This is a genomic window from Arthrobacter gandavensis, from assembly GCF_015355785.1.
GTDB lineage: Bacteria > Actinomycetota > Actinomycetes > Actinomycetales > Micrococcaceae > Arthrobacter_B > Arthrobacter_B gandavensis_A.
In genome coordinates this window covers 57,672-115,074 of record NZ_JADKYW010000005.1, presented here as the reverse complement: position 1 = coordinate 115,074, position 57,403 = coordinate 57,672, and the positions used below count along the sequence as shown (strand labels likewise).

Genomic DNA, 57,403 nt, shown 5'->3' with positions numbered 1-57,403 from the left:
AAGCCCGAGCTGGTCAGCGAGGACCCGGCGACCTTGTCCACCGTCACCTCGTCGAGCGGCTTCCCAACGACCTCCTGCTGGACGCCGTCCGTGAACTCGGCCTGGTAGCGCTTGGACGTCGGGTGGTTCCCTGACGTGGACACCTGGAGGTTGGTGACAACGCCGTCGGCCAGGGTCAGGGATACTGTGACCTCTTCCTTGGTGTTCGACGGCGGAATGTAACTGCCCGCGGCGGTGTACTCGCCGTCCTGGTATTCGCCGCCCGCTGCCGGCGCCCCGCTTGGTGCTGCAGGCGCTGCAGTACCCGGAGCCTCGTCGGGTGCGGTGTCCTGGGCCGTTCCAGCGGAACCGCAGCCGGCGGTTCCCAGCAGTGCCAGTCCGGCGGCAGCAGTTAGCAGCGGTTTCTTGGAGTTCACGGATGCTCCTTCAATTGCAGGCGGAAGTTCCCCTCTTATTACAACCCATCAACGCGGCCCGGTGCCTTTCGGTGCCCGCCGTGCCCGGTGGCCGCACGGATGCCCGAGCGGCCGTCCGGCAGACGCAAACGGCAGGAATAAGGCCCGCGCGGGCCGCCCCGCTATGCTTAACCGGTGACTCCTGAAGAACTTTCCTCTGCCGTAACTGCCTGCCTCAAAGACGCCATCGATGCGGGTGATTTCAGCATCGAGCTTCCCTCCGAGGTCCGCGTGGAGCGGCCGAGGAACCGGGACCACGGTGACTGGGCCACCAACATTGCCCTGCAGCTGTCCAAGCAGGCCGGCATGAATCCCCGTCAGTTCGCCGAAATCCTGTCCTCGCGGCTGGCGAAGATCGACGGCGTCGCGAAGGTGGACATCGCCGGCCCCGGCTTCCTGAACATTACGCTCGACGCCGGTGCCGCCGGTGAGCTGGCCAAGGCCATCGTTGAAGCGGGCCCCGCCTACGGCCGCTCCGATGCGCTCTCCGGCACCCGGATCAACCTCGAGTTCGTCTCCGCGAACCCCACCGGGCCGATCCACCTGGGCGGAACCCGCTGGGCCGCCGTCGGCGATGCCCTGGCCCGGGTCTTCGAATCCCAGGGTGCGGAAGTCACCCGCGAGTACTACTTCAACGACCACGGTGCGCAGATCGACCGCTTTGCCCGCTCCCTGCTGGCCTCCGCCAAGGGCGAGCCGGCACCGGAAGACGGTTACGCCGGTGCCTACATTGAGGACATCGCCTCCCGCGTGCTCGCGGTTGAGTCCAACATCCTTGAACTGCCGGAGGCCGAGGCGCAGGAGCGTTTCCGTGCCATCGGCGTGGATCTGATGTTCGGTGACATCAAGGAATCCCTGCACAACTTCGGCGTGGATTTCGACGTGTACTTCCACGAGGATTCCCTGCACGAAAACGGGCAGGTTGAAATGCTGCTCGAGAAGCTCAAGGGCTCCGGGAACCTGTACGAGAAGGACGGCGCCTGGTGGCTGAACTCCACCGATTTCGGCGATGACAAGGACCGCGTAGTCATCAAGTCGGACGGCAACGCCGCCTACATTGCCGGTGACATCGCCTACATCCAGAACAAGCGCGAGCGCGGGTTCGACCTGAACATCTACATGCTCGGGGCCGACCACCACGGCTACGTTGCCCGGCTCAAGGCCGCCGCCGCTGCTCTGGGCCATGACCCGGAGTGCGTCGAGGTGCTGATCGGCCAGATGGTGAACCTGGTCAAGGACGGCAAGCCCGTGCGCATGTCCAAGCGTGCCGGAACCGTGGTCACGCTCGAGGACCTGGTGGACGCCGTCGGCGTCGATGCTGCCCGCTACACCCTGGCCCGCTTCTCCGCAGACTCGAACATCGACATCGACCTGGACCTGCTGACCAGGCGCAGCAACGAGAACCCGGTGTTCTACGTCCAGTACGCGCACGCCCGGACCTACGCCCTGGCCCGCAACGCCGATGCCGCCGGCGTGGATGACTCCGCGTTCGACGCCGCCCTGCTGTCCCACCCGACCGAGGGCGCGCTGCTCGCCGCACTCGGCCAGTACCCCGGCGTCGTGGCCCAGGCCAGTACCTTCCGCGAGCCGCACCGCGTTGCCCGGCACCTGGAAGTCATTGCCGGCACCTACCACCGCTGGTACGACGCCTGCCGCATCGCCCCGCAGAACGGCGAAGAGGTCACCGACGTAAACCGCACGCGCCTGTGGCTGAACACCGCCGCACGCCAGGTCCTGGCCAACGGACTGGACCTGCTGGGCGTCTCCGCACCGGAACGGATGTAAGAATTCATGAGTGTTTCCCCGCTGGCTCCGCAGTGGCTCAGCTTCCCCGAAGACTCCAACGCGCTCCGCACCGGGATGTGGGCGCGCGACGTGCAGCGCAGCGGGAACGGTGAGCTGGAGATTTCCGGCATTCCCGCCTCCGCCCTCGCCGCCGAGTTCGGGACCCCGCTGTTCGTGGTCTCCGAAGCGGATTTCCGCGCCCGGGCACGGGACTTCAAGGACTCCTTCGACGCGGCGTTCATGGACGCCTGCGGGGGAGTTGACGTCTACTACGCCGGCAAGGCGTTCCTGTGCACGGAAATCGCCCGCTGGGTTGCCTCGGAAGGGCTGCGGCTGGACACCTGCTCCGGCGGCGAGCTGGCGGTTGCAGCCCGCGCCGGAATTCCCGGTGCGAACCTGGGCCTGCACGGCAACAACAAATCGGACGCCGAACTGAACCGCGCGCTGGACATGGAACTGGGCCGGATCGTGGTGGACTCCCTCCCGGAACTCCACCGGCTGGGCGCCCTGGCGCAGGAGCGCGGGGTGCAGGCCAACGTGATGCTGCGCCTGACCCCCGGCGTGCACGCCCACACCCATGAGTTCATCGCCACGGCACACGAGGACCAGAAGTTCGGCCTGTCCATGGCCGCCGACCCCGCATCCGGCATGTCCCCGGCCGCGGAAGCCGTGGCTGCGGCCCTGCGGAACCCCGGCATCCGGCTGCTTGGCCTGCACAGCCACATCGGCTCGCAGATCTTCGACCCGGCCGGATTCGAGGAAGCAGCCCGCCGCCTGCTGGCTTTCCTGGCCGAGGTCAAGGCACTCCACGGCGTTGAACTGCCCGAACTGGACCTGGGCGGCGGCTACGGAATCGCCTACACCGAAGCGGACACGCCGCGTCCGGCTGCGGAGATCGCCGCAGCAATGGCCGCCGTTGTCTCCGGCACCTGCGCCGAGCTGGGCCTTGCCGTGCCGCGTATCTCGATTGAACCCGGCCGTGCGATCGTGGGTTCCACCACGTTCACGCTGTACCGGGCGGGGACCGTCAAGACGGTTCGCGTGGATACCGCCGACGGCGGCTCCGCGGAACGGCGCTACGTTTCCGTTGACGGCGGCATGAGCGACAACGCCCGGCCCGTCCTGTATGACGCGGACTACTCCGCCGTCCTGGCCTCCCGCGCCTCGGAACATGACGCGGTTATTTCGCGCGTGGTTGGCAAACACTGCGAGAGCGGGGACATAGTGGTGAGGGATGTTTATCTGCCCTCGGACGTTGGCCACGGAGATTTGGTGGCCGTTCCCGGCACCGGCGCGTACTGCTGGGCGCTGTCGAGCAATTACAACTACATTGCCCGTCCGCCCGTCGTGGCTGTCCGGGACGGCGCTGCGCGGCTGATTATCCGCGGCGAGACCGAAGAAGACCTGCTGGCGCGGGACGTTTCATGACCGGTATTGGAGAACGCAAAGCAATGAAGACACTCAAGGTGGCCCTGCTGGGCTGCGGCAACGTGGGATCCCAGGTAGCCCGGATTCTCCTGAACGATGCCGCTGACCTGACGGCACGCACCGGTGCGCAGCTCGAACTGGCTGGAATTGCCGTCCGCAGCCTGGACGCTCCCCGCGACGTGGAGCTGCCGCGCGAGCTGTTCACCACCGACGCGGAGTCGCTGGTCGAGTCCGCGGACATCGTCATCGAGCTCATGGGCGGACTTGAGCCGGCGCGCAGCCTGATCCTGCACGCTATCGGCAACGGAGCCTCCGTGGTCACCGGCAACAAGGCGCTGCTGGCTGCCGACGGCGCCGCGTTGTATGAAAAGGCCGACGCCGCCGGTGTCCGCCTGGCCTACGAAGCCGCGGTTGCCGGAGCCATTCCGATCCTCGGCCCGATCCGCGACAGCCTCTCCGGTGACCGGATCACCCGGGTCCTGGGCATCGTCAACGGCACCACCAACTACATCCTCGACGCCATGGATTCCACCGGCGCGCAGTTCGCCGATGCCCTTGCCGAAGCCCAGCGGCTCGGCTACGCCGAAGCGGACCCGACAGCCGACGTCGAAGGGCACGACGCCGCCGCAAAGGGCGCGATTCTGGCTTCCCTCGCTTTCCACACCACCTTCGAGATGGCCAACGTGTCCTGCGAAGGCATCACGTCCGTCACGGCAGCGGATATTTCCGCCGCCAAGGACGCGGGCTTTGTCATCAAGCTGCTGGCGATCGCCGAAAAGCTGGAGTCCGACGGCGCCGAGGGCGTCAGCGTCCGCGTACACCCCACGCTCCTGCCGCGCACGCACCCGCTTGCCGCAGTGCACGGTGCGTTCAACGCCGTCTTTGTTGAGGCCGAAAACGCCGGAGAGCTCATGTTCTACGGCCAGGGTGCCGGCGGCACGCCGACTGCCTCCGCAGTGATGGGCGACGTGGTCACCGTTGCCCGCCGCCTGGTGCTCGGCGGCCACATGGGCGTGGAAGCGGCCTCCGGGCACGTTCCAGCCCTGCCGCTGGAGAAGGTCACTACGAGCTACAGCATTGGCCTGGACGTTGCCGACGCACCGGGAGTCCTCTCCGCCGTCGCCCGCGTCTTCGCCGAAAACGGTGTCTCGATCGAAACCATGCGCCAGAAAAGCCACACCGACGCAGCCGGCGCCAGCGCCGAACTGCGCTTCGTCACCCACCGGGCGCCCGAGGCCGCGCTGGCGGCCACCGTTGAGGCCATCAAGGGCCTGGACGTCATCAATTCAGTCACATCCGTACTGCGGGTAGAAGGGGTCTAGAACCTTGGCTCATCAATGGCGCGGCGTTATCCGCGAATATGCCGACCGTCTGCCGGTAACCGACAAAACCGAGGTTATTACCCTGGGTGAAGGCGGCACCCCGCTGGTCCACGCAAAGGCGCTCTCCGAGCTGACCGGCAACGAGGTCTACCTCAAGGTCGAAGGCATGAACCCCACCGGTTCGTTCAAGGACCGCGGCATGACCATGGCCATGACCGCCGCCGTGGAAGCCGGAGCAAAGGCTGTTGTCTGTGCCTCCACCGGCAACACAAGCGCTTCCGCCGCCGCCTACGCCACCCAGGCCGGACTCACCTGCGCCGTGCTGGTGCCGGACGGCAAGATCTCCATGGGCAAGCTCAGCCAGGCCATCGCGCACGGCGCCGAGCTGCTGCAGGTCAACGGCAACTTCGACAACTGCCTGGAAGTGGCCCGCAAGCTGGCCGAGGCCTACCCGGTGTTCCTGGTCAACTCGGTGAACCCGGCCCGCATCGAAGGACAGAAGACCGCCTCCTTCGAGGTTGTGGACTATCTGGGCGACGCCCCGGACTACCACCTGCTTCCGGTGGGCAACGCGGGCAACATCACAGCGTACTGGCGCGGCTATCAGGAGTACGCCCAGCCGTGGACCAACCAGGCCGGCATCGAGCTGGCCCCCGTTGCCACCAAGACCCCGGTCATGTGGGGGTTCCAGGCCGAAGGCGCATCACCGCTGGTCAAGGGCCATCCGGTCACGGACCCGGACACGATTGCCACTGCCATCCGCATCGGCAATCCGGCGTCCTGGGACCAGGCAATCGCCGCGCGCGACGAATCCGGCGGCCTCATCGAAGCCGTTTCGGATACTGAGATCCTCGAAGCGCACCGCTGGCTCTCTTCCCGTGAGGGTGTCTTCGTTGAACCGGCTTCCGCCGCCGGCGTGGCAGGCCTGCTGAAGAAGCATGCCGCAGGGGAGGTCCCCACCGGCAAGAAGATCGTCATCACCGTTACCGGCCACGGCCTGAAGGACCCGCAGTGGGCCCTCCGCACCGCAGACGGATCAGATGTTGAGCCTACCAAGGTGGACTTCGACGTCGTCAGCGTTGCCGCTGCCCTGGGGCTGGAAGAGTCCGCCCCGGCTGAAGCCCGCTAACCGGGAATGCAGGTGGAAATCCAGAAGGCGGACACCGCTTCGGCTGCCCGGGTTGCCGCAGGTCAGGACATTAGCGTCCGGGTGCCGGCCACCAGCGCCAACCTGGGGCCCGGCTTCGATTCGCTGGGCTTGGCGCTCACGCTGTATGACACGGTTCGGGTACGCACCACGGACTCGAACGGGATCCGGGTGCGGGTCAGCGGCGAGGGTGCTTCGGTGCTGCCCACAGACGAAACCCACCTGGTGGCCCGGACCATCGTGGACACCATCCGGAGCGCAGGCTATGGCTCCGGCGGCTTCGAACTTGAATGCGAGAACGTCATTCCGCATGGCCGCGGACTCGGATCCTCTGCATCGGCGATCGTTTCCGGCGTGCTGGCGGGCAATGCCCTGCTGCCGGATTCGGCCCGCCTTGACGCTGCCGGCCTGCTGCACGCCTGTTCTGCCCTGGAAGGACACCCGGACAACGTAGCTCCCGCCCTCGCCGGTGCGCTGGCGGTCTCCTGGGAACAGGACGGCGTCTTCCGGTCCGTCCGCGCGGATGTTCATCCGGACATCATCCCGGTGGCCGCAGTGCCTGCTACTGAACTTTCAACTGAAAGTGCACGGGGGCTGTTGCCCGCCATGGTCCCGCACCGGGACGCGGCCGCGAACTCCGGCCGGGCGGCACTGCTGATGCAGGCCCTCACTGCGGACCCGTCGCTGCTGCGCGAAGGAACCGAAGACTTCCTGCACCAGGGGTACCGCGCCCCGGCCATGGCGCCCAGTGCAGAGCTGATTCAGTCCCTGCGTGCCGCAGGCTTTGCCGCAGTGGTTTCCGGCGCCGGGCCCACCGTGATGGTCCTGGCCGCCGGTGCCGGGCAGGCGGACGCCGTCGAAGCGTTCCTTACGGCACGCCTCGGCGGGGAAACCAGCGGAAATTGGCGTGTGCTTCGACTTGGCGTGGACCGAGATGGTGCTAGAGTGGTACTGCACCAACGGTAGATACCCGTAAGTCGGTATGTAACCGTATTTGTGCTTCCACCGGCAGGTCGTCCCACTCTGTGGACCACCGTGGCTTGTTCCTTATGACCGGATTAGTTGACTGACCTGCAGTTTCCAGCCCAGGTGCTGGCGGCTCAGCAGCCTTCATAACAATTCGGACGGCAGGGCACAGTCCACCCGCGGAAATGCAAGCATCGGTGTAGCCTTCCGGAGACTGCCAAGAAACGGCCAGTCGAACGATTATCTGATCCACGCGTTTTCGGCAGCCTGGCTGCCTGATCCCGTGGACTCTCAAACCAAGGCACCAGCAGATTTCACCGTTGCCGGGATTCCCCGCAGCAGGTGAACCCTGGACCGCATGCCAGATCATCGGTTCCAGGGCCATTCAACGCGGCCGGCACCCATGCCGGACCGCCCGACGAGGGGGAAGGATCCTTCGTGACAGATACCACCGACCTGACTGCAGGTGTGGACTCATCAGCATCCGCCGGTTCCAACGGTGAATCGGATTCCAAGAGCTCCGGCCTTGCCGGCCTGAAGCTTGCACAGCTGCAGGCACTGGCGGGGCAGCTGGGCATCACCGGCGGATCCCGCATGCGCAAGGGCGACCTGGTTACCGCCATCTCGAACCACCAGCGCGGCGGAGCAGTAGCAGACCGTCCGGTCCGCGGCTCGAAGGCCGAGGCGCCGCAGGCGGACAAGGCCGTGGCCGAGCGCCCGGCCGGCGAAGCCGCAGCCCCGACTGAGGCGGCGGGCGAGAAAGCCGCCGAGCGTCCGTCCCGCACCCGCAACCGCAACCGCCGTGCAGCGAGCGACGGCGTCGTCTCTCCCGCCGCCGGCGAAGCCGCTGAAGCAGCGCCGGCGGAAGCCCCCGCAGCCGCTCCGGCGCAGGAAAGCGGCCGTGAAGAAGGCCAGCGCGAGCGCGGCCGGAACCGCCGCAACCGCCGCAGCGACAACGAGAACCCCGCTGAAGAGACTTCGTCCGAGGCAGGTTCCGCGCAGGACAAGGCCGAGAAGGGCGAAGCTGCCCACGAATCCCGCGAGTCCCGTGAGGAAGACCGGAGCGAGCGTTCAGGGCGCAGCCGCAACCGCAACGACCGCGGCGAAAAGAACGACCGCGAGAACAACCGGAATGACCGGGACAACCGCGAGAACAACCGGGACAACCGCGACAACCGGGACAACCGCGACAACCGGGACAACCGCGACAACCGCGACTCCGACGGCGATGACAACGGCCGCAGCGGACGCAACCGCCGCAACCGCAACCGGAACGACCGCAACGACCGCGGTGACCGCAACGACAGGTTCCGCGACCGCAACGAGCGGCGCCGCAACCGTGACCGCAGCCCCGAGGTTGACGATGTCGAGGTCACCGAAGACGACGTCCTGCTGCCCGTCGCAGGCATCCTGGACGTGCTGGAGAACTACGCGTTCGTCCGCACCTCCGGCTACCTGCCCGGCCCGAACGACGTCTACGTTTCCCTCGCCCAGGTCAAGAAGTACAACCTGCGCAAGGGCGACGCCGTGGTTGGTGCCATCCGCGCTCCGCGTGAAGGCGAGAACCAGGGCAACACTGCACGCCAGAAGTTCAACGCACTGGTCCGCCTGACTTCCGTCAACGGCAAGCCTGCCGAGGACAACAAGGACCGCGTTGAATTCAACAAGCTGGTTCCGCTCTACCCCTCCGAGCGCCTGCGCCTGGAGACCTCGCCCAAGGTCATCGGCCCCCGTGTCATCGACCTGGTTGCCCCGATTGGCAAGGGCCAGCGCGGCCTGATCGTCTCCCCGCCGAAGGCAGGCAAGACGCTGATCCTGCAGGCGATCGCCAACGCGATCTCCATCAACAACCCCGAAGTGCACCTGATGATGGTCCTCGTGGACGAACGTCCCGAAGAAGTCACCGACATGCAGCGCACCGTCAAGGGCGAGGTCATTGCCTCCACCTTCGACCGTCCGGCCGATGACCACACCACGGTCGCCGAACTCGCCATTGAGCGGGCCAAGCGCCTCGTGGAAATGGGCAACGACGTCGTGGTCCTGCTGGACTCCATGACCCGACTGGGCCGTGCCTACAACCTGGCCGCCCCGGCGTCGGGCCGTATCCTCTCCGGCGGCGTGGATTCCTCCGCACTGTACCCGCCGAAGCGCTTCTTCGGTGCTGCCCGCAACATCGAAAACGGCGGCTCGCTGACCATCCTGGCCACCGCGCTCGTCGAGACCGGGTCCAAGATGGACGAAGTCATCTTCGAAGAGTTCAAGGGCACCGGCAACATGGAACTGCGCCTCTCCCGCAACCTCGCGGACAAGCGCATCTTCCCGGCCGTGGACGTCAACGCCTCGGGAACCCGGCGCGAAGAGAACCTGCTTTCGGCTGAAGAGGTCAAGATCATGTGGCGCCTGCGCCGCGTGCTCTCCGGCTTGGACACGCAGCAGGCACTTGAACTGCTTACCGGCAAGATCAAGGAAACCCAGTCCAACGTTGAGTTCCTGATGCAGGTGCAGAAGACCACCCTGGGCACCAAGAACGATTAGCTGCCCCACCGAGCCGCTCATGCCCCCGGCCCTCTCCAGGAGGATCCGGGGGCCTGGGCGGCTTGGCAGTTAACCGCAGTGCAGCGGCAGCCGATTATTATCAGCTGCCGCCCGGGGCGAGAATGGTTCTAAGACAGCAGCGGGATCCGCGAACACAGGCGCGCTTCCCACGGTGCGAAGAAGGAATGGAAAACAATGTTTGAGTCCATACAGGGACTGCTGGATGAGCACGCCGAACTCCAGATGCGGCTCTCCGACCCGGCCGTGCACGCGGACCAGGGGCTGGCCCGCCGGCTGGGACGGCGCTACGCCGAACTGAGCCGCATCGTCGACGCCTACAACTCCTGGCACGGCCTGGAAGACGACCTCGCTGCAGCCCAGGAAATGGCAGCGGAGGATCCGGAATTTGCCGCCGAGGTGCCCGTGCTCAAGGACCAGCTGGCCGAAGCCCAGGAAAAACTGCGCCGCCTGCTCATTCCGCGCGACCCCAATGACGGCCGCGACGTCATCATCGAGGTCAAGGGTGGTGAAGGCGGCGACGAAGCTGCACTCTTCGCCGGTGACCTGCTGCGCATGTACACCCGCTACGCTGAATCCCGCGGCTGGCGGACCGAGGTCATCTCCGCGACCGAATCGGACCTTGGCGGCTTCAAGGACGTTTCGATGGCCATCAAGGGTTCATCCAACGACCCGGCCGAAGGGGTTTACGCCCGCCTGAAGTACGAAGGCGGCGTGCACCGCGTGCAGCGTGTTCCCGTGACGGAATCCCAGGGCCGCATCCACACATCCGCCGCCGGCGTGCTGGTACTGCCCGAGGTGGATGAGCCCGAAGAAGTCGAAATCAACCAGAACGACCTCAAGATTGACGTCTACCGGTCCTCCGGTCCCGGCGGCCAGTCCGTGAACACCACCGACTCCGCCGTACGCATTACCCACCTGCCCACCGGCATTGTCGTGGCCATGCAGAACGAGAAGTCCCAGCTGCAGAACCGCGAAGCAGCCATGCGTGTGCTGCGCTCCCGCATCCTGGCACATGAACAGGAAAAGATCGACGCCGCGAACTCGGACATCCGCAAGTCCCAGATCCGCACCATGGACCGCTCCGAGCGCATCCGCACCTACAACTACCCGGAGAACCGAATTGTTGACCACCGCACGGGCTACAAGGCCTACAACCTGGACACGGTCATGAACGGCGACCTTGAAGCGGTTGTCCAGGCTGCCATTGAAATGGATGAGCAGGCCCGGCTGGACGCAATCGGCGACGAAGCCTAGGACAGGCTGTGCCCTCCCTGGAGACGGCCCTGCGGAATGCCGCAGCGGAACTGGCAGCGGCCGGCGTGCCCAGCCCTCGGGTGGACGCTGAGCTGCTCGCGGCGCACCTGCTTGGCGAAAGCGTGGGCCGGGTGAAGGCACTGGCCTACACGGACGCTGCTGCGCCGGAGGGCTACGCCGAACTGGTTGCCGAACGTGCCCGCCGCATTCCGCTGCAGCACCTGACCGGGAGGGCGTACTTCCGCCGCCTGGAACTGGCCGTGGGGCCCGGTGTTTTCGTGCCTCGGCCGGAAACCGAAACCGTGGCACAGCTGGCCATCGACCAGGCACTGCTGGTGCCGGCACCGGCCCGGGTCGCGGACCTTGGAACCGGGTCCGGTGCCATTGCCGGATCGCTGGCCGCCGAGGTCCCGGATGCGCAGGTCGTCGCGGTGGAACTGAGTCCGCTGGCCCTCGCCTGGGCCCGGAAGAACCTCGAACCGCTGGGCGTGCAGGTACTTGAGGGTGATTTGCGGAGCGCCCTGGCCGGGGAGGACGGCACGTTCGACGTCGTTGCGTCCAACCCGCCCTACATCCCGTCCGGTGCCGTGCCCAACGAACCCGAAGCCGCGGAACATGATCCGGCCATGGCCCTCTACGGTGGGGGAGAGGACGGGATGGAGCTTCCCGACGCCGCTGCCAGGACCGCGGCGCGGCTGCTCAAACCGGGCGGCTACTTTGTAATGGAACATGCCGAGGTCCAGGCCGGCACGATTGCCGATCGGCTGACAGCGGATCCGGCTTGGCAGGACATCGCTTCCCACAAGGACCTGAACGGCCGCCCCCGGGCAACCTCGGCAGTCCGGTCAGCAGCCCCAACCACTCTTCCCGACCTTCCCGACGTGAAAGACTAAGCCCCGTGACCACCAGCTTTGACTGCTCAGATTCTAATACCCGCAGTGCCGGACTAGCTGCCGCGCAGCAGGCCATCGCCAACCGGCAGTGCATAGTGCTCCCCACCGACACCGTCTACGGAATCGGTGCCGACGCGTTTTCGCCCCAGGCCGTGGCGACGCTGCTGGCAGCGAAGGGCCGTGGCCGGTCCATGCCGCCGCCCGTCCTGGTGCCCCGGCTCCAGACAATGGACGGACTGGCAGTGGATGTCCCTGAGGAGGCCCGTGCCCTCGCCCAAGCCTTCTGGCCCGGCGGCCTCACCATCATTTTCAATGCGCAGCCTTCGCTCACCTGGGACCTGGGGGACACCAGGGGCACAGTGGCGCTGCGGATGCCCGACGACGATATTGCGCTGGACCTCCTGGCCCTGACCGGCCCGATGGCTGTCTCCTCGGCCAACCGCACGGGCCAGCCCGCCGCACAGACTGCGGCCGAGGCACAGGCCCAGCTGGCCGAATCCGTTGAAGTGTACCTGGAAGCAGGGCCGCGTCCCGCCGAGGGCAGCGAGGGAATTCCGTCCACGATCGTTGACGCCACCGGTCCCGTCCTGCGGGTGGTGCGCGACGGCGCCGTCAGCCTGGAAGAGCTCCGGGCGGTGGTCCCGTCTGTGCTGGGGCTTGGCGAGGAGCCGGCGAGTGACGTTCCCGGTGAGACTGCCGCTTCGGATGAACCGGCCGACGGCGGCACGGAGCTCCAGCCGGAATCCCAGGCCTAGGAGCCCGCCCGCAAGACCGTTCCTAGGCGGTTTTCCGGGCAGCTTCAAGGACCTGGTGGACGCGCGGCTCCGGTACGTTTCCGGTTGCCTCGGCCCAGCCCGGTTCCTGCCGCTGGCCGAACCACATCATTTCAACCCGGCGCAGTGCTCCATGCAGGCGCTCGCCGAGCAGTCCCGAAACCAGGTAGCCGGTCCGCAGGGCCGTGCGGCAGAGCCATACCGGCAGGTGCAGGGGACTGCGTCCGCCGGCAGCGCTGAGCACGGAGGCCACGGTGGCACCCTCCCAGGGCTGCAGAATGACCGGCGGCACGCTGCCGGAATACCGGCCCGCCGCCAGCACAAGGCCGCACAGGGCATCCACGGAGCTTACGGGGCTCGGAGACTCGCCGCGGCCGGCGACGGAGGAGAGCGGGGTGGAGGCTACCCGGACAAGTGACGCCGTAGTCTGGCGGGAAATGCCCTGGACAGAGGTGGCGCGCAGGCTGGTCACCGCGCACTTGCCCCGTGCCCGCGCTCCCAGGGCGGCTTCGCCGAGTGCCTTGGACCGGGAGTAGGCGGAAAACGGCTCGGTCCCGGTGCTCTCATCCAGCAGCGGACGGTGTCCTTGGACGGCGGCACTGCTGAGGTGGATAAAGCGCCGGGCACCGGCGTCATCCGCGGCATCGGCGATGAGCACGGGCAGCAGTGCGTTGGCGCCGCGCAGTTCGGAAGAGTCGGCGCCGGTGGGTGTAGCCAGGCCCGCCGCGTTGATCACGACGTCCGCTCCCGCAAGTTCAGCGGCCAGGTCCTGCCGGACGTACCGGAGATCGGCTGCCTCGGCGAGGATGCCGGGCGCGTTCAAGGACCGGGCACTGAGGCGGGGAGCCTTCACGAAACGCACGGTGATGCCGGCGCGGGTGAGGACCGCTGCCAGCGAACTGCCGATGAAACCGCTGGCGCCGAGGAGAGCCCAGACGCGCTCCGGTCCGGCGGTACGGCCGGCGGGTGAATCGCTGCTCAAGGGACTATCCTGCCGGTTCGGGATCTTGTGGAACTGCGGGGCTCGAGGACCGGGTGAGGGGCGGCATGGGCTGCCATCCGGCGTCCCTGAGGATTGCCCGGGATTCCCGCCAGCCCCTCCAAAGGGCGTCGGCTCCGCTGAGCCGGCGTTCCACGGCCGCGAGGCGCAAAAGCTCCTTGGCCGCCGTGAGGAAGGTACCCGCCGCGAACCCCGTCCGGTTGAACCGGCCGTGGCGGCGCAGGTAGCCGGCTGTGTGCCCGCGGTTGCGCATGGCACAGAAACGGCTGAGGTCGCTTGAATCGTTCAGGTGCCGGATGCCCAGGTCAATCTGCTTCTGCGGACGCACCTTGCGCAGCACGAAGTCGTTGACGTAGGCGACTTTGTGGTTCAGGGACGCCAGCCAGCCGTAAATCTCATCATCACCGTTGATGAAGTACCGCGGATCCGGGAGGCCAATCGCGCGCACGGCCGCGGCACTGACGAGCATCCCCTCGAAACAGCCCACGTTGGTCTCAAAGACCGCGCTGTCCCGGAAGACGTTCCCTCGGACGGGCACATGCAGGCCCAGCAGCGGGATGAACCGGTGCTGCCAGAAGAACGGGTTCCCCGCCTCGTCGTAGCGCCTGCCATGAATGCAGTCGTAGCTTCCTGTCCACTTGCCCAGTGCGGCCACGGCACCCGGAAGGGCTTCGACGTCGTCGTCCATCAGCCACAGCCACTGCGCGCCAAGATCCAGCGCTGCCTGGATTCCCGCCGCGAATCCGCCGGAACCGCCGGTGTTCTCCGCGAGGGTGCGCACCGTCAGCGGAACCGGGAAGCCGTCCGCGGCGGAGTCCAGATAGGCAGCCGTGTCATCGGTGCTGGCGTTGTCCACCACCACCACGCGTTCGGGTGCAGGATCCAGTGCAGCCACGGAATCAAGCAGGCCGCGCAGGTAGCCGGACCGGTTGAACGTCACGATTACCAGTGCCAGGCCGTCAATCCCCGCTGCCGTCGCTGACACGCTAGAAGCCCTGGTCCGACGGCGGCCCGAAGGTTCTGCCGCGGAAGCCGCCTGCGTAGGCACGCAGCCAGGACCTGAACCCGCGCAGGTCACGGGTACGTGCGAAATGGATGGGGTAGCCTGCCGCGTCCGCAGCGAGGGAACGGACCCGCCGGTACTTGCGCGTCAGGTGTCCGCGGTTGCGGTAGAAGAAGAAGCGCTTGAACTCGGTGTCAGGGACCAGCACGTGCAGGCGCCCGCCGAGGATCTCCTGGACCTCGGACCACGCCGCCGGGTGGCTCAGCGCCACCGAGGTCAAAGTGCCGAAGGGAATGCCTGCCTTGCGAAGCCGGATCATGAAGTCCGTCTCATCGCCGCGGATAAAGAGCCTCAGGTCCGGCAGGCCGACACGGAAGAAGACATCCCGGCGGATCAGCGCGCCGTTGAAGAAGTGGCCTACGCCGGGGATGAACCCGGCCTTGGCTACCTCGGACCGGTCATGGGTGAGGCGGCCGTCAACACGGAAGTGGAAGGAAAGGGTATCCGGTTTTCCGGGGGCAACCACGAGCGGAAGGATGACGTCCAGCCCTCGTTCGTTGGCGCCGTCGAGCAGTGCCTGCAGGCAGCCGGGGTCTTCCGGATGCGCGTCGTCATCCATGATCCAGATCCACTCCGCTCCGGAAGCCATCGCCGTGAGGATGGCCAGTGAGAAGCCGCCCGCACCGCCCAGGTTCGTCTCCGAGCGCACGTAGTTCACGTTCGCGGCGGAAGACTCCGCGATATCCCTGACGGGGCTGTTGCCGGAATCAACCAGCGCCACGGTAGAGATGGCCGCCGACTGCGCGGCAAGGGCCCCGAGAAGGGTCTTGACGTCATCGGGGCGGTCAAACGTCACCGCTGCCACGGCCACTGATTCCGGCAAGACGATCCTTTCAAGGCTCCGCCCGGATACCCCGGCGGTGCCGGACGTTCAAGGGGGTGCAGTTAGTATGCTGAATAGAATTCAGTCTATTACACCGGATTGGACGCCTTGCCGTGCCTGCGGCGGGGCAGGACCGCTTACAACCTAGACACGAACCGGGCGCAGGCCCGCTGAGGACTATGAACGATTCAAGCAGGGACAGAACCACCCCGGTCAGGGACGAGAAGCCGGCCCTCTGGCTCTGGTCCCAATACGTGCTGGACTCTCTGGCCTGGGTGGTGGCCATTGTCCTGGCCCTGATCCTGCGTTACGAGCTGTCCGTGGACGAGATCAACGTTTCCGGCCTGGCTGCGTTCTGCGGAGTTGCCGTCGTGACACAGCTGGTGGTTGGGTATTCGTTTGCCCTCTACCGCGGACGGTACAGCTTCGGCAGCTTCCACGAGATGCGCCTGCTGGCGGTGGTCACGATTGTGGTCTCGGCAATCCTTGTCCTGGTCAGTGCGCTCTTCGGCCTCGCGATCGATATTCCCCGAAGCACCGGCGTCCTGGCGTTCCCCTTTGCCTGCCTGTTCATGGCTGCCATCCGGTACATGAAGCGGATGTATGTGGAGAGCAAGGCGCGGCCCGGTGAAGAAGCACAGCGGACCCTCATCTACGGTGCCGGCTTCCTGGGAAATTCCCTGGTCACGCGGATGATGAACGATCCGGATTCGCCGTACTTCCCCGTTGGCCTGATCGATGACGATCCGGCCAAGAAGCACCTGCGGCTTGGCACCGTTCCCGTGGTAGGCAGGCTTACCGACCTCCGTGAGGCAACGCAGCGGACCCGCGCCACCGTGCTCATCATTGCAATCGCCGACGCCGATGCGTCCCAGGTCCGCCAGGTCACGGACCAGGCCGAAGGCCTGAACCTCCGGGTGATGGTGCTTCCCCCGCTCCGGGACATGCTGGCCAAGGGAACGGGCGCCGGACTGACCGATTTCCGCGAAGTGGCCGTCGAGGACCTCATTGGCCGCCGGCCCGTGGACATCCACGTTGACGAAGTAGCCGGCTACCTCAAGGGCAAGAAGGTGCTGGTCACCGGGGCCGGAGGCTCGATCGGTTCCGAGCTCTGCCGGCAGATCACCGCTTTCGAGCCCAGTGAACTGATCATGGTGGACCGGGACGAAACCGGCCTCCAGCTCACCCAGCTTTCGATAACCGGCCAGGGCCTGCTCAACGGCCGGGACACGGTTCTGGCGGACATCCGCGACGCGCGGGCGCTGGACGAGGTTTTTGCCCAGCGCCGTCCCGACGTCGTTTTCCATGCTGCTGCGCTTAAGCACGTCTCGCTGCTGGAGCAGTATCCGCTGGAGGCGTGGAAGACCAATGTGCTGGGCACCGCGAACGTGCTGCGCTCGGCGCAGAAGTCCGGCGTCAGCCACTTTGTGAATATTTCAACGGACAAGGCAGCGAATCCCACCACCGTGCTGGGACATTCAAAGCGGGTGGCGGAGAAGCTCACAGCCTGGATGGCGGGGCACAGCGGACGCCGGTTCGTTTCGGTGCGTTTCGGAAACGTGATCGGCAGCCGGGGATCCATGCTGCCGCTGTTCACCGAACAGATCCGCCAGGGCGGTCCGGTTACCGTCACGGACCCCGAGGTTACGCGTTTCTTCATGACCATTCCCGAGGCATGCCAGCTGGTGATCCAGGCCGGCGCAATCGGGCGCGGCGGAGAGGTCCTCATCCTGGACATGGGGGAGCCGGTCAGGATCCTGGACGTTGCACGCCGCATGATCGCCATGTCCGGGAAGGACGTGGAGATTGTCTTTACGGGACTTCGCAAGGGCGAGAAGCTCCACGAGATCCTGGTGGGCACCGGCGAGGACGATTCCCGGCCGCTTCACCCGAAGATTTCCCATGCGTCCGTCGACGTTCTGGACCCGGAGGAGCTCGACGCTGAGGATTGGCTGCGGCGGTGCGGCTTCGGCCCGGTGGCGGCCGCGGAAACGGCAGGCGGAGCGGCAACTCCCCTCTTCCCGCTGCCTGACACGGCGGCCCTGCGCCTCGCCGATATCCAGGACGGACCCGGGCAGGGCGATCGGCGGACCGGCTGATGGCTCTTGCCGTATCAGCAGCGACCGCGTTCCTGGCGAGCCTGCTGCTGCCCTTCGCATTTATCCCGCTGCTGCGCCGGCTGGGCGTCGTAGATGTACCCAATGAGCGTTCTTCCCACACCAAAACCGTTATCAGGGGAGTGGGGGCCACCATCGCGGCTGGTGTATTGCTCGGCCTCGGAACGGCGCTGCTGACCGGGTATGTGGCAGTTGACCGGTCACTGGTCCTCCTGCTGATCGGCATCATCGCCTCGGCTTCGCTGCTGGGCTGGGTGGAAGATTTCCGGGGGCTCTCCGTGGCGGTCCGCTTCGGGCTGCAGCTGGCGATCGGTGCAGCCGGAACTACAGCCCTGGCCGCCGCCCTGGGCCAGAGCTACTGGTGGGTCCCGGTGGGAACCCTCGTCATTGCCGGCTACATCAACGTGGCTAACTTCATGGACGGAGTCAACGGCATCTCGGGACTGCACGGGCTCGCGGTGGGTGTCCTCTACGCCATGGCAGGTGTGCTCTCGGACCAGGTGTGGCTCGTGGCCGCCGGGTCGGTGATTGCGGCGGCCTTCGCAGCTTTCCTGCCTTGGAACCTGGGCCGCGGATCCGTCTTTATGGGCGACGTCGGCAGCTACCTGCTGGGCGCAGCGATCGCAGGCACGGCCGTGGCCGCGTTCCTTGCCGGCGTCTACATTGAGTACCTGCTCTTCCCCATCCTGATCTACCTGCTGGATGCCTTCACCACCCTGGTGCGCAGGATCTGGCGCGGGGAGCGGTGGTATGCCGCCCACCGCCAGCACGTCTACCAGCGGCTGACGGACGCCGGTCTCTCCCATCTGCAGTCAGCTTCCGTGGTCACCGTTGCCTCGCTGCTGGTTGGCGGCACCGGCCTTGTGACGGGAGGCTCAGGATGGGGAGCCACGGCGGCGGGAACTTTGTGCGTAGCGGCAGTGGCGGCGTTGTACCTTGCCTCACCGCGGATCGCCGCCCGTTTGCGGCTTCGGGCGCGCAACTGATGCCTTGCCGGGGAGTCCATGGCGCTCCTGCCGCCGGCACGAATGTCACAGTGCTGTTCTATGTACTGTAGAATTCAAGCGTCGCGACGTACAAAGCTGCGTCCGCACTTGCTTTTTCCACAGCCGCTTACCCCCACAGCACAAGGATGATCCTGCAGCCATGAGCCAAGCCGACGGCGCACGCGCTACGCGGATCAGTGCTTCCGGGCCCACGGACGCACCCTGGCTCCGCATCCTGTGGACGTCCCTCGTGTGGACCGCGATTCCAGCTGCAGCTGCTGCCTCGGCGGCGCTCCTGGGTCCCGGTGTGGCCGGAGCAGCCAGCGTCGCAGCTGGCTGGGGCCTGATCGCGATATTCTTCGGTATCAGCCTTCTGGTAGGGCACGTGGTAGGACGGAAGAACCCCTCAGGTGCCATAGGAATGTTCGCCGTGACTTATGCCGTCAAGGTCGTCGGCTTCGCAGTCGTGTTGTGGATGGTGGGAGTCCCCGCCTGGCTTGACCGGCCATGGTTTGCCTTTGCTGCCCTTGGCACAGTCGTCATCTGGCAGACTGCTGAAATCCGTGCCTTTTCGCGCACCAGGCAGCTTATATTCTCCGAGGTTCCCCTGAACGCCGATAATTCACCGAGAGGAGACTGACGTGGCCAAGTCAAAGAAGAATGAGCCCGGGCAGGTCCCTGCGGCGTTCGAAGCACCGCTCAGCAAGCGCCGCGCAATCCTCCAATATGTCCTGTCCGGAATCATTGCCCTTGGTTTGATAGGGTGGGGGCTGGACAGTCTTCTGGGGACCCGCTGGATTCTTTTTGCAGGTATTGCCCTGGGCGGGCTGAGCGGTTTTTATGTCGCCGCCGCTCACGGGCTCACTTCCACTAAGCCAAAACCACCCACGGGTGGAGAACGGCCGGATGAGGTTTAGACGAAGCAATGTCACACAACTTAGTAAACGGATGCATGCCACATGCCCCCGCCAATGAAATGCCCAACGATGGACAAAGCAGAGAGGAAACGCGTTGATCGCGCTTGCGCTTCCCGCCGCCAATGAAGAGGGGTTTGTTGCACCAACCCTCGATGAAATGCACCTCCCTGAGATCCTCCCGTGGGGTGCCGAGTACGGCGAGGGCTTTGGAAAGCAGATGCTGCTTATCCTGCTGTCCGTCGCCCTGATCAGCTGGTTCTTTATCGCTGCCGCACGGAAGCGGCAGCTTGTTCCGGGCCGGCTGCAGTTCCTGGGCGAATTCAGCTACAACCTGGTCCGCAACTCGATCGGCCGCGACATCATCGGTGAAAGGGACTTCCGTCCCTTCGTTCCGCTGCTGTTCTCGCTGTTCTTCTTCATCCTGCTGAACAACCTCTGGGGCAGCATCCCGCTCGCGCAGCTGCCGACCACTTCCCACGTGGGCACCGCGTACGCGCTGGCCGCCATCGTGTACTTCACCTGGATCATCCTGGGCATCAAGAAGCACGGCATCAAGTACTTCAAGTACGCCACCGTTCCTTCCGGTGTTCCGGTGTTTATCCTGCCGCTGGTGGTCCTGATCGAAATCATCTCGACCTTCCTGGTCCGCCCGATCACCCACAGCCTCCGACTCTTCGCCACGATGCTCTCAGGCCACCTGATCATCATGCTTGCCGCTTCGGGCACCGAATTCCTGCTGCTGGAGGCCGAGGGCCTGCTGAAGCCGCTCGGTGCGCTCACCCTGGTTGGCGGCGTGGGAATGTTCTTGTTCGAAGTTTTGATCCAGTGCCTGCAGGCGTACGTGTTCACCCTGCTGACTGCGATCTATATCCAAGGCTCAGTAGCAGCCGCGGAGCACTAAAACCTCCCCTTCGGGGGAACCCCCTGAACCAAACAACCTGCCTCCGGGCATCTTGAAAGGAACGAACCACAATGACTGGTGATATCCAAGGCAACATCAACCTCGTCGGCTACGGTCTCTCCGCAATCGGCGGTGCAATCGGCGTCGGCCTCGTCTTCGCCGCTTACATCAACGGTGTTGCCCGCCAGCCGGAAGCACAGCGCGTGCTGCAGCCGATCGCCTTCCTGGGCCTGGCCCTGACCGAAGCCCTCGCCATCCTTGGTCTGGTTTTCGCGTTCGTCCTCTAACGTCAGCGCGTATTTCCCACACCAAGTAGATAGGACGGATGAGAAATGAACGAGGCAGTTATCCTCGCCGCCGCTGAAGGCGCTAATCCTCTGATCCCAAACATCTGGGAGATCCTGGTAACACTGCTTGGCTTCGCCGTGCTGATGTTCATCGTCGTCAAGTACGTCGTCCCGATGTTCGAGAAGACGTATGCAGAACGTACCGAGGCCATCGAAGGCGGACTTGCCAAGGCCGAGGCAGCACAGGCTGAAGCCAGCGCTGCCCTGGACGAGTACAAGCAGCAGCTGATCGACGCACGCACCGAAGCCAACCGGATCCGTGAGGAAGCGCGCGCTGAAGGCGCTCAGATTCTCGCCGACCTGAAGGCAAAGGCTGCTGCCGAATCGGCACGCATCATGGAACAGTCCCAGGTGACCATTGAAGCCGAGCGCCAGGCAGCAGTTGTCTCGCTCCGCGCCGAGGTTGGAACCCTGGCCACCGAGCTGGCAAGCAAGATCGTTGGCGAGTCCCTCGCAGACGACGCACGCTCGGCACGCGTGATCGACCGTTTCCTGGATGAGCTGGAAACCTCGCAGAATGCAGGTGCGGTTCAGTAATGGCAGGTATATCGAGCGAGTCACTGGCAGCGGCCCAGGGTCAGTTGGAAGCACGCCTTCCCAACGCGACCCTCGGCCTTGCCGAGGAACTCTTTGGAATCCTGGGCCTCCTGGACGGCCAGACCGGCCTGCTGCGGGCCCTGACTGATCCGGCTCGTGACGGCCATGAGAAGGCAGCCCTGGTCTCCAAACTGGTTGGCGGCAAGGTTTCGGCCGACGCCGAGCAGATTGTTGCTTCTTTGGTTGAATCCCGGTGGCGCACACCGCGCGACCTCGGTGATGCTCTGGAAACCCTGGCTGCAACTGTTGTCTCCGCGGTCGCGGAAAACAAGGGCCCCGGCGCTGCCGGCCTTGAGGAACTTGAGGGCGACCTCTTCCGTTTCAACGAGACCGTGGCAGCCAGCCATGAGGTGCAGCGAGCACTGTCCAACCCGCAGGCCAGCCTGCAGGCACGGGCCGAGCTGGCAGGGAAACTGGTGCCGGGCAGCTCCGACGCTGCGAAGGTACTGATCCGTCAGGCTGTCACCGCTCCGCGTGGACTCCGCCCGACCGCCCTGGTCACCCGGTTCCTTGAACTGGTTGCCGGACGGCAGCAGCGGTGGATCGCCGAAGTGCGTACCAGCCGGCCACTCACCGATGAGCAGCGGTCACGCCTGCAGGCGTCTTTGAACGGCCTGTACGGGCGTGAGCTGAAGGTCAACGCAACTGTTGATCCCTCGATCGTCGGTGGCATCCGGGTTACGGTGGGCGATGAAGTCGTCGACTCCACCGTGGTGACCCGTTTGTCGGAACTCCGCCGGAAGCTCGCGGTTTAGCCACCCTTTGTGGCTTACCGGGCCATGAGAAACATTTGAGAACCAATCGAAGGTCATCGGCACGAAGCGATGATCACAACATAGGAGAGCAGGGACTGCAGATGGCCGAATTGACCATCAACGCCGACGACGTCCGTAATGCGTTGAATGAATTTGCGGCGTCCTACGAACCCGGAAACGCAGAGCGCGTTGAAGTTGGCCGCGTAACCACCGCCAGCGACGGCATTGCCCGTGTGGAGGGCCTGCCCTCCGTTATGGCGAACGAGCTGCTTCGGTTTGAGGACGGCACGCTGGGCCTGGCCCAGAACCTCGACACCCGTGAAATCGGTGTCGTTGTCCTTGGCGACTTTGGCGGAATTGAAGAAGGCCAGGAAGTTCACCGCACCGGTGAAGTCCTGTCCGTCCCCGTTGGGGATGCCTTCCTCGGCCGCGTCGTCGATCCCCTGGGCGAGCCCATGGATGACATGGGCCCGATTCAGGCTGAGGCACGCCGCGCACTGGAACTCCAGGCACCGGGCGTTACCCAGCGCAAGTCGGTTCACGAACCGCTTCAGACCGGCCTGAAGGCCATCGACGCGATGATCCCGATCGGCCGCGGCCAGCGCCAGCTGATCATTGGTGACCGCAAGACCGGCAAGACCGCCATCGCCGTCGACACCATCCTGAACCAGAAGGCCAACTGGGCCTCGGGTGACGCTGAGAAGCAGGTGCGCTGCATCTACGTGGCCATCGGCCAGAAGGCTTCCACGATCGCCGAGATCAAGCGGACCCTCGAAGATGCAGGCGCCATGGAGTACACCACCATTGTGGCCTCCCCGGCATCTGACCCCGCAGGCTTCAAGTACCTGGCACCGTACGCCGGCTCGGCCATTGGCCAGCACTGGATGTACGGCGGCAAGCACGTCCTGATCATCTTTGATGACCTCTCGAAGCAGGCTGAAGCCTACCGCGCCGTGTCGCTGCTGCTGCGCCGCCCGCCGGGACGCGAAGCCTACCCGGGCGACGTCTTCTACCTGCACTCCCGCCTGCTGGAGCGCTGCGCAAAGCTCTCCGACGAGCTCGGCGCAGGCTCGATGACCGGCTTGCCGATCATCGAAACCAAGGCAAACGACGTATCGGCCTACATTCCGACCAACGTCATCTCCATCACCGACGGCCAGATCTTCCTGCAGTCGGACCTCTTCAACGCCAACCAGCGCCCCGCCGTGGATGTTGGTATCTCCGTCTCCCGCGTTGGCGGTGCTGCACAGCAGAAGGCGATGAAGAAGGTCTCCGGTACGTTGAAGCTGGAACTCGCCCAGTACCGCGACATGCAGGCATTCGCCATGTTTGCCTCGGACCTGGATGCGGCTTCCCGCCAGCAGCTGACCCGCGGTGCACGCCTGATGGAACTGCTCAAGCAGGGCCAGTACGCTCCGTTCCCCGTTGAAGACCAGGTTGTCTCCATCTGGGCCGGCACCAACGGCTTCCTCGATGACGTTCCGGTGGAAGATGTACGCCGCTTCGAATCCGAGTTCCTTGACCACGTCCGCCACTCTTCGAAGGTCATGACGGTTCTGGCCGAGACCAACAAGCTCGAAGACTCAACGGTGGACGAACTCAAGACGCTCATCACCGACTTCAAGCAGGGCTTCTTCGGCGAAGGCGACAACCGCATGGTTGCCGCCGGCCACGAAGAGGCTTCGGCTCTGGACGAGGACGCAGTCGACCAGGAAAAGATCGTCAAGCAGAAGCGCTAGCGGCTTCGAGTTCCGCGGCCGGTGAGAGCCGGCCGCGGAACCCCTGGCCATTGCCTTAGCCCCTAGTCTCAACTAGGAACCGAAAGGAAAAGTATGGGAGCCCAAATTCGGGTCTACCGCCAGAAGATCGCCTCGACTACGTCGATGCAGAAGATCTTCAAGGCGATGGAGCTGATTGCTGCCTCTCGCATTGGAAAGGCCCGCACCCGCGTTGCCGCGGCGCTGCCTTATTCCAATGCGATCACCCGTGCCGTTTCTGCTGTGGCGTCCCAGTCGGAAATCGATCACCCGCTGACTACCGAGCCGGAGCAGATCCGCCGGGCCGCAGTAGTGATCATGACTTCCGACCGCGGTCTTGCCGGATCTTACTCCGCCGGCGTCCTGAAGCAGAGCGAATCGCTTAACGAATTGCTCCGTGAAGAGGGCAAAGAGGTAAAGACGTACCTGGTGGGACGCAAGGCCCAGGCGTACTACGACTTCCGCGACCGCGCTTATGAACGCGTGTGGACCGGCGGTACGGATGCGCCCGAGTTCGAGACCGCCCGTGAAATCGGCAAGACACTCCTCGATGACTTCAATACGGCCTACGAAGACGGCGGCGTGGACGAAATCCACATCGTGTTCACGCGCTTCAAGTCCATGGTTGTCCAGGAACCTGCGGTAATCCGCCTGCTGCCGCTGGAAGTAGTCGAAGAGGAAGCACCGTCCGAATCGGACATCCTGCCCCTCTACGAGTACGAGCCCGAGCCGGAACAGGTCCTTGACGCACTGCTGCCGCGCTACATCGAGTCGCGCATCTTCGCAGCAATGCTCCAGGCCGCCGCTTCCGAGCTCGCAGCCCGCCAGCGCGCCATGAAGTCCGCAGGGGACAACGCCTCCGAACTTATTAAGAAGTACACGCGACTTCGCAATAACGCCCGTCAGGCTGAAATCACCCAGGAACTCTCCGAGATCGTGGCAGGTGCGGACGCGCTCAGCGCTTCCTAGCCCGCCTTCGCAGAGATCCACCAGAAAATACTTAGTCCACACGCCATCTAACTGAGTGAAGTGAGAGAGATGACTGCCCAAACTGCCGAGCACGGAGCAACCTCCGTAGCCCCGGGCGCCACAGGCCGTATTGCCCGTGTCATTGGCCCGGTTGTCGACGTCGAATTCCCGGCTGACGCAATCCCCACCATCTACAACGCACTCACCACCGAGCTGACGCTCAACGGTGAGACCAAGACCATCACGTTCGAGACCTCCCAGCACCTGGGTGACAACCTCGTTCGCGCCATCTCCCTGCAGGCCACCGACGGCCTGGTCCGCGGCGCAGCCGTGGTGGACACCGGTGCTCCCATCTCCGTTCCCGTTGGTGACGGCGTCAAGGGCCACATCTTCAACGTGCTCGGTGAGCCGCTGGATGTTCCGGCCGAGCAGCTGGAAATCAACGAGCGCTGGCCGATCCACCGCAAGGCCCCGAACTTCGCGGACCTTGAGGGCTCCACCGAGATGCTTGAAACCGGTATCAAGGTCATCGACCTCCTCACCCCGTACATCAAGGGTGGAAAGATCGGCCTGTTCGGCGGCGCCGGCGTTGGCAAGACCGTGCTGATCCAGGAAATGATCACCCGTGTTGCCCGTAACTTCGGCGGAACCTCCGTGTTCGCCGGTGTTGGCGAGCGCACCCGTGAAGGCAACGACCTCTGGGTCGAAATGGAAGAGGCAGGCGTCCTGAAGGACACCGCCCTTGTATTCGGCCAGATGGATGAGCCGCCGGGAACGCGCCTGCGCGTTGCACTGTCCGGCCTGACCATGGCGGAATACTTCCGCGATGTCCAGAACCAGGACGTGCTGCTCTTCATCGACAACATCTTCCGCTTCACCCAGGCCGGTTCCGAGGTGTCGACCCTGCTGGGCCGCATGCCTTCCGCCGTGGGTTACCAGCCCAACCTGGCTGACGAGATGGGTCTGCTGCAGGAGCGCATCACCTCGACCAAGGGCCACTCCATCACCTCGATGCAGGCTATCTACGTCCCGGCTGATGACTACACTGACCCGGCTCCGGCCACCACCTTCGCGCACCTGGATGCCACCACGGAACTTTCCCGTGAAATCGCATCCCGTGGCCTGTACCCGGCCGTGGATCCGCTGACTTCGACCTCGCGAATCCTCGACCCGCAGTACGTTGGCCAGGAGCACTACGACACGGCTGTCCGTGTCAAGCAGATTCTGCAGAAGAACAAGGAACTGCAGGACATCATTGCCATCCTCGGCATCGACGAGCTGGGCGAAGAGGACAAGATCGTCGTCGCCCGTGCACGCCGCATCCAGCAGTTCCTGTCGCAGAACACCTACACCGCCAAGCAGTTCACCGGCGTCGAAGGCTCGACCGTGTCCGTCAAGGACACCATCGAAGGCTTCAAGGCCATCTGCGACGGCGACGTGGACCACATTGCCGAGCAGGCCTTCTTCAACGTTGGCGGCATGGACGATGTTGAGCGTCAGTGGGCGAAGATCCAAGAGCAGACCGGGAAGTAAGCCCCATGGCTGACACTGCTGAACTCGAAGTCGAGATTGTCGCGGCCGACCACTTCGTGTGGTCCGGTCCGGCAAAGCTGGTCAAGGCACGCACTGCCGACGGTGAAATCGGGATCCTTCCCGGCCACGCGCCGGTGCTGGCGATCCTGGCCGAGGGCGAGCTGGCCATCGAACCGGTGTCCGGCAGCCGTATCACCGTTGGTGTAGACGGCGGGTTCTTCTCCGTCGACTCCAACCGCGTGGTCATCGTCGCGGACAATGCCCAGCTGAACGACGCAGCCAACGCTGGGACCCGCTGACCCTTCCCAATGGACAGTACCTACGTGTTCATTGCGCTGGCGGCCTTCTTCGGGCTGCTGGTACTTGCAACGGCGCTTTTCTGGGTGCGCCGCACACAGCTGCGGCGCACCCTGGGTACCTTTGACGCCTCCATCTGCTTCCCGCCCGGCGGGTGGCGGATGGGGGTTTGCCGTTATACGGACACCCATCTTGAATGGCTCCGACTGTTCTCTCTCAGCCCGCGCCCGCCGTACAGGTTCCTGCGGAGTTCGCTGGAGATGAAGGGGTGGCGCCAGCCAACCGAGGCTGAGCGCGCCCGTATCCAGCCGGGAGCCCTGGTAGTAACCCTCGAGTACGAGGGGCGCGAGCTGCTCGTGGCAATGAAATACGACGTCTACACGGGGCTGTCTTCCTGGCTGGAAGCCGGACCGGTGATAGGCATCGGCACCTGGCGGTAGGGCCGGGGGACTAAGTACGGCATAGGCGCAGGGAATCTTCCCTGCGCCTTTGCCGTATCCAGCCTCCGGAAGGCGGCAGGGACCGGCGCCACCTAGTATGGAGGCATGGAAGACGTCATTGTTGTCACCGGCCCCTCCACGCTCAACGGCTCGGTGACCGTCCCGGGGGCCAAGAACTCGGTCCTCAAACTCATGGCAGCCACACTGCTGGCGCAGGGACGTTCCATCATCACCAACGTGCCCAACATCCAGGACGTCTGGATTATGTCTGAGCTGCTGCGCCGCCTGGGCTGCACGGTGGATTACGACGCCGACGCCGCCGAGGTGCGCATCGACGTTCCGGCTGTTCCCGGACACCAGGCGGACTACGACCTGGTGCGGGCCATGCGTGCCTCGATCTCCGTGCTCGGGCCGCTGGTAGCCCGGTGCCGCCGTGCGGAGGTTGCCCTGCCCGGGGGAGACGCGATCGGCTCGCGGGGCCTGGATATGCACCGGGCCGGGCTGGAAGCGATGGGCACCTCCATTTCCATCGACCACGGATACCTGATTGCCTCGGTGCCGGAGGGACTCGTTGGTGCCCGGCATGTCCTCGACTTTCCCTCGGTGGGGGCCACGGAGAACATCATGATGGCCGCGACCCTGGCCCGCGGCACCACCATCATCGACAATGCGGCCCGCGAACCCGAGATCACCGACATCGCGCGGATGCTTTGCTCAATGGGCGCACAGATCAGCGGAATCGGAACCAACACCCTGGTGATCGAAGGCGTGGAGGAGCTGTCGCCGGTGACACACCGCGTGGTTCCGGACCGCATCGTCGCGGGAACGTGGGCCTTCGCAGCGGCGATTACCGGCGGCAACATCGACGTCCGCAACGCCGATCCGAGGGCCCTCACCGTGGTGCTGGACAAGCTTGCCCAGTCGGGCTGTGCGGTGGAGACGCGCCAGGACGGCTTCACCGTCAAGGGACCGTCCCGCCCGGAACCGATCAACGTCTCCACCCTTCCGTACCCGGGCTTCCCAACGGATCTCCAGCCCTTTGTGGTGGCACTGAACGCGGTTTCAACCGGCTCCGGCATGGTCACGGAGAATGTGTTCGAGGCCCGCTGGGGCTTCACCTCGGAACTCGCCCGGCTGGGTGCCGTAGTGCGCCTGGACGGCCACCATGCCCTGATCCAGGGAGTGTCCCGGCTTTCCGGTGCGCCGGTGGAGGCGAATGACATCCGGGCCGGTGCGGCACTGGTCATAGCCGGGCTCGCCGCGGAGGGGACCACCGAAGTGCGGGGAGTGGACCACATTGACCGCGGCTACGAGCGGTTCATGGAGTCCTTGCGCGGTCTTGGCGCCAACGTGCTGCGCCGCCGCAGCTGAATCACGCCACTCTCTTCCGCCGAAAGGCCAGTTACGGCTCCTTATGACTTCACCGCCCTGGCAAGAGCCGTAACTGGCCTCTCGGTGGGTGGGGGGGCCGGGACGCAAAAACAGCGGGGACCACGAAGGTCCCCGCTGTTGCTCTGCTGAGAACTAGAGCGCGGTTACGCCGGTAGCCTGGGGTCCCTTGGCGCCCTGGCCGATCTCAAACTGAACGCGCTGGTTCTCATCCAGGGTCTTGAACCCGTTGGACTGGATTTCCGAGTAGTGGACGAAAACGTCTCCGTCGGAATCATCCGGGGTAATGAAGCCAAAACCCTTTTCCGCGTTAAACCATTTGACGGTTCCCTGTGCCATTTGCCTATCTCCTTTAGTGCTGAAACTGTACCGGCACACTTCGTGCCTGTGGTTGTTACCGAAGCGGGAAGTCCAGGTTCCCTGCCGGTAAGGCAGTTCCTACAGGAGCAACACGCTCGCAACCGTCTTGCGAGCATGAAAAACACCTACACAAAGACTGGTTATAGCGTTACATACCACTAAAGAGCCGTCAACGGATTCGAAGGAAAATTTTCGCAGATTACCCGCTGCTTGTTTTGCACGCTTAAAGGGTATGGATAACGTACCGGTTAACTGCAGGGAAAAGGTTAGAACAGGCGCGACTCGACATCGTCGACGCCGCGCATTTCGTCATAGTCCAGGGTTAGGCAATCGATGCCCCGGTCCGCTGCGAGGACCCTGGCCTGAGGTTTGATCTGCTGGGCGGCAAACACGCCGCGCACCGGCGCCAGCAGGGGATCGCGGTTCAGCAGTTCCAGGTACCGGGTGAGCTGCTCGACCCCGTCAATGTCGCCGCGGCGCTTGAGTTCCACTGCCACGGTGCTGCCGTCGGCGTCGCGGGCAAGGATGTCCACCGGGCCAATGGCGGTCATGTATTCGCGCCGGATCAGCGTGTAGCCCTCACCCAGCTTGGTGATCTGTTCCGCCAGGAGCCGCTGGAGGTCCGCCTCCACCCCGTCCTTGATCAGTCCGGGATCGGTGCCGAGCTCGTGGGCAACGTCTGAGATGTGCTCGTAGACACTGATCACCAGCTTGTCATCCGTCTTGGCGCTCTGGACGTTCCAGACCTCCACCACTCCCGCCTCGGCGTCGTCCTCGGCCGGCCCGGTAATTCGGAGCGTGGCAGGCGGACTCATCCAGTTCAGCGGCTTATAGGAACCTCCGTCCGAATGGATCAGCACGGAACCGTCCGCCTTGACCATCAGCAGACGGGTAGCAAGGGGCAGATGGGCACGGAGGCGGCCGACGTAGTCAACGGAGCAGCGGGCTATCACTAAACGCACAGTTGCACTTTACCGGTTCGGCTGCGGCAAGATGGTTTCATGCCCCGCTCCAACCGTCCCCGCCGGCAGCTGCCGGCCTCCAGCACCGCAGCAGGGCGCAACGCCCGCCGCAAGTGGGCCGCGCCGGTTCCGGAGATTGATTTGGAGCGTTCCCGGGCCGGGCTGCCGCAGCATGAGTCGGCGTCCGACGGCGAATGGTCGGTTCGCCGTATCACGGCCCGAAACGCGGCCAAGGACTACCGCTGCCCGGGCTGCGGGCAGGTGATTCCGCCCGGGACCGAGCATCTGGTGGTCTGGCAGGAAGACTCCCTTTTTGGCCGGCAAAGCGCAGTCGAGGACCGGCGCCACTGGCATGCCCGGTGCTGGCGTACGCGTCCCGGATCAGTTCCCCGCCGCTAGCCCTGGCTGGACCGGCTAGAGCCGGTCCTGGCGGGCGATGACGACTTCCTTCATCAGCAGCAGCACGGCAGCGGCCGTCGGAATGGCTATCAGCGCCCCGAGGACACCCAGCAGCGTGCCGCCGGCGATCACGGCAATAACCGCGACGGCGCCCGGCACCGCAACCGCCCGCTGCATCACGCGCGGTGACACGAAGTATGCCTCGAACTGGAGATAGGCCATGTAGAGGATGGCAAAGACCACCGCCGTCTGCCAGCTCGACGTCAGCGCAATGAGGGAAACGAGCACCAGGGCGATCGGCGGGCCGACCAGCGGAATGAATGCCAGGAGTGCCACCACGAAGGCCAGCAGTACGGAGAAGGGAACGCCGGTGATGGTCATGATGATGAAGGCGTAGAGCGCGTCGAGCAGAGCAACGAACCCCTGGCCGATCACGTAGTTGCCAACGCTGCCGGTGATTTCCTCCGAGAGTGCTTCCACCCGCCGGCGACGGCTGCGCGGAGCCAGCCGGTAGGCCCATTTCTTCATGGACGGCAGGGAGGCAAGGAAGTAGAGCGTCAGTACCAGGATGATCAGGGCGCCGAACAGTCCATTGGCAATAACGGTGCCCACGCTGAGCACGCCGCCGAAAATCCCGCCCACTGCGTCGGCGTTGGAGAAGAACTTCTGCACCTCTTCGTCCACGCGTTCGCGGATCTTGAACTGGGCCTCGATCGTCACGAAGAAATCGGAAGAGAGGAACCGGTCCACATAGCTTGGTGCATTGTTGACGACTTCAGTGGTCTGGCTGACGATCGTCGGAATCAGGGTGGCAAAGAAGGCTGTGACGGCACCGGCAAGGACCACCACCACGATGGCGATACCGGCCGGACGGGGGACCCCGCGGGCACTGAGCCAGCGAACCACCGGATCCAGACCGAGGGCAATAAACAGTGCAGCGCCGATCCAAACCAGCAGTTCACCGACGTTGGTGATGATGAAGAACAGCAGCAGGGCGAATCCAACACCCACGGTGAACATGAAACCGAAACGGATCGGGTGCTTGTCCGGGCCGGCGCCCGATGAAAGCGGCGGGGGAGTGCCGCCAAACCGGCGTCGTTCATCAGAGAGCTTTGCGTCCGGATCAACCTCGGGCTCGGGCAGGACCTCAGGGTCCTGCTCCTCGGGCGGGAAATCGAACTGCGGGCGCGGGCGGGCCCCGGGAATGCGGGAGAACAGGCGCCAGGCGCGTGAGCCGGCCGAGGACAGGCGCTCACGGCGGGTGGGTTCCGGGCCGGGAGCGGGGAGTGGTTCGTCGACGGGAAGGTCCCGGTCCTCGCTCATCTGCCCTGCTCTCCCTCGGTGCCTGCACTGGTGCGCGGGGTGTACCGTGCCGCGTCAGATTATCAGCCGAACACCGGACGCGCGGGTAGGCCCGCTGCACGCGGCGGTTGACGGTCCGGGCGCCGAAATGTGCTCTTGCTAAGCCTTTCGTTACCATAGGGTTATAAAGCAACCCGCCAACCACGATGACATAGGGGCATCAGTCCCGTTCCCGCTGCCTACAGGCGCGCGGAGGACCGTGACCAACGATAGGTAAGCTGTGCGAAACAAAATTGCAGTTCCGCTCATAGTGCTCGGAATCCTGATGATGCTCGTCGGGATTGGCCAGCGCACTATTTGGGCGCCGCCCCAGACCGTAACGGCTCAGGCACCGGAGGCCTCCGGCGCCGCACCCGTGACCGTCCTTGAGTCCGATCTCCTGGCCTCCCGCCCGGACGGCGCGGAGATCACGGTGCGGTCCGACGACGGCGTCTTCCTGGCCGTGGGGCGTTCGGCCGACGTCGACGCGTGGGTGGACGGCGCTGCAGTGACCCGGATCGGCGCCGGCGCCGACGATTCACTGAGCGCCGAAACCAGCGAAGGCGACGCGAGCGTGCCCAGCCCCGCCGGATCCGATCTCTGGGTCAGCGAGGAATCAGTGGACGGCGAGCTTTCCTACACCTGGACTGAGCCGGCTCCGGGGGACTGGTCAGTACTGATCGCCTCTGACGGAACCGCGCCTGCACCCACCGACATCACTGTCAGCTGGCCGAATGACCAGGGCACGCCGTTTGCAGTTCCCCTGATCATCGCGGGTGCGCTGGCAGCCGTGCTTGGTCTTGCACTGGCTTTCCTGTCCCGCGGACGGAAACCGACTCCGCCGGCGCCCGGCAGCCGGCGCGCGGTGCGCGACTCCGATACCGCCGCCCAGCGCATAGTCGCCCGCAGCGGACAGAAATCGCAGTCCTCGTCGTCAACGGCACAGCGGACGGCAGCCGGGCTCACGGCCGCCGCGCTTGCCGGCAGCCTGGCGGTGGGCCTGATACCCGGGGCAGCAACCGCCGCCGATGCCCCGGCCCAGGAAGAGAACCACCCGGTTGTCCTGGACGGGCAGCTGTCCCGGATTCTCAGTTCCGTGGCCGGAACGGTGCAGGAGGCCGACGCCGCCAAGGACGCCTCGCTGCTGCGCGAGCGCACGGCGTCGACTGCCCTGGAGCTGCGGAAGGCCAACTACGCCACGGCTTCGAAAGTTCCGGATACGAAGGCCCCGGCAGCAGTGGCGGCCTCACCGGTGCTTACCGACCTTGTGTCCAGCGACACCTCGTTCCCGCGCACGGTAGTAGCCGTGACGCAGGGCGGTGACAACACCGTTCCGCAGGCGCTGGTACTGGTGCAGGCCTCGGCCCGGGAAAACTACAAGCTGGTCTCTGCCATCCAGATGCTGCCCGGAACAACGTTCCCGCAGCCGCCCGCGGACGGCAGCGGAGTGGAAACCGTCGCCGCCGACTCCGGTGAGGACCTGGCCATGGCCCCGCAGGAAGCTGTGGATGCCCTTGCCGACGCGCTGACCAAGCCGGACGGCGGAAACAAGGCGACCTTCGCGCCGAACAGCTTCGCTGAGGCCGTCACCACGTTCCAGGCCGAGGTGACCGCCAACCCGGCAAACGAGTTCGCCACCATCACCTTCAGCCACACCGCGGTGCCGTCCGACACCCGGGCGCTGCGGACCGCCGACGGCGGTGCGATCGTGTTCGGGTACATGGCCCACAGCTACTCCAGCGTCCCGCGCGAAGCAGGGGACTCGATCAACCTAGAGGGAACCATCTACGAGACCCTCACGGGCGAGAAGAACACCGAGGACGGCATCGACGTGGCGTACGGCGAAGCCGTGATGATCTACGTTCCGCCGGCCGACGCAGAGGAGCAGGTAGAGGTCATCGGAGCCGCGCAGCAGCTGCTCTCCGCCACCCTCAAGTAACCCGCCCGCACTGAGGCAGCACTGAAAAGACGGCGGCGCCGCGGCATCAGATGCCTGCGGCGCCGCTTCGCTGTCCACGGACACTTGCCCGGGAGAGCGGAAGCCGTATTAGGGTTGAAGCCATGAGCACACCGAACCACCGCCCTGCGCCCGCTCCGTCCATGAACCTTCGGGGAGCGGTGGACCTCTCCGCACTCAAAAACCGGGCGAGCGCCCCGCCTCCCGCTGCGGCCGGCGGACCAGGGGAGGGGCCCTCCTCCTATGTGGTGGAGGTGTCAGAACAGACCTTTCCCCAGGTGGTGCAGCTTTCAGCCACGGTGCCCGTGATCGTAAACCTCTACTCCCCGCGGAGTCCTGAATCGGCAGAGGTTACCGCCGTGCTGGAACAGGAGGCGGCAGACCGGCAGGGACGGCTGCTGCTGGCCAACGTCGACGTCGACGCCCACCCGCAGATAGCGCAGGCGTTCCAGGCCGTTGCGGTGCCAACCGTCGCCGCAGTCGTCAAAGGCCAGCCGGTGCCGCTGCTGGACCGCCCGGCTCCGGCCGAGCAGATCCGTGCCCTGATCACCGAGCTGATGCAGGTGGCCGAGGCGAACGGTGTCAGCGGTTCACTTGGCGAGGCAGGCCCCGCGGCGGAGGAGGAAGCGCCGCTTCCGCCGCTGCACCAGGAAGCGTATGACGCAATAGTGGCCGGGGACTACGACGGCGCGGCTGCCGCCTACCGCAAGGCCCTGGCGGAACAGCCCGCGGATGCGGACGCCAAGGCCGGCCTCGCCCAGGTTGAGCTGATGCAGCGGCTTAAGGACGCGGACGCTGAGGCGCTGCGCACCGCGGCTGCGGAAAAGCCCGACGACGTCGATGCCCAGCTTGCGGTAGCGGACCTTGATGTTTCCGGAGGCCACGTCGAAGACGCGTTCAACCGGCTGGTCAGGCTCATTTCCCGCAGCAGCGGGGATGACCGCGAGCGTGTCCGCCTGCGTTTGCTGGACCTCTTCGAAATTGCCGGGCCGTCAGATCCGAGGGTGACCAAGGCCCGCTCCGCCCTGGCCCGGGCTCTGTTCTAAAGTTCCTAGTCCGGGCGGCGGGGTGCGGGCACCGTTTCCCGAAGCGGATTTCCTTCGTAAGGCGGAGGTCTGTGAAGGCGCCGCTTGCTAGGTTTTTGGTATGAACCGAATTCCTGATCCTGCCGCCGCGCCCGGCGGAGAACCGCAGAACGTCCAGCCGGCCCCGGACGGATCAAGCCAGCCGGCACCTGCTTTGGCCATCCGCGGGCTGGCCAAGCGGTTCGGCGAGAAGATTGCCGTCAACGGCATCGACCTTGACGTGCCGGCAGGGTCCTTCTACGGTCTCGTTGGCCCCAACGGCGCGGGCAAGACCACGGCGCTCTCCATGGCCACCGGACTCATGCGCCCGGACTACGGCAAGGTATGGGTACACGGCGTTGACGTCTGGGAGAAGCCGCTCGAAGCCAAGCGGCTGATGGGCGTATTGCCGGACGGTGTGCGGCTCTTTGACCGGCTGACCGGCGAACAGCTTGTCACGTACGCCGGCCTGCTGCGCGGCATGGACCGGGAAACCGTGGCCGAACGGACCGCAGACCTGCTCAAGGCCCTGGATCTGGCAGCCGACGCCGGCACTTTGGTGGTGGACTACTCCGCCGGCATGACCAAAAAAATCGCCCTGGCGTCCGCGCTGATCCACGCCCCGCGGCTGCTGGTCCTCGACGAGCCGTTCGAAGCGGTGGATCCCGTGTCCGCAGCCAACATCCGGGACATCCTGGCGGACTACGTCTCCTCGGGCGGTACCGTGATCGTCTCCAGCCACGTGATGGACCTGGTGCAGCGCATGTGCGACCACGTTGCCGTGGTGGCCGCCGGCAACGTCCTGGCAGCCGGAACCGTGGACGAAGTCCGCGGCGGGCAGAGCCTTGAAGACACCTTCGTGAGCCTGGTGGGCGGACGCAGCACCTCGGAGGGCCTCTCATGGTTGCGCACCTCCTAAAGCTCAAGCTGATCCTGCTGCGTAACTCGCTCAAGCGCAGTCCGTGGCAGATCGTCGGCATCGCCTTCGGCGCGCTCTACGGCCTCGGCATCCTCGGGCTCATGCTTGCCGGGCTCTTCTTCCTCACCCTCAACGATCCCGAGCTTGCGCGGACCCTGGTGGTCCTCGGCGGTTCCGCTGCGGTCCTGGGCTGGGCAGTGATCCCGGTGGTGGCCACCGGCGTCGATATGACGCTGGACCCGGCCCGCTTCGTGACCTTTGCGATTCCCATGCGCCAGATGATCCTGGGCCTGGCGCTTGCTTCCCTCATCGGCATCCCCGGCATCATCACCCTGGGCGCCGCGCTGATCCAGGCCGTGGCCTGGTGGCAGCATCCCGCCGCCGTCGTTGCCGGCATTCCGGCTGCACTGGTAGCCGTCCTGACCTGCGTGGTCATCGCCCGGCTCGGGGTGGCGGCCACGACGTCGCTGGCCTCCAGCCGCCGCTTCAAGGACGTTTCGGGACTCGTGCTGATCATTCCGCTGATGTTCATCGGCCCGGTCATCGGCTTCACCGCCACCGCCATCACCATTGAGGGAGATTTCCTCGCCCGGCTGGCCGGCATTCTGGCCTGGACGCCGCTGGGCGCAGCCTGGGCGGTCCCGGGCGACGTCGCACTTGGCAGCGCCGGCACGGGCATGCTCCGCCTGGTCATCTCCGTCCTGTTCCTGGCCCTGATCTCATGGGCCTGGAAAGCGCTGCTGGCCAGGGCCCTCGTCACCCCCGCCCATAACGCCACCGCGAGCCGCAGCGCCGGCAAACTCGGCTTCTTTGCCCGCTTCCCGGCCACGCCCACGGGTGCCGTAGCGGCCAGGGCGCTCACGTACTGGGTCCGCGACCCGCGCTACAGTGCCTCGCTGATCATCGTTCCGGTGCTCGCCGTCGTCCTGATCTTTGCGGTGCAGACCGAGGGGCTGCCACCGGTAGTCCTGGGCATCGGCCCGCTGGTGGCTTTCCTGCTCGCCTTCGGCATCTCGGCGGACATCTCCTACGACAACACCGCGTTTGCCCTGCATCTCTCAACGGGAGTTACCGGGACCGCAGACCGGGCCGGGCGCGCGCTTGCCTGTGCCGTATTTGCCCTGCCGGCAACGCTTGCCGCAGCCATCGTCCCGCCGGTCGTCCTGGGCAGGCCGGAGGACATACCTGTGCTGCTCGGACTCTGCCTTGGGCTGCTGCTGAGCGGGCTGGGACTCTCCAGTGTCTTCTCCGCCCGGTACACCTACAACGTGCCGCTGCCGGGGGAGAACGCCTTCAAGACGCCTCCCGGTTCGACAGGACGGACCATGCTGGTCCAGTTCCTGTGGATGGCCATGCAGTTCGTGATCACCATCCCGCTGCTCGTTCCCGCGGCGCTGTACGTCTTCGGGCTGGGAAGTGTCTGGGGCTGGGTGAGCCTGGCCGTGGGCGTGGTCTACGGATCCGCGGCAATGGCGGCAGGCATTCGGATAGGCGGGCGCTGGCTGGATAGGCGCGGTCCCGAGGTCCTGCAGGCAGTATCCGTGAACAAGTAGGAGCCGGGCTTCCCGATGCTCCGGGTACTAAGATGGGGACATGACTCTGCCTCCTGATCCCTTCGAATCCGACCCCATGCGCCGGGCTGACAGCGGTTCCTCCACCGCAGTCATCGAGCGCGAAGAGCAGCGCGAGCTGGTTGAGCCGGGCGACGCCGAGCGTTTCTCGCACTACGTCCGCAAGGAAAAGATCATGGAATCGGCCCTGTCGGGGGAGCCGGTGATTGCCCTGTGCGGCAAGGTCTGGACTCCGGGCCGGGACCCCAAGAAGTTCCCGGTCTGCCCCGCCTGCAAGGAGATCTACGAAGGGCTGCGCCCGGGCAAGGATGACGGCGGAAAGAAGTAGCTCCGCCCTGCCCCAGCCCCTCGTCGCCGTCGCACACCAGACGGCAGTAAAGTCCTGATGCCCCTATGAGTGAGCCCCTGCCCGCGGACAGGCCTGACGGTGCAATGTCCGCTGCCTTCCGGCCGCTGACCCTCGGCGTCGTAGCGATTGTCACCTGTGTGGCTTTCGAGGCCATGGCGGTCACGACGGCGATGCCGGTGATTGGAGACGACCTGGGGGCCGGCGCGGGGTACGGACTTGCCTTCTCGATGTTCCTGACGGCGTCGCTGCTTGGCTCCGTGGTGGCCGGTTCGCGCTGCGACGCCGAGGGACCCCGCCGTCCGCTGCTGACCGGCATGGCCCTGCTGATTGCGGGACTGGTGCTGTCGGCCGCCGCGGGGGAGTTCTGGCTGGTCACCGCCGGCCGGGCAGTCTCCGGACTGGGCAGCGGCGCCATGGTGGTTGCGCTGTACGTGATCATCGGCCAGGTGTATCCCTCGAGGCTGCAGCCCGTGGTTTTTGGGTGGGTTGCGACGGCCTGGATCCTGCCGTCGATGGTGGGGCCGCTGGCAGCCGGGCTGCTGGCGCAGTACGCGAGCTGGCGGTGGGTCTTCGCCGTCGCCATTCCGATCGTGGTGGTTGCCGCCGCACTCGTGTGGCCGCGGGTACGGCATCTCGGTGCCCCGGAGAATCCCGAGCTTGACCCTGCGCTGGGCCGGCGCCGTGCGGTGTGGGGTATGTTCCTGGCCGGCGGCGTATTCGCCGCTCAGTGGGCCGCCAACGAAGCCGCCGCCCGGGGATCGGCTCTTCTGGGCCTGCTGGCAGCCGCCGGCGTGCTGGCTGCCGCGGCGGCGCTTGCCGTGCTGCTGCCCCGGGGCACTCTCTGGCTGCGGCGCGGCCTGCCCTCAGTCGTAGCGACACGCGGACTGATCAACGCCGCGTTCGTTTCCGCCGAGGCCTTTATGCCCGTCATGCTGCTGGCCGTTTACGGGGTGAGCCCGGCCACGGCCGGAATCGCGCTGACCGCGGGCGCGGTAGGCTGGGCCATTGGATCCTTCGTGCAGGCACGGGTCCCGGGGCCACGGCGATACCTGCTTTTGGCCGGAGGTTCGGGACTGCTGGCACTCTCGATTGGCGGCACCGGTCTGCTGGCAGGAGCGCAGGCCCCGTTCTGGCTCCTGGTGGCCGTCTGGTCGCTGGCCGGAGTGGCCATGGGTGCGGCGCTTTCCAGTACTTCGGTCCTGGTGCTGGACGCGTCCTCGGCAGCTGACCGGGGGAGGAATTCCGCATCGCTCCAGCTCTCCGACCAGGTGGGCGCCGTAGCAGGCACCGCGTTGGGCGGGGTGCTGCTGGCGGTCCTGGTGCAGCAGCCGGTGGGCCGGGAACCCGGATATTCCCTGATGTGGCTGGTCCTGGCGGTGTTCGCCGTGATTGGAACGGCAGCGGGCATCCGCAGTGCAAGTGTTAGACCAAGTACCGGAAAGGTGCATTCCCAAGCGTGAGTCCCGATACCCTGTTCGGCGGCGGACCGGCATTGCCCCCTGCATACCCTGAGCGAGCAGCCTGGGGAACAGCCCCGAAGCTGCGCCAGTGGCAGGCCGAAGCCCTGGAGCGATACTTCGCGAAGAACGACGGCGATTTCCTCGCCGTCGCGACGCCCGGCGCCGGAAAGACCACCTTCGCCCTGCGCGTGGCCACCGAGCTGGTGGACCGGGGGATCATCAACCGAATAACCGTGGTGGCGCCTACGGACCACCTGAAGCGGCAGTGGGCTGATGCTGCCGCCCGCGTCGGCCTCGCGCTGGACCCGAACTTCAAGAACGCCGACGGGAGGCACGGCCACGGTTTCATCGGCGTTGCCGTCACCTACGCCCAGGTTGCCAGCAAGCCGATGCTGCACCGCGCCAAGACCGAGGCGGCACGCACCCTGGTGATCCTGGACGAGATCCACCACGGCGGTGATGCCCTGTCCTGGGGCGACGGCATCCGGGAGGCCTTTGAACCGGCTGCGAAGCGCCTGGCCTTGACCGGTACTCCGTTCCGCTCGGATACGGCGCCTATTCCCTTCGTGGACTACATCGAGGACGGCGCCGGAATCCGGCGTTCCAAAGCTGACTACACCTACGGCTACGGCCAGGCCCTAAAGGACCACGTTGTCCGTCCGGTGATCTTCATGGCCTATTCCGGCCAGATGCGCTGGCGCAACAGTGCCGGGGAGGAAATGGCTGCGTCGCTTGGCGAGGCCGCTGTTACCAAGGACATCACGGCGCATGCCTGGCGCACCGCACTGAACCCGACGGGCGAGTGGATCCCGGCCGTCCTGGCGGCGGCCGACCGCCGGCTGAGCGAGGTCCGCCGTACCGTGCCCGACGCCGGCGGCCTGGTGATTGCCACCGACCACGAGGACGCACGGGCCTACGCCGGCCAGCTGAAGAGAATCACCGGGGAGTCACCCACGGTGATTCTTTCGGACGACGCGAAGGCGTCGGAAAAGATCGACGACTTCTCCTCCGGAACCTCGCGGTGGATGGTGGCCGTGCGCATGGTGTCCGAAGGCGTCGACGTGCCCCGTCTCGCCGTCGGCGTCTATGCGACCTCCACCGCGACGCCGCTGTTCTTCGCCCAGGCCGTGGGACGCTTCGTGCGTGCCCGCAAACGCGGCGAAACGGCTTCGGTGTTCCTGCCCTCCGTGCCGCACCTGATGATCCTGGCCAATGAGATGGAAGTTGAGCGCGACCACGCCCTGGACCGGCCCGAGAACCATGCGGAGGAAGAAGGCTTCGGCCTCGACGACTCCCTGATGGAAGCTGCGAACCGGGAGGAGAAGGCCTCCGGCGAGCTGCAGAAGCAGAAGTTCGAAGCGCTTGAGTCGCAGGCGTCCTTTGACCGGGTGCTTTTCGACGGCGGCGAGTTTGGCACCGGCGGCGAGCTGGGCAGCGAGGACGAGCAGGACTTCCTGGGCATCCCCGGGCTGCTGGACCCGGACCAGGTGACCATGCTGCTCCGCCAGCGTCAGCAGGAGCAGCTTTCCCGCCGCGGCCGGAAGAAGCCGGAGGAAGTGGTGCCGGACCAGCTGCCGTCAGTTGCCGACCACCGGCACCTGACCGAGCTGCGTGCCCAACTGGCCAAGAACGTCTCCGCCTGGTCCGCGCGGTCAGGCATGCCGCACGGCGTGGTGCATTCGGAACTGCGCCGGATCTGCGGCGGACCGGCCGTGGCCCAGGCCAACGAGGAGCAGCTGGAGAAGCGGCTTGCCAAGCTCCAGGACTGGTTTATCGGCCGCAAGTAGTCCGCCCCTTCATCGAGATGACAGAAACTGCCCGTATCGGAGCCGATACGGGCAGTTTCTGTCATATCGATGGGGTTAGAGGTCCAGCAGCTCGACGCCGGCGTCCTCCAGCTCGTCCAGGGCGGCGCGAACGTCGACCCGGTCCAGGCCGCGGCACAGCTCAGGGATGACGGCAGTGTTGTAACCGGCCGCGATGGCGTCCAGCGCAGTTGCCTTGACGCAGTAGTCGGTGGCCAGGCCCACGATCACAACCTCGTCCACGCCGTTGTCCCGCAGCCAGTCGTCAAGGCTGACGGCGTCCTCGTCCGGCGCCGGCTCGGCGTCGGGGTCGCCTAGGGGCACTTCGACGTCCGGAGCCAGCAGCCCCTCGAAGCCGGAGTAAGCGGCCTCGTACTGTCCTTTGCGGAAGTAGGCGTCGATGAACTCCGTGTCCAGATCCTGGTTCAGCGCCGCCCCGTGAGTGCCGGCCACGCAGTGCACCGGCCACGAATCACGGAAGTTGGGGTTGTCGGAGAAGTGGCTGCCCGGTTCAATGTGCCAGTCCTGGGTGGCGACGACGGCCGCGTATCTGTCCCGGGACGTTTCGATGTAGTCGCTGATTTCCGCCGCGGCATCGGTTCCGCCGGGCACGGCCAGGGAGCCGCCTTCGCAGAAATCGTTCTGGACGTCAACCACAATCAGTGCACGTGTCATCGGGTTTCCTCCTCGAATTCGGTGGGGATCACGGGTTCTCCGCGTTGCAGGCGGTAAGCCGCCGCCGGCAGCTCAAGCAGCGAAGCTTCATGGCGGGCACGGGCGCGGTCTACGGCGTCCGGTCCGGTCCAGCCGGGCTGCACGGCGCCGTCAGCGACGAAGGTCTCGAGCAGCTCGCGGTCATTGCCGTCGCTGAGCGGGAGGGCGCCAACGCCCACAACTTCGGTCACGGCGCGGCCCCGCTCGTTGATCCGGCGCAGCGCGTACTTGTGTCCGCCCTGGGACGCCTTGTTCTTGGCGGCCTTGGCCACGGAAACAAAGTTTCCGTCCGTACCTTCCCGGCTGACGAGCTTGTAGACCAGCCCGGCAGTGGGGGCTCCGGAGCCGGTCACCAGGGAGGTACCCACGCCGTAGGCATCCACCGGTGCGGAACCCAGTGCGGCGATGGCGTACTCATCCAGGTCGGAGGTCACCATGATCCGGGTGGACGTGTTGCCCAGGTCATCGAGCAGCTCGCGGACCCACTGGGCCTGGGCCACCAGGTCACCGGAGTCGAGCCGGACGCCGCCCAGCTCCCGGCCCGCGACGGCGACGGCGTTGCGGACCCCCTGTTCGACGTCGTACGTGTCCACGAGCAGTGAGGTGTTGACTCCCAGCGCCGCGGTCTGCGCGGTGAAGGCGTCCACCTCCGAATCGTGCAGGAGGGTGAAGGAATGCGCCGCGGTTCCCACCGTCTTGATGCCGTACCGGAGCCCGGCTTCCAGGTTGGAGGTGCTGTCGAAGCCGGCAATGACCGCGGCGCGCGCCGCAGCCACGGCTGCTTCCTCATGGGTGCGGCGGGATCCCATTTCGATGCAGGGGCGCCCGCCGGCGGCACTGGTCATCCGCGAGGCGGCTGATGCGATGGCGCAGTCGTGGTTCAGCACCGAGAGGATCAGCGTCTCCAGGATGCAGGCCTCACCAAAACTCGACTCGACCTGCAGGATGGGGGAGCCGGGGAAATAGACGTCGCCCTCGGCATAACCGGTGATGGTGCCGGAGAAACGGAAGTCAGCGAGCCAGTCCAGCGTCCGGTCGTCAACGACGCCGTTGGCGGCCAGGAAGTTCAGCTGCGGTTCCTCGAACCGGAAGTTCTCCAGGGCCTCGAGCAGGCGTCCGGTTCCGGCGACGATGCCGTAGCGCCTGCCGTCGGGAAGTTTGCGGGCAAAGGCCTCGAACACTGAGCGACGTTCGGCCGTGCCTGAGTGCAGGGCGGCCTGCAGCATGGTCAGTTCGTAGTGGTCGGTGTACAGGGCAGCATTTGGCTGCTGCCACGCGGTGGTAGCGTTCACATCCAAAACTCTAACCCGCCGCCCCCGGCCCGCGCCGCACCCGGCGGCAGCGGAGCGCTGGCCGTATGACGCGTTGCCCAAACTACAATTGGCAGCATGAGCGTTGCCACCCTCCCGGACGCCGGGACCCAGACAGACTTCCTGGCCAGTGAGGAAACAGCCGCCGATGTGCCCTGGGTAGTGATTGTCTGGAATGACCCAGTGAACCTGATGAGCTACGTCAGCTACGTCTTCCAGAGCTACTTCGGCTACTCCGAGTCCAAGGCGAACCAGTTGATGATGCAGGTCCACAACGACGGCAAATCGGTGGTGGCCACCGGTCCGCGCGAGGAAGCCGAGCGGCACACCCTCGCCATGCACTCCTACGGTCTCTGGGCTACGTTCCAGAAAGCCGACCAGGCCTAAGCACGGCCGAACACCACAGGAAAGGTCCTTCTTGGCTACCGGATTCAAGCTCACCCGCAAAGGCATCACCGCCCAGCTGGAGCCGGGCGAACGCTCGCTGCTGCGCGGGCTGTTCGCCGACATCGTCACCATGCTCGAACCTCCCACCCCTGCGCCGGAAGATCCGCTGGCAGCCATGGTCGGCCTGGACACCAGCGCCGAGGCACCCGAAGATCCTGCACTGCTGCGGCTGCTGCCGAATGCCGTGGCAGGGAACGACGACGACGCCCTGGAGTTCCGGCGGCTCACCGAACGCTCCCTGCGTGAAGCAAAGACCGGATCCCTGCGGGCAGCGTCACTGGCGTTGGAGTCCAGCCCGCTGCACCTGGACCACGAGCAGGCCAGGCACTTCGCCCAGGCACTGAATGACGTACGGCTTGTCCTGGGCTCCAGGCTCGGCCTGAAGACGGACAAGGATGCCGAAGCGCTGCATGAGATCACCGGGCCGGGTGATGCGCAGGACGTGGACCAGTACCTTGCGCTCATCTACAACTTCGTCACCTGGCTGCAGGAAACCCTGATGAAGGCGCTGCTGGACGGCCTCCCGCGGCGCTGAACGGCGGGCCCGGCCCGCCGTTTCTGTGACTAAGACCACTGGCGGTGCAGTGCATGCCGGGGTGTCCGGGGACTATTGTCGATACATCATGAGCTCTGACCATCCGGGTACTTCACTGCTGAAGGACGACCTGCCGAAGACAACCGACGCACCGATTGGAATATTCGATTCCGGAGTCGGGGGCCTCACCGTTGCCCGCGCCGTGATTGACCAGCTGCCGAACGAATCGATTCTCTACGTCGGAGACACGGCCCACGGCCCCTACGGGCCCTTGCCGATCGCCGATGTGAGGGCGTATGCCCTGGGAGTCATGGATGAACTGGTGGACGCCGGCGTCAAGCTCCTGGTGATCGCGTGCAACTCGGCGTCAGCCGCGGTGCTGCGGGATGCCAGGGAACGGTATACCGGCCGCTACGGCATTCCCGTCGTGGAAGTTATCCAGCCTGCCGTCCGCCGTGCAGTGGCCGCCACGCGCTCCGGGCGCATCGGTGTGATCGGCACGGCCGCCACGGTGAGTTCCCGCGCCTATGACGACACATTCGCCGCCGCCCCGCACCTGAGCGTCTCCTCGGTGGCCTGCCCTGCGTTCGTCGAGTATGTGGAAGCCGGGGTTACTGCCGGCAAGGAAGTGCTGGACGCCGCCGTTGGCTACCTCACGCCGCTGAAGCAGCGCGGTGTGGACACCCTGGTACTGGGCTGCACGCACTATCCGCTGCTGACCGGGGTGATCTCCTATGTCATGGGCGAGGACGTCACGCTCGTTTCAAGCGCCGAAGAAACCGCCAAGGACGTGTACAGGGCCCTGATAACCCACGGTCTGGCCCGCACTGCAGGCACTGCGCCCAAGCACCGGTTCGTGGCCACCGGGGACGCTGACTCGTTTGAACTGCTGGCCCGGCGCTTCCTCGGTCCCGAGGTCCTCCGGGTGGAGCATGCGGACTCCGTGGCCGCACGGTATCCAACCGGTGTCCTGGCCCGGATCACGCCCGAAATGATTGCCGCGGCACGCGCCTCGGCCGGACTGCCGGCCGCGGACGCTGCCCTGGGGAACGGTGCCCGATGAAACTGACGATCGTGGGGTGCTCCGGGTCCTTCCCCGGACCGGCCTCGCCTGCCTCCTGCTACCTGGTGACAGCCAATGACGGCGTCCGTGACTGGCGAATCCTGCTTGACCTGGGCAACGGCTCATTGGGGACCCTGCAGCGCTACATGGACCTGAAGGACATCGATGCCGTCCTTATCACGCACCTGCACCCGGACCACTTCATGGACCTGTGCGGACTGCACGTGGCGGTCCACTGGGATCCGGCCGGGTGGGGACGTGACCGGGTCAAGGTCTACGGACCCGCCGCGACCGCGGACCGGATCGCGGTTGCCTATGGGCTGGAACCGGATCCGGGCATGCACGAAGATTTCGAGTTCCTGCAGTGGCAGGCCCGCGAACCCGTCCGGATCGGCCCGCTTACCGTGACTCCGTATCCCGTGGCCCACCCGGCGGAGGAGGCGTACGCGCTGCGCGTCGAAGCAGTGGAGCCCGCAGAGGATGGCAGCCGGCGGGTACGGACGCTGGCCTACTCCGGAGATACCGACTCATGCCCCGGCCTGGTGGAGGCAGCACGGGACACCGACGTCTTCCTGTGCGAAGCCGCCTTCCACGAGGGGCGCGACGACGCCATCGCCGGAGTGCACCTGACCGGCAAGCGTGCCGGTGCGGCGGCAACAGACGCCGGGGCACGCCGGCTGCTGCTCACTCACCTGCCGGTATGGAACGATGCGAACACCGCCGTTGCCGAGGCCCGTGAGACGTACAACGGTGACCTGGCCGTGGCCGTCGCCGGTGTCTCCTACGATGTCGGCACCGACTTCGCGCCGCCGCTGGCCGCGAACGGGAGCGAAGTGCTGGAGCACCCTGCCTCGGGACGGCCGGTCCACGGCCGATAGACTGGCCGCATGACTACAGTTCCGAATTCTTCGCCTGCCCTGCGCGCCGACGGCCGCACCCCCGACCAGCTTCGCACCATCAGCATCACCCGCGGCTGGTCCACCCAGGCCGAAGGATCGGCACTGATCGAATTCGGCAATACCCGGGTGCTGTGCACCGCCTCCCTGACTGCGGGTGTACCGCGCTGGCTGAAAGGGGAAGGCAAGGGCTGGGTCACGGCCGAATATGCCATGCTTCCGCGCGCCACGAACACCCGAAACGACCGCGAGTCGGTGAAGGGCAGGATTGGCGGCCGCACCCATGAGATCTCCCGCCTGATCGGGCGTTCGCTGCGCTCGGTGATCGACACCCGGGCCCTCGGCGAAAACACCGTGGTTTTGGACTGCGACGTCCTGCAGGCCGACGGCGGTACCCGGACGGCCGCGATCACCGGCGCCTACGTGGCACTGGCGGACGCGCTGGCCTGGGCCAAGGAAAACAAGCTGGTGGCACGCAGCGCCAACCCCCTGCTGGACACCGTTGCTGCCGTAAGCGTGGGAATCATCGACGGCGTGCCGATGCTGGACCTGCCCTACGTGGAAGACGTCCGGGCCGAAACTGACATGAACGTGGTGGTCACCGGAAGCGGAAAGTTCGTCGAGGTGCAGGGCACCGCCGAAGGCGCTCCTTTCGACCGTGCCGAGCTGGATGCCCTGCTGGACCTGGCGCTGCTGGGCACCTCCCAGCTTGCCGAGATCCAGCGCGAGACCCTGGCCGCCTCGTGAACGCGCCGGCGCCCCGGCTGGTGCTGGCCACCCGCAACACCGGGAAACTGAACGAACTGCGAGACCTGCTGCGCGGGCGGATCGACGGGCTCGACGTCGATACGCAGGTCATTGACGCCGAAACAGCAGGCGTTCCGGACGTGCCGGAAACCGGGGTCACGTTCGAAGAGAACTCTCTTCTGAAGGCCAGGGCGGTGGCCGAAGCAGCCAAGCTTCCGGCAATCGCGGACGACTCCGGCCTCGCCGTCGACGTCCTGGGCGGGGCGCCCGGCATCTTCTCCGCACGCTGGTCCGGCGTGCACGGCAATGACCAGGCCAACCTGGACCTGCTCCTGGCGCAGCTGGGCGACATTGGCCCCGAGCACCGCGGTGCAGCGTTTATCTGTGCGGCAGCCCTGGCTGTTCCCAACGGAGAGGACGTCGTGGAGCGCGGAGAGCTGCGCGGCACGCTGCTCTCCGAACCCCGGGGAACCGGCGGCTTTGGCTATGATCCAGTGCTGCAGCCGGACGGGGAGACCCGGAGCTGTGCCGAACTCTCGCGCAGCGAGAAGAACGCCATCAGCCACCGCGGACAGGCATTCCGGGCATTGCTTCCGGCCATAGTCCGTGTGCTGGCGGCACCGCCGGCCGGCAGCGGCGCGTGATTTAGCACACGGGGAGCCGCCGCGGATCGCGGCGGCGGCGCCCCGGCGCGGCCGGGTTCGTTCTTGTCCGGCAGGACGGTAGGGCACAATGGGTTGCGATATGAGTATCCTGACCAGCGCCGCCGCAGACCCCGCCAGTTCCACATCGGCCCTGGGAGGGGTAGCCCAGTGGGCCGTGGACATCATGGAAGCCATCGGCGCTCCCGGTGCGGGCCTGGCGATCGCACTTGAAAACCTCTTCCCCCCGCTGCCGAGCGAAGTCATCCTCCCACTGGCTGGATTCGCTGCCAGCCAGGGGAACTTTTCCATCGTCGAGGCACTGATCTGGACCACGCTGGGTTCCGTCCTCGGCGCCTGGGCGCTGTACGGGCTCGGCGCCTGGCTGGGCCGGGACCGCATGCGCGCCATCGTCGAGAAGGTGCCGCTGGTTGATATCGAGGACGTGGACAAGGTCGAGGCCTGGTTCCTGAAGCACGGCTACAAAGCCGTCTTCTTCGGCCGGATGATTCCCATCTTCAGGTCGCTGATCTCAATCCCCGCCGGCATCGAAAAGATGCCCCTGCCCAAGTTCATTGGCCTCACCACCGCCGGCAGCCTGATCTGGAACAGCATCTTCGTGTTCTCGGGTTATTTCCTGGGGGAGAGCTGGCACATCGTGGAGGAATACGCCGGGATTTTCCAGAAGATAGTCATTGCCGCAGTTATTGTGGCGGGCATCTGGTACGTCACGTCCAAAATCCGTTCCTACCGTCGGAGAAAGGCCCAGCGCGCGGCCGAAGAGTCCTGACGTGGGCGTAGATTTCACCGCCATTGATTTTGAAACAGCCAACGGTTTCCGGGGCTCCCCCTGCTCAGTCGGCCTGAGCAAGGTCCGGGACGGACGGATCGTTGAAGAGGCGTCCTGGCTGATGCGCCCGCCTGCCGGTCACGACTTCTTCGACCGGCGCAATATCCGCATCCACGGAATCGAAGCCCACCAGGTGGCAGGAAAGCCGCGGTTCGGGGAGCTGTTCGCGGAGATCGGTGCCTTTATTGGCGATGACCTCCTGGCGGCCCACAACGCAGCCTTCGACCTTGGCGTCATCCGGTCCGCCCTGGAAGTTTCCGGGCTTCCAGTACCGGCGTATGACTATGCCTGCACCGTGGTCCTGTCCCGGCGGACCTATTCGCTGCCCTCACATTCACTGCCGTTCGTAGCGGAGGCAGCCGGCGTTCCGCTGGAGAACCACCACGACGCCACGGCGGACGCCCGGGCGTGCGCTGGAATCCTCATTGATATTGTGGCGCGCTCCGGGGCCGGCAGCCTGGCAGAGTATTTCGCCCTGCAGGGGCTGCGGCCCAACCATGCACCGGCTTACCGGCCCGGAATAGACCCGCTCTCCAAAGCCACCCGGGACGCACTTGAACGGGGAACCGGAACGGCGGCCGCGGCAGCAGCGTCGTCGTTCTTCAGCGGCTGGCCGTCTGAGGGCGTCAATCCGCCGCCCAACCCGGACGCCCGTCCCGGGCACCCGCTTTACGGGCAAACGGTCGTCTTTACCGGGAACCTGGGCATGCCCCGGCAGAGTGCCAAGGAACGGGCGGCAGAACTCGGCGCCCGTACCGCAAGCAACGTCACCCGGTCCACTACCGTCCTGGTGGTCGGCGACGGGTTCGAGGCAGGGGACCTGCGCGGCGGCCGCGTCACGGGCAAGGCACGCCGGGTGCTGGAACTGCACGACCGCGGGCAGAACATCGAGGTGCTCTCCGAAGCGGAGTTCCTGCAGATGATCGGCGGAACCTGGCCGGCCGGCAGCCAGTAGGCTGCGGGCCCGCCGGTTCCGGGCCCGCTAACCGGCCGTAACGCCGATGAAGGCGTCGGCCATTGCCTCCACGGTCTCCCGGGCATCGATGGCCTGCAGCCAGTCCGCAGGGAGCGCCGCGGTCCCGTAGAGGACACCCAGGATGTTTCCCGCCATCGAGGCAGCAGAGTCGCTGGCGCCGTCGTGGTTCACCGCCACTGCGACGGCGCGGCGGAAGTGTTCCTGCGGCGTACCGGCATCCGAGGCGGCCAGGGCCGCGTAGAGGCCGATGGCCAGTGCTTCCTCGGCAACCCAGCCTTCTCCCAGCGCATCCTTCATTCGATCCGGGGCGGAAGCTGCCCTGCCGGCGCGCTCTTCAGCCGCCAGGCGCACGGCGGCAGCGAGGCGTTCGGCCAGCTCGGGCACCCCGGAGGCCAAGGCTCGCTCCACGGCTGCAGCGGCAGCGTCCTCCAGGGCAGCTCCGGAGGGAAGCAGGTCGTGGATCAGCGCGCTGAAGACGGCGGCGCTGTGCAGTGCCGACGGATGCCCGTGGGTCAGGGCAGCGCCGTCGGCGCTGAATTTGTAGACAGTTTCGTCTGAAACGTAGGGGAGCAGACCAAAGGGCGCGGAGCGCATCACTGTGCCGCAGCCCTTGGACCCGGCATTCACGGGCCTCTGCTTTGTGCCCATCTCGCCGGTCAGCAGCCCGGACAGGCAGGCGTTGCCGGGAGCCCGCCGGTGATGGAGCACGTCCTGGGCATCGATCCAGCGGTCCGGCTGGTACGGGGCGTTGGCCGGCAGGGACTCACCCTGCGTCTTAAGCCAGCGGAGGTAGGACAGCCAGAGACACGCCGTCTCATCGGCGCCCACGCCGTCATTGGCCCACTGCAGTACCTCCACCAGCCCGTCAACCGTGTACAGGGTCATCTGGGTGTCATCGGAAACCGGAGCAGGCTTATCCAGCTGGCTGAAGTCCGTGAGGCCGGCGGTACCGAAGCGGGCGCGGATGCCGTCCAGGGAATCGAATTCAACCGCGTATCCGAGGGCATCGCCGAGGGCGCCGCCCAGCAGGCACGCCCGGACCTTGGAGCGGAAAAGTTCAGGATCTGCCTGCGGCAGGGGCACGGAATTGTTCACGAGTCCAGCATAGGTCTCCGCGGCCGGACCCTCCCGTGGCAGAGGGCGAGTGTATGCTCAGTGCGCACCCAGCAGCCTCACAGGAAGCGGTGGAAGGCTGGGGTGTTTGCGCGGCCGCGGCCCTGTCCGGACACTGCGCGCACGGAACCATGTACTTCACCAACTGATAGGAATACCTCCTCCAATGACTGCAGAGCCACATAACCCAGCCGGCGCGGGCGCCGCAGCTGCCGAAGGCACAACCATCACGTCCCTGCGCTCCTACGGGCTCCTGGGCCGCAGCATCGCGGAAGCGGCGGGTTCCTTCCTGCTGGTGCTGGCGGGCTTGGGCGTCGCGTTCTTCAATCCCTCGGGAGGACTGTCTGCTCCGCTGGCCTTCGGGCTGGTCCTGGCGGCCGCCATGGTTGCCTTCGGGTACATCTCAGGCGGGCATTTCCTGCCCACCATCACCGTTGGCTCCGCACTGGCCGGACGCACGTCATGGCGGGCAGTGCTGCCGTACATCGTGGCCCAGCTCGTTGGTGCACTGTTTGCCGCCCTGATCCTCTGGGTCTCCATGACCGGACACCCGCAGATTCCGGAGACGCAGCCGTTCTTTGCCGCCGTTGCGAACGGCTTCGCCGAGAACTCGGCCACGCAGTTCCCGCTGGCCGGCGCACTGCTGACCGAGGTCATCGCGGCCGCACTGCTGACAGCGGTCTTCCTCGGCGCCGGAACACGCCTTTCCAGCGCGGCCAGTGCCTTCGCCGTCGGTGTTACCTACGCCGCGCTCCTGACCTTCCTGGTTCCCATCACCGGCGGTTCCATCAATCCCGCCCGCTCCACGGCCGTGGCAGTCTTCGCCGAACCCTGGGCTATCCAGCAGCTGTGGCTGTTCTGGGTTGCACCGCTGCTGGGCGCGGCCATCACCGGGCTGATTTACCGCAGCCTTGATTTCGCGGTGCCCGCTTCCGCGGTAGTCGTCGAAGACGAGATCGTTGAGGATGAGATTGTTGCAGACGACGAGGAGCTTCCCGCCGAGCCGGCTGCCGAATCAGCAGCTGCCGGCAGTGAGGACGCCGCCCGGACGAAGTCCGACGACGCCGCTGCCCGCGGATTCTTCGAAGCCGACTCTGACGACGCCGCCAAGGAAGACGAAGCGGACGGCAACGGCACAGGCGGACCCCGCTCCTAGCATCGCCGGCGGTATAACCGCACGCACCGCCGCCCGCAGGCGGCACAGCAGACTCCGGCCAGCCCCCGGCCCGAGAATCTGCTGTGTCACCGGCGGGCGGTAGTTTTATTGGTATGCGATTCCTGCACACTTCCGACTGGCACCTGGGCCGTTCCTTCCACGGCGTGGGGATGCTCCAGGCGCAGCACGCCTTCCTGGACCAGCTTCTGGAAACCGTCCGCAGCGAGGAGGTGCACGCCGTCCTCATCTCCGGGGACGTCTATGACCGTGCCCTGCCCGGAGTAGACGTGGTTCGGCTGCTGGATGAAGCGCTCGCAGGGATCACGGCAGCAGGTGCAAAGGTGATCCTCACCAGCGGCAACCATGATTCCGCAGCCCGCCTTGGTTTCGGCGGACGTATTTTTGAGCAGGGCGGAGTGCACCTCAGGACAGGCATCGAAGCGATCACCTCCCCGGTCCTGCTGCGCGAGGGCACGGCCAATGTGGCGGTGTACGGCATTCCCTACCTGGAACCGCGGCTCGCAGCGCCCGAGCTTGGCGCCGATGTTACGCCCAGCCACGCCGGCGTACTGGGCGAGGCCGTTCGAAGAATCCGGCTGGACGTCCAGGAGCGCCGGGAGGCCGGTGAACCGGTCCTGCCGGTAGTCATGGCGCATACCTTCGCGTCAGGAGGCATCACCTCGGACAGCGAACGGGACCTGTCCGTGGGCGGAGTAGGTGCCGTACCGCTGGACCTGTTCACCTCCTTTACCTACACCGCGCTGGGCCACCTGCACGGGCGCCAGGAGCTGGCCCCGAACGTCTGGTACAGCGGTTCCCCTCTGCCGTACTCCTTCTCCGAAGCGCGCCAGGCGAAAGGAGGTCTGCTGGTGGACGTCAGTCCGTTCGGCCTGGCCGGGGTAGCACCCGTACCGTGGATGGCGCCGAAGCGGCTGGCCGTGCTTCGGGGAACGCTTGGGGAACTCCTGGAAGATCCGGCACATGCCCACGCTGAGGACGCCTGGTGCCAGGTCACCCTTACCGATGACATGCGTCCGGCCAAGGCCATGGAGCAGCTCCGGACGCGTTTCCCGGACACGCTGGTGCTTTCCTTCGATCCGGCCTCGGGTCCGCGGGGCGTCAACGAGAGCTACAGCCGGAGGCTGGCCAGGGCCACGGACGATCTTGATGTCTGCTGCGGGTTCCTGGACCATGTGCGCTCACGGGAAGCCTCGGCCGAAGAGCGGGCCGTGTTCGCCGAAGTGCTTCAGAAAGTCAGCGCTGCGGAGGCGGCCAAATGAGGATCCACCGGCTGGAAATGCAGGCGTTTGGTCCGTTCGCCGGCCGTCAGGAAATCGATTTCGATGAACTCGGTGCGCAGGGACTTTTCCTGCTGAACGGACCCACCGGTGCAGGAAAGACGAGTGTGCTGGATGCCGTTTGCTTTGCGCTCTACGGATCGGTCCCGGGCGCACGCCAGGAGGCACGGAAACTCCGCAGCGACCACGCTGCTCCGGGTGTTGCCCCCGAAGTCCTGCTTGATTTCAGCGCCGGGAACCGAAGGTTCAAGGTAATCCGGAGGCCGCAGTGGGAGCGCCCGGCCAAGCGCGCCGGCAGCGCCACCGGAACCGTGACCGAGCAGGCCCGCACCCTGCTCAGCGAACTGGTCCAGGGGGAGTGGGTGCAGAAGACCGCCCGCAATGATGAGGCTGCCACGGAGATCCAGGACCTGCTCGGGATGAGCCGCGAGCAGTTCACCCGTGTGGTGATGCTGCCCCAGGGCGACTTCGCGGCGTTCCTGCGCGCTGATGCGACCTCCCGTGCGGAGCTGCTGCAGAGGCTCTTTGGAACCTGGCGCTATGAGGAGATTGAACAGCAGCTCAAGTCCGAGGCTGAGGCAGCCAGGACGGAGCTGTCACTGGCCCAGGCCGATGCGGAACTCCTCCGCGCCCGGGCACAAAGCGAGGCTGAACGCTGCGCCCGCCTGCTGGGCAGCCGGGCTGCGGGTTCAGCAGCGCCGGCGGTCCCCCCTGCCGCAGAGCAGGAACCGGCTGAGGCCGGTTCAGCATGGATCAGCGCCGTGCGCGCTGCGGTTAGTGACCAGCTCTCGTCCCTGCGGGAGGCCCAGGCGGGAAAGATCACCGGATCCAAAGAGGCCGAGGACTTCCTGCACAGGTTAGAGGCACGCCGTGCGCGGGGACTGGCCAGGCTCCAGCTGGAGGCCGAAGAACGTGAACACGCCGCTCGGCAGGCCGCCGGCCTGCCCAAACGGGCACTGCTTGACTCCCATCTGCGGGCGGAAGGCCTTAAGGGCTACCTGGACGCGCTCACCTCCGCGGAGCACGGGTTCCGGCGCGCGGAAGCTGCAGGACACAGTGCGCTTGCTGCCCTTGGTGCCGCAGCCGCTCCGGCAGGCCTTGGGGACCTTATCCCGGAAGGAACCGCGGCTCAGCCTGCGCCCGGATCGCAGTTGCCGAACGCCGACGCACTGTCGGACCTGGAGGAGCGCACCGGCAAGGAACTGTCGGCGGCCGAGAACGCACTGGCTGATGCTGAACGCGCCGCGGAACTTGCTGCCCTGAAAAAGCGGGAAGCGGCCCGGGAAGCCCAGCTCCGCGGTGAAGCCGCAGGGGCAGAGGACGCCGCTGCCGCGCTCAGGGAAGAACAGGCTTCCCTGCGTGCGGCCCTGCCTGCGCTGCGGACCGGCGCGGCGGAAACGGACGCTGCCCGGCGGCGCATCCAGGAGGCTGCCGGCACGCTGGAGGTGATCCGCAACTATAAAACCTCCCACGCGGCCGCCCTGGAATCAGCGGAGCGCGCGGCGCAGGCCCGCGATCGGTTCCAGGATGCGCGCGGCAGGTGGCAGGACCTGCTGCAGCTGAGGCTGGACCAGGCAGCCGCGGAACTGGCTGCGTCCCTTGAACCGGGCGGGGACTGTCCCGTCTGCGGCAGCACCTCCCACCCTGCCCCGGCGCCCCTGCCGGAGGGCGGGCAGATCGTCTCACGCGAGGAGGAAGCAGAAGCCCGGGCAGCCAGCGGTGCCGCGGAAAAAGAGTGGGAAGCGGCACGTGCCTTGGCCGAGGCGGATGCTTCGGCGGCAGCTGCCCTCCGCGCCCAAGGCGGAGACTCAGATCCGGACGAAGCGCGGCGGGCAGGGGTCAAAGCGGAGGAAGACCTCCGTGCCGCGAAGAAGGCGGCCGCCGGGCTCGGCGAGGCGGAAGACCGGCTCCGGGCCATCGAGGCCGAACTCGGCCAGCTGGAGCAGGCACGCTCCAGCCACCTCCAGGCGGCCGCACAGGCACAGGCGCGTGCCGCTGCTGCTGAGGAAGAATCCGTCGAGCTGAGCCGAAGGGGCCCGGGGGACCTGTCAGACCGGGGGGCATTCGCTGCGCGGCTGGAGCAGCTCGAAAGCGTACGCCGCCTCACCGTCGCCGCCAGGAGCGCACTGCAGGCAGCCCGGCAGGCGGGCGGCTTCCAGGCCGAAGCAGCCCGGACGCTGCAGGACGCGCTGTCGGGGACTCCTTTCCCCGATGCCGGGGCGGTACGCGCAGCACTGCTGCCCGCGGCCGAGGCGGAGGAACTGCGTGCCGAATTCGCGGCACTCGATGCGCAGGCCGCACGCCTGGCCATGCGCCGGGAGGATGAAGAGGCGCTTGCGCAGCTGGACAGTGCGGGAGTACCCGAGCCTATGCCCAATGAGGAGGACGTCGCGGAGGCTGCCGAAGCCGCCGACGCGGCGCGTCAGGCCGTGTCCGACGGAGCGGTGCAAATCGGACTTCTGGAAGGATCGGCAGGTACCCTCGAGGACCTTGCGGGGCGGCTGGCCGGGGCGGAGGCTGAGATGGAACCGCTCCAGGTGCGCTGCAGCCTCCTGACGTCCCTCAGCGATACGGCGCGAGGCAACGGGGAGAACAACTACCGGATGGCGCTAAGCACCTACGTCCTCGCGGCCCGGCTGGAGCAGGTAGCCGCCGCGGCAACGGAGCGGCTCGCGGCAATGACCGGCGGGCGGTATTCCCTGGTGCACGACGACTCAAGGTCCGGAAACCGGAAGGCGGGGCTTGGCCTGCATGTCATTGACGACTGGACGGGTGTGCGCAGGGACACCTCAACTCTCTCCGGCGGAGAGTCCTTCATGGCTTCCCTGGCCCTTGCCCTGGGCCTGGCGGACGTTGTCCAGCAGGAATCCGGCGGGACCAGCATGGAAACCCTCTTCGTGGATGAGGGATTCGGCAGTCTCGACGAGGAAGCCCTGGAACAGGTGATGGACGCGCTGGAAGGGCTGCGCGACGGCGGACGGGTGGTTGGCCTGGTCAGCCACGTCAGCGAGATGAAGCAACGCATCAGCGCGCAGCTGCAGATTAGCCGCGGCCGCAACGGTTCAACCGTGAGTTACCGCACCGTGGATGCGCTGCCGGTCTAACAGGTCCGGCCGGCGCGGATGGACAGTGCCCGGAAGCGGCCGGCCAGCACTTGCCCGGACCGCGCCCGCCCTGTACGCCAGGAGCGAGCATGAGCCGCCGCAGCGATTCCGGCGGGGTAAGATCGGCATGTATTCGGGTCGGGCGCATCGGGAGGAGGGACGATGCGCGCTTTTCGCCTGAACTGAGTACCGCATGAAACCTTTTACGTCTGACGAGCCGTCCGGCCCCGAAAATCCGGCGCCCGCTGCACCGGACCTCACCGTGGGCAAGAACCACGGCTCTCAAACGCCTGGCCCGGAAACCCCTGCCGCAGCGCCGGGGAGAGGCCGCTACGGCCGCATTCTCCAAATCGCAGGGCCCGCGTTCTTCTCCATCGCCTTTCTTGCCCGGCTGCCGCTGGCGATGATCACCATCGGCGGCCTGACACTGGTCACCAGCATCTCGGGTTCCTATGCACAGGGCGGTTTTACCGCTGGAGCCGTGGGAGTGGGATCCGCCCTGGGCGGTCCCGCACTTGGCTACCTTGCGGACCGCATCGGCCAGCGCAAGGTGCTGCTGGCTGCCGCCGTCGCCAATCCGCTCCTTATCATCGCGGTAATACTGACTGCCCTGCAGCTTCCCGACGGCGGTCCGTTCGCTGCCGTCCTTGCCGCAGCCTTTGGCATGGGAGCCACCGGTCCGCAGGTCGGGCCGCTGGCAAGGGTGCGCTGGATGGCACTAACTTCCCGGGACCGGACCGGACGGGAAATGGGTACAGCCCTGTCATACGAGAGCATGGCCGATGAACTGAGCTTCGTACTTGGCCCGGCACTCGTGGGCCTGCTCGCCGCCGCAGTCGCTCCGTGGCTGCCCCTGGCGCTGGCGGCCGTGCTCTCGGCCTCGATGGTCAGTGCCTTCGCCTTCCACCGCTCCGCAGCCGTCGTCGTCCCTGCCCCCAGGCGCGGCAGGGAGAAGATGACGACGCCGAGTGCCCGCCGGGCGCGCGGCAGCACTTCCTGGGGCCTGCTGGCACTGCCGATCCTGGGCATGGTGGCCATGGGCACCTTCTTCGGATCAGCCCAGGCATCCCTGGCCGCCTTTGGCGGAACCTTCGGAGCAGCTGATGCCGCCGGGCTGCTGTACTCGATCATGGGAGTCAGCTCCGCCGCAGCCGCGCTGTCAGTGGCGTTCTGGTCCCAGCGTTTCAGTCAGTCCGCGCGCTGGGTGGCTTCAGCCGCGGCAATGACGGCAGCAGCCCTCCTCTTGCTCGTCCCCTCAGGCATCCCCGGCATGCTTGCTGTTCTTTTCGTCCTGGGCATCCCGGTGGGCCCAACAATGGTGAGCATCTTCGGCATTGGAGCTGAGCTTGCGCCCCGGCACCTGATGGGCACTTTCATGACCCTCCTGGCCAGCGGCACGGTTGCCGGCACGGCAGTTGGATCAGGGCTGGCGGGGCCGCTGGCAGAAGCCTTCGGCCACCCGGCAGCGTTCCTGGTCAGCGCCGGTGCAGCAGCATCACTGCTAATCCTGGGCCTCGCTTCTGCCGTCGCCGTTCGGCGGGCCAAGGACCCAACAGCATAGCCCGGCGCTGCCGCGCAGAAGCGGGTTGCCGGCACGGCGCGGGTAACATTACGCAACCGGTCTCGATTGTGTTTCCAATCACTTATTTTCCTTGACGGGAAGTGACGCATTTCATAGCGTTTACCTGTAGAACTTCTGTTCAACATACGAACATTCCAGCACAAGCAGGTTTTCAGGAATGGCGGGTGAACCGGAGTTCTGGCCCTGCGGCCGTCTTCGCGGGGTTCCACCGTACAAGGAGCGCTTTAAGTGAAACGCAATGCCCCCGTCCTCCTGGCCGCAGCGGCCGCTTTGACCCTCAGCGCGTGTGGAGGCGGATCCCTCTCGGGGAACGA

The 57,403-nt window shown here is 66.0% G+C and carries 54 protein-coding genes (2 of these 54 only partly in view); 44 read left to right on the top strand and 10 right to left on the bottom strand.

Annotation, left to right across the window (positions count from 1 at the left end; genetic code table 11):
* A protein-coding gene (locus tag ITX31_RS05615) for a hypothetical protein (RefSeq protein ID WP_194782510.1) crosses the window boundary here: on the bottom strand, nt 1-416 show its 5' portion. It extends 43 nt beyond the left edge of the window; the window shows 416 of its 459 coding nt (coding positions 1-416); its start codon is at nt 414-416; the stop codon falls past the left edge of the window.
* A gap of 174 nt (nt 417-590) precedes the next feature.
* Between ITX31_RS05615 and argS the strand changes: the two genes are divergently transcribed.
* The 9 genes from argS (at nt 591) to ITX31_RS05570 (ending at nt 12,561) form a co-directional block, all read left to right on the top strand.
* Nucleotides 591-2,240 (top strand): arginine--tRNA ligase, encoded by a 1,650-nt coding sequence (gene argS / locus ITX31_RS05610; RefSeq protein ID WP_194782509.1) that lies wholly within the window; start codon nt 591-593, stop codon nt 2,238-2,240.
* A 6-nt stretch (nt 2,241-2,246) separates the two neighbouring features.
* Nucleotides 2,247-3,668 (top strand): diaminopimelate decarboxylase, encoded by a 1,422-nt coding sequence (gene lysA / locus ITX31_RS05605; protein WP_194782508.1) that lies wholly within the window; start codon nt 2,247-2,249, stop codon nt 3,666-3,668.
* 23 nt (nt 3,669-3,691) lie between these two features.
* A complete protein-coding gene (locus ITX31_RS05600) occupies nt 3,692-4,990 on the top strand; it encodes a homoserine dehydrogenase (RefSeq protein ID WP_194782507.1) in 1,299 nt (432 codons plus the stop codon).
* Between the two features lie 4 nt (nt 4,991-4,994).
* Nucleotides 4,995-6,119 carry a threonine synthase gene (thrC, locus tag ITX31_RS05595; protein ID WP_194782506.1) on the top strand — a complete coding sequence of 375 codons (1,125 nt, stop codon included), beginning with the start codon at nt 4,995-4,997 and terminating at the stop codon, nt 6,117-6,119.
* Nucleotides 6,120-6,131: 12 nt separating this feature from the next.
* Entirely contained in the window at nt 6,132-7,103 is a 972-nt protein-coding gene (gene thrB, locus ITX31_RS05590) for a homoserine kinase (RefSeq protein ID WP_323745591.1), read from the top strand.
* 438 nt (nt 7,104-7,541) lie between these two features.
* Nucleotides 7,542-9,638, top strand: coding sequence for a transcription termination factor Rho (rho, locus tag ITX31_RS05585; protein ID WP_194782504.1), 2,097 nt, complete (start codon nt 7,542-7,544; stop codon nt 9,636-9,638).
* Between the two features lie 195 nt (nt 9,639-9,833).
* On the top strand, nt 9,834-10,913 hold the full coding sequence (gene prfA / locus ITX31_RS05580) for a peptide chain release factor 1 (RefSeq protein ID WP_194782503.1): 1,080 nt from the start codon (nt 9,834-9,836) through the stop codon (nt 10,911-10,913).
* An 8-nt stretch (nt 10,914-10,921) separates the two neighbouring features.
* Nucleotides 10,922-11,806 (top strand): peptide chain release factor N(5)-glutamine methyltransferase, encoded by an 885-nt coding sequence (prmC, locus tag ITX31_RS05575; RefSeq protein WP_194782502.1) that lies wholly within the window; start codon nt 10,922-10,924, stop codon nt 11,804-11,806.
* A gap of 5 nt (nt 11,807-11,811) precedes the next feature.
* Nucleotides 11,812-12,561, top strand: coding sequence for an L-threonylcarbamoyladenylate synthase (locus tag ITX31_RS05570; protein ID WP_194782501.1), 750 nt, complete (start codon nt 11,812-11,814; stop codon nt 12,559-12,561).
* A gap of 22 nt (nt 12,562-12,583) precedes the next feature.
* On the opposite strand, the gene ITX31_RS05565 is transcribed toward ITX31_RS05570, so the two are convergent.
* The 3 genes from ITX31_RS05565 to ITX31_RS05555 are packed head-to-tail and all read right to left on the bottom strand — an operon-like array spanning nt 12,584 to nt 15,465.
* Complete coding sequence (locus tag ITX31_RS05565; protein WP_194782500.1) at nt 12,584-13,561, bottom strand: NAD-dependent epimerase/dehydratase family protein; 978 nt, start codon at nt 13,559-13,561, stop codon at nt 12,584-12,586.
* 4 nt (nt 13,562-13,565) lie between these two features.
* Entirely contained in the window at nt 13,566-14,564 is a 999-nt protein-coding gene (locus ITX31_RS05560; RefSeq protein ID WP_194782499.1) for a glycosyltransferase, read from the bottom strand.
* Between the two features lies 1 nt (nt 14,565).
* Nucleotides 14,566-15,465, bottom strand: coding sequence for a glycosyltransferase (locus ITX31_RS05555; protein WP_194782498.1), 900 nt, complete (start codon nt 15,463-15,465; stop codon nt 14,566-14,568).
* A 179-nt stretch (nt 15,466-15,644) separates the two neighbouring features.
* Between ITX31_RS05555 and ITX31_RS05550 the strand changes: the two genes are divergently transcribed.
* The 14 genes from ITX31_RS05550 to murA all read left to right on the top strand — a co-directional run bounded on the left by ITX31_RS05550 (nt 15,645) and on the right by murA (nt 28,452).
* Nucleotides 15,645-17,564 (top strand): polysaccharide biosynthesis protein, encoded by a 1,920-nt coding sequence (locus tag ITX31_RS05550; RefSeq protein ID WP_194782497.1) that lies wholly within the window; start codon nt 15,645-15,647, stop codon nt 17,562-17,564.
* Nucleotides 17,564-18,568 (top strand): MraY family glycosyltransferase, encoded by a 1,005-nt coding sequence (locus ITX31_RS05545; RefSeq protein WP_194782496.1) that lies wholly within the window; start codon nt 17,564-17,566, stop codon nt 18,566-18,568. The genes ITX31_RS05550 and ITX31_RS05545 overlap by 1 nt, the downstream gene beginning before the upstream one ends.
* A gap of 160 nt (nt 18,569-18,728) precedes the next feature.
* Nucleotides 18,729-19,208, top strand: a complete 480-nt coding sequence (locus ITX31_RS05540; protein WP_194782495.1) for a hypothetical protein — start codon at nt 18,729-18,731, stop codon at nt 19,206-19,208.
* Nucleotide 19,209: 1 nt separating this feature from the next.
* A complete protein-coding gene (locus tag ITX31_RS05535; RefSeq protein WP_194782494.1) occupies nt 19,210-19,485 on the top strand; it encodes an AtpZ/AtpI family protein in 276 nt (91 codons plus the stop codon).
* A gap of 94 nt (nt 19,486-19,579) precedes the next feature.
* The gene (atpB, locus tag ITX31_RS05530) at nt 19,580-20,386 is read left to right on the top strand and encodes a F0F1 ATP synthase subunit A (protein WP_194782493.1); all 807 of its coding nucleotides are present in this window, start codon (nt 19,580-19,582) and stop codon (nt 20,384-20,386) included.
* A 71-nt stretch (nt 20,387-20,457) separates the two neighbouring features.
* Nucleotides 20,458-20,673: an ATP synthase F0 subunit C gene (gene atpE / locus ITX31_RS05525; RefSeq protein WP_066295471.1), complete on the top strand. Its 216-nt coding sequence runs from the start codon at nt 20,458-20,460 to the stop codon at nt 20,671-20,673.
* 45 nt (nt 20,674-20,718) lie between these two features.
* Nucleotides 20,719-21,270 (top strand): F0F1 ATP synthase subunit B, encoded by a 552-nt coding sequence (locus ITX31_RS05520; protein ID WP_194782492.1) that lies wholly within the window; start codon nt 20,719-20,721, stop codon nt 21,268-21,270.
* A complete protein-coding gene (locus tag ITX31_RS05515; protein WP_194782491.1) occupies nt 21,270-22,085 on the top strand; it encodes a F0F1 ATP synthase subunit delta in 816 nt (271 codons plus the stop codon). The genes ITX31_RS05520 and ITX31_RS05515 overlap by 1 nt, the downstream gene beginning before the upstream one ends.
* Nucleotides 22,086-22,186: 101 nt before the next feature.
* Nucleotides 22,187-23,824: a F0F1 ATP synthase subunit alpha gene (gene atpA, locus ITX31_RS05510; protein WP_194782490.1), complete on the top strand. Its 1,638-nt coding sequence runs from the start codon at nt 22,187-22,189 to the stop codon at nt 23,822-23,824.
* Between the two features lie 93 nt (nt 23,825-23,917).
* Nucleotides 23,918-24,811 (top strand): F0F1 ATP synthase subunit gamma, encoded by an 894-nt coding sequence (locus ITX31_RS05505; protein ID WP_091603472.1) that lies wholly within the window; start codon nt 23,918-23,920, stop codon nt 24,809-24,811.
* 69 nt (nt 24,812-24,880) lie between these two features.
* Nucleotides 24,881-26,344 carry a F0F1 ATP synthase subunit beta gene (atpD, locus tag ITX31_RS05500; RefSeq protein WP_091603475.1) on the top strand — a complete coding sequence of 488 codons (1,464 nt, stop codon included), beginning with the start codon at nt 24,881-24,883 and terminating at the stop codon, nt 26,342-26,344.
* Between the two features lie 5 nt (nt 26,345-26,349).
* Nucleotides 26,350-26,643 (top strand): F0F1 ATP synthase subunit epsilon, encoded by a 294-nt coding sequence (locus ITX31_RS05495; protein ID WP_194782489.1) that lies wholly within the window; start codon nt 26,350-26,352, stop codon nt 26,641-26,643.
* Between the two features lie 9 nt (nt 26,644-26,652).
* Nucleotides 26,653-27,081: a DUF2550 domain-containing protein gene (locus ITX31_RS05490; protein WP_194782488.1), complete on the top strand. Its 429-nt coding sequence runs from the start codon at nt 26,653-26,655 to the stop codon at nt 27,079-27,081.
* A 105-nt stretch (nt 27,082-27,186) separates the two neighbouring features.
* The gene (gene murA / locus ITX31_RS05485) at nt 27,187-28,452 is read left to right on the top strand and encodes a UDP-N-acetylglucosamine 1-carboxyvinyltransferase (protein ID WP_194782487.1); all 1,266 of its coding nucleotides are present in this window, start codon (nt 27,187-27,189) and stop codon (nt 28,450-28,452) included.
* A gap of 153 nt (nt 28,453-28,605) precedes the next feature.
* Here the strand turns inward: murA and ITX31_RS05480 are convergent, their stop codons facing one another.
* Together ITX31_RS05480 and nucS are read right to left on the bottom strand one after the other, a co-directional pair.
* A complete protein-coding gene (locus tag ITX31_RS05480; RefSeq protein ID WP_055239636.1) occupies nt 28,606-28,809 on the bottom strand; it encodes a cold-shock protein in 204 nt (67 codons plus the stop codon).
* 287 nt (nt 28,810-29,096) lie between these two features.
* Nucleotides 29,097-29,792 carry an endonuclease NucS gene (nucS, locus tag ITX31_RS05475; RefSeq protein WP_194782486.1) on the bottom strand — a complete coding sequence of 232 codons (696 nt, stop codon included), beginning with the start codon at nt 29,790-29,792 and terminating at the stop codon, nt 29,097-29,099.
* A 39-nt stretch (nt 29,793-29,831) separates the two neighbouring features.
* Between nucS and ITX31_RS05470 the strand changes: the two genes are divergently transcribed.
* The gene (locus tag ITX31_RS05470; protein ID WP_194782485.1) at nt 29,832-30,191 is read left to right on the top strand and encodes a hypothetical protein; all 360 of its coding nucleotides are present in this window, start codon (nt 29,832-29,834) and stop codon (nt 30,189-30,191) included.
* A 15-nt stretch (nt 30,192-30,206) separates the two neighbouring features.
* Here the strand turns inward: ITX31_RS05470 and ITX31_RS05465 are convergent, their stop codons facing one another.
* Nucleotides 30,207-31,514: an AI-2E family transporter gene (locus ITX31_RS05465; RefSeq protein WP_194782484.1), complete on the bottom strand. Its 1,308-nt coding sequence runs from the start codon at nt 31,512-31,514 to the stop codon at nt 30,207-30,209.
* A gap of 259 nt (nt 31,515-31,773) precedes the next feature.
* Here ITX31_RS05465 and ITX31_RS05460 point away from each other — a divergent pair, with 259 nt between their 5' ends.
* The 7 genes from ITX31_RS05460 to ITX31_RS05430 all read left to right on the top strand — a co-directional run bounded on the left by ITX31_RS05460 (nt 31,774) and on the right by ITX31_RS05430 (nt 40,639).
* Entirely contained in the window at nt 31,774-33,471 is a 1,698-nt protein-coding gene (locus ITX31_RS05460; protein ID WP_194782483.1) for a hypothetical protein, read from the top strand.
* A gap of 122 nt (nt 33,472-33,593) precedes the next feature.
* The gene (locus tag ITX31_RS05455) at nt 33,594-34,535 is read left to right on the top strand and encodes a tetratricopeptide repeat protein (RefSeq protein ID WP_194782482.1); all 942 of its coding nucleotides are present in this window, start codon (nt 33,594-33,596) and stop codon (nt 34,533-34,535) included.
* Between the two features lie 100 nt (nt 34,536-34,635).
* A complete protein-coding gene (locus ITX31_RS05450) occupies nt 34,636-35,472 on the top strand; it encodes an ABC transporter ATP-binding protein (protein ID WP_194782481.1) in 837 nt (278 codons plus the stop codon).
* Nucleotides 35,454-37,025 (top strand): transporter, encoded by a 1,572-nt coding sequence (locus ITX31_RS05445; protein ID WP_194782480.1) that lies wholly within the window; start codon nt 35,454-35,456, stop codon nt 37,023-37,025. Before ITX31_RS05450 ends, ITX31_RS05445 begins: the two co-directional genes overlap by 19 nt.
* A 40-nt stretch (nt 37,026-37,065) precedes the next feature.
* Nucleotides 37,066-37,371: a DUF3039 domain-containing protein gene (locus ITX31_RS05440; RefSeq protein WP_091603505.1), complete on the top strand. Its 306-nt coding sequence runs from the start codon at nt 37,066-37,068 to the stop codon at nt 37,369-37,371.
* A gap of 65 nt (nt 37,372-37,436) precedes the next feature.
* On the top strand, nt 37,437-38,852 hold the full coding sequence (locus ITX31_RS05435; protein ID WP_194782479.1) for an MFS transporter: 1,416 nt from the start codon (nt 37,437-37,439) through the stop codon (nt 38,850-38,852).
* Nucleotides 38,849-40,639, top strand: a complete 1,791-nt coding sequence (locus tag ITX31_RS05430) for a DEAD/DEAH box helicase (protein WP_194782478.1) — start codon at nt 38,849-38,851, stop codon at nt 40,637-40,639. The genes ITX31_RS05435 and ITX31_RS05430 overlap by 4 nt, the downstream gene beginning before the upstream one ends.
* A gap of 75 nt (nt 40,640-40,714) precedes the next feature.
* On the opposite strand, the gene ITX31_RS05425 is transcribed toward ITX31_RS05430, so the two are convergent.
* Both ITX31_RS05425 and ITX31_RS05420 read right to left on the bottom strand, forming a co-directional pair.
* Entirely contained in the window at nt 40,715-41,332 is a 618-nt protein-coding gene (locus ITX31_RS05425) for a nicotinamidase (RefSeq protein WP_194782477.1), read from the bottom strand.
* A complete protein-coding gene (locus ITX31_RS05420; protein WP_194782476.1) occupies nt 41,329-42,663 on the bottom strand; it encodes a nicotinate phosphoribosyltransferase in 1,335 nt (444 codons plus the stop codon). Before ITX31_RS05420 ends, ITX31_RS05425 begins: the two co-directional genes overlap by 4 nt.
* A 96-nt stretch (nt 42,664-42,759) precedes the next feature.
* Between ITX31_RS05420 and clpS the strand changes: the two genes are divergently transcribed.
* The 8 genes from clpS to ITX31_RS05380 all read left to right on the top strand — a co-directional run bounded on the left by clpS (nt 42,760) and on the right by ITX31_RS05380 (nt 48,815).
* Complete coding sequence (gene clpS / locus ITX31_RS05415; protein ID WP_194782475.1) at nt 42,760-43,068, top strand: ATP-dependent Clp protease adapter ClpS; 309 nt, start codon at nt 42,760-42,762, stop codon at nt 43,066-43,068.
* Nucleotides 43,069-43,099: 31 nt separating this feature from the next.
* Nucleotides 43,100-43,663 carry a DUF2017 domain-containing protein gene (locus ITX31_RS05410; protein WP_194782474.1) on the top strand — a complete coding sequence of 188 codons (564 nt, stop codon included), beginning with the start codon at nt 43,100-43,102 and terminating at the stop codon, nt 43,661-43,663.
* A gap of 88 nt (nt 43,664-43,751) precedes the next feature.
* The gene (gene murI, locus ITX31_RS05405) at nt 43,752-44,726 is read left to right on the top strand and encodes a glutamate racemase (RefSeq protein ID WP_194782473.1); all 975 of its coding nucleotides are present in this window, start codon (nt 43,752-43,754) and stop codon (nt 44,724-44,726) included.
* Nucleotides 44,723-45,604, top strand: a complete 882-nt coding sequence (locus ITX31_RS05400; protein WP_194782472.1) for an MBL fold metallo-hydrolase — start codon at nt 44,723-44,725, stop codon at nt 45,602-45,604. The genes murI and ITX31_RS05400 overlap by 4 nt, the downstream gene beginning before the upstream one ends.
* A 9-nt stretch (nt 45,605-45,613) precedes the next feature.
* The gene (gene rph, locus ITX31_RS05395; RefSeq protein WP_323745590.1) at nt 45,614-46,369 is read left to right on the top strand and encodes a ribonuclease PH; all 756 of its coding nucleotides are present in this window, start codon (nt 45,614-45,616) and stop codon (nt 46,367-46,369) included.
* On the top strand, nt 46,366-47,013 hold the full coding sequence (gene rdgB / locus ITX31_RS05390; RefSeq protein ID WP_194782471.1) for an RdgB/HAM1 family non-canonical purine NTP pyrophosphatase: 648 nt from the start codon (nt 46,366-46,368) through the stop codon (nt 47,011-47,013). The genes rph and rdgB overlap by 4 nt, the downstream gene beginning before the upstream one ends.
* Nucleotides 47,014-47,113: 100 nt before the next feature.
* Nucleotides 47,114-47,800 (top strand): DedA family protein, encoded by a 687-nt coding sequence (locus tag ITX31_RS05385; protein WP_194782470.1) that lies wholly within the window; start codon nt 47,114-47,116, stop codon nt 47,798-47,800.
* 1 nt (nt 47,801) lies between these two features.
* Nucleotides 47,802-48,815, top strand: coding sequence for an exonuclease domain-containing protein (locus ITX31_RS05380; RefSeq protein ID WP_194782469.1), 1,014 nt, complete (start codon nt 47,802-47,804; stop codon nt 48,813-48,815).
* Nucleotides 48,816-48,842: 27 nt separating this feature from the next.
* Here the strand turns inward: ITX31_RS05380 and ITX31_RS05375 are convergent, their stop codons facing one another.
* The gene (locus ITX31_RS05375; protein ID WP_323745589.1) at nt 48,843-49,931 is read right to left on the bottom strand and encodes an ADP-ribosylglycohydrolase family protein; all 1,089 of its coding nucleotides are present in this window, start codon (nt 49,929-49,931) and stop codon (nt 48,843-48,845) included.
* 184 nt (nt 49,932-50,115) lie between these two features.
* Between ITX31_RS05375 and ITX31_RS05370 the strand changes: the two genes are divergently transcribed.
* The 5 genes from ITX31_RS05370 to ITX31_RS05350 form a co-directional block, all read left to right on the top strand.
* Nucleotides 50,116-51,105: an MIP/aquaporin family protein gene (locus tag ITX31_RS05370; RefSeq protein WP_194782468.1), complete on the top strand. Its 990-nt coding sequence runs from the start codon at nt 50,116-50,118 to the stop codon at nt 51,103-51,105.
* A 113-nt stretch (nt 51,106-51,218) separates the two neighbouring features.
* Nucleotides 51,219-52,385: an exonuclease SbcCD subunit D gene (locus ITX31_RS05365; RefSeq protein WP_194782467.1), complete on the top strand. Its 1,167-nt coding sequence runs from the start codon at nt 51,219-51,221 to the stop codon at nt 52,383-52,385.
* Nucleotides 52,382-55,507 carry an AAA family ATPase gene (locus tag ITX31_RS05360; RefSeq protein ID WP_194782466.1) on the top strand — a complete coding sequence of 1,042 codons (3,126 nt, stop codon included), beginning with the start codon at nt 52,382-52,384 and terminating at the stop codon, nt 55,505-55,507. Before ITX31_RS05365 ends, ITX31_RS05360 begins: the two co-directional genes overlap by 4 nt.
* A gap of 193 nt (nt 55,508-55,700) precedes the next feature.
* On the top strand, nt 55,701-57,068 hold the full coding sequence (locus tag ITX31_RS05355; protein WP_228529078.1) for an MFS transporter: 1,368 nt from the start codon (nt 55,701-55,703) through the stop codon (nt 57,066-57,068).
* A gap of 249 nt (nt 57,069-57,317) precedes the next feature.
* Nucleotides 57,318-57,403 carry the 5' end (the start) of an ABC transporter substrate-binding protein gene (locus tag ITX31_RS05350; RefSeq protein ID WP_194782465.1) on the top strand. 901 nt of this gene lie beyond the right edge of the window, so only the first 86 of its 987 coding nucleotides appear in the window; it begins with the start codon at nt 57,318-57,320; its stop codon lies beyond the right edge, outside the window.

Coding starts and splice junctions, on each gene's coding strand:
- clpS (WP_194782475.1), top strand. CDS start 42,760: ATGAGCGTTGCCACCCTCCCGGACGCCGGGACCCAGACAGACTTCCTG.
- ITX31_RS05355 (WP_228529078.1), top strand. CDS start 55,701: ATGAAACCTTTTACGTCTGACGAGCCGTCCGGCCCCGAAAATCCGGCG.
- ITX31_RS05440 (WP_091603505.1), top strand. CDS start 37,066: ATGACTCTGCCTCCTGATCCCTTCGAATCCGACCCCATGCGCCGGGCT.
- ITX31_RS05455 (WP_194782482.1), top strand. CDS start 33,594: ATGAGCACACCGAACCACCGCCCTGCGCCCGCTCCGTCCATGAACCTT.
- ITX31_RS05520 (WP_194782492.1), top strand. CDS start 20,719: ATGAACGAGGCAGTTATCCTCGCCGCCGCTGAAGGCGCTAATCCTCTG.
- ITX31_RS05540 (WP_194782495.1), top strand. CDS start 18,729: ATGAGCCAAGCCGACGGCGCACGCGCTACGCGGATCAGTGCTTCCGGG.
- ITX31_RS05495 (WP_194782489.1), top strand. CDS start 26,350: ATGGCTGACACTGCTGAACTCGAAGTCGAGATTGTCGCGGCCGACCAC.
- atpE (WP_066295471.1), top strand. CDS start 20,458: ATGACTGGTGATATCCAAGGCAACATCAACCTCGTCGGCTACGGTCTC.
- ITX31_RS05480 (WP_055239636.1), bottom strand. CDS start 28,809: ATGGCACAGGGAACCGTCAAATGGTTTAACGCGGAAAAGGGTTTTGGC.
- prfA (WP_194782503.1), top strand. CDS start 9,834: ATGTTTGAGTCCATACAGGGACTGCTGGATGAGCACGCCGAACTCCAG.
- ITX31_RS05505 (WP_091603472.1), top strand. CDS start 23,918: ATGGGAGCCCAAATTCGGGTCTACCGCCAGAAGATCGCCTCGACTACG.
- ITX31_RS05370 (WP_194782468.1), top strand. CDS start 50,116: ATGACTGCAGAGCCACATAACCCAGCCGGCGCGGGCGCCGCAGCTGCC.
- rph (WP_323745590.1), top strand. CDS start 45,614: ATGACTACAGTTCCGAATTCTTCGCCTGCCCTGCGCGCCGACGGCCGC.
- murA (WP_194782487.1), top strand. CDS start 27,187: ATGGAAGACGTCATTGTTGTCACCGGCCCCTCCACGCTCAACGGCTCG.
- ITX31_RS05445 (WP_194782480.1), top strand. CDS start 35,454: ATGGTTGCGCACCTCCTAAAGCTCAAGCTGATCCTGCTGCGTAACTCG.
- lysA (WP_194782508.1), top strand. CDS start 2,247: ATGAGTGTTTCCCCGCTGGCTCCGCAGTGGCTCAGCTTCCCCGAAGAC.
- ITX31_RS05385 (WP_194782470.1), top strand. CDS start 47,114: ATGAGTATCCTGACCAGCGCCGCCGCAGACCCCGCCAGTTCCACATCG.
- ITX31_RS05400 (WP_194782472.1), top strand. CDS start 44,723: ATGAAACTGACGATCGTGGGGTGCTCCGGGTCCTTCCCCGGACCGGCC.
- ITX31_RS05490 (WP_194782488.1), top strand. CDS start 26,653: ATGGACAGTACCTACGTGTTCATTGCGCTGGCGGCCTTCTTCGGGCTG.
- ITX31_RS05450 (WP_194782481.1), top strand. CDS start 34,636: ATGAACCGAATTCCTGATCCTGCCGCCGCGCCCGGCGGAGAACCGCAG.
- atpA (WP_194782490.1), top strand. CDS start 22,187: ATGGCCGAATTGACCATCAACGCCGACGACGTCCGTAATGCGTTGAAT.
- ITX31_RS05465 (WP_194782484.1), bottom strand. CDS start 31,514: ATGAGCGAGGACCGGGACCTTCCCGTCGACGAACCACTCCCCGCTCCC.
- ITX31_RS05545 (WP_194782496.1), top strand. CDS start 17,564: ATGGCTCTTGCCGTATCAGCAGCGACCGCGTTCCTGGCGAGCCTGCTG.
- ITX31_RS05360 (WP_194782466.1), top strand. CDS start 52,382: ATGAGGATCCACCGGCTGGAAATGCAGGCGTTTGGTCCGTTCGCCGGC.
- ITX31_RS05425 (WP_194782477.1), bottom strand. CDS start 41,332: ATGACACGTGCACTGATTGTGGTTGACGTCCAGAACGATTTCTGCGAA.
- ITX31_RS05435 (WP_194782479.1), top strand. CDS start 37,437: ATGAGTGAGCCCCTGCCCGCGGACAGGCCTGACGGTGCAATGTCCGCT.
- ITX31_RS05365 (WP_194782467.1), top strand. CDS start 51,219: ATGCGATTCCTGCACACTTCCGACTGGCACCTGGGCCGTTCCTTCCAC.
- ITX31_RS05470 (WP_194782485.1), top strand. CDS start 29,832: ATGCCCCGCTCCAACCGTCCCCGCCGGCAGCTGCCGGCCTCCAGCACC.
- ITX31_RS05600 (WP_194782507.1), top strand. CDS start 3,692: ATGAAGACACTCAAGGTGGCCCTGCTGGGCTGCGGCAACGTGGGATCC.
- murI (WP_194782473.1), top strand. CDS start 43,752: ATGAGCTCTGACCATCCGGGTACTTCACTGCTGAAGGACGACCTGCCG.
- atpD (WP_091603475.1), top strand. CDS start 24,881: ATGACTGCCCAAACTGCCGAGCACGGAGCAACCTCCGTAGCCCCGGGC.
- ITX31_RS05515 (WP_194782491.1), top strand. CDS start 21,270: ATGGCAGGTATATCGAGCGAGTCACTGGCAGCGGCCCAGGGTCAGTTG.
- ITX31_RS05550 (WP_194782497.1), top strand. CDS start 15,645: ATGAACGATTCAAGCAGGGACAGAACCACCCCGGTCAGGGACGAGAAG.